Source organism: Ensifer sp. 22521 (genome assembly GCF_052044795.1).
Classification (GTDB): domain Bacteria; phylum Pseudomonadota; class Alphaproteobacteria; order Rhizobiales; family Rhizobiaceae; genus Ensifer.
The window spans coordinates 57,672-111,987 of sequence record NZ_JBQENM010000012.1 but is presented as its reverse complement, the minus strand read 5'-3'; the positions used below and the strand labels follow the sequence as shown (position 1 = coordinate 111,987).

56 protein-coding genes and 1 pseudogene (2 of these 57 only partly in view) are annotated in these 54,316 nt (G+C 62.2%); 25 read left to right on the top strand and 32 right to left on the bottom strand.

What is annotated here, in order from left to right; translation table 11 throughout:
- Positions 1-380, bottom strand: partial view of a MaoC family dehydratase gene (locus ACTJKE_RS20045; RefSeq protein ID WP_112994348.1) — the 5' portion only. The gene continues 73 nt to the left of window position 1, outside the view; only the first 380 of its 453 coding nucleotides appear in the window; it begins with the start codon at positions 378-380; its stop codon lies beyond the left edge, outside the window.
- A 182-nt stretch (positions 381-562) separates the two neighbouring features.
- Here ACTJKE_RS20045 and ACTJKE_RS20040 point away from each other — a divergent pair, with 182 nt between their 5' ends.
- Complete coding sequence (locus tag ACTJKE_RS20040; protein WP_440692217.1) at positions 563-1,669, top strand: hypothetical protein; 1,107 nt, start codon at positions 563-565, stop codon at positions 1,667-1,669.
- Between the two features lie 89 nt (positions 1,670-1,758).
- Here ACTJKE_RS20040 and ychF read toward each other — a convergent pair whose 3' ends face one another.
- Positions 1,759-2,862 carry a redox-regulated ATPase YchF gene (gene ychF, locus ACTJKE_RS20035; protein WP_057253112.1) on the bottom strand — a complete coding sequence of 368 codons (1,104 nt, stop codon included), beginning with the start codon at positions 2,860-2,862 and terminating at the stop codon, positions 1,759-1,761.
- Positions 2,863-3,049: 187 nt separating this feature from the next.
- On the opposite strand from ychF, the gene ACTJKE_RS20030 reads away from it, so the two are divergent.
- Entirely contained in the window at positions 3,050-3,616 is a 567-nt protein-coding gene (locus tag ACTJKE_RS20030; RefSeq protein ID WP_093233980.1) for a hypothetical protein, read from the top strand.
- A 173-nt stretch (positions 3,617-3,789) separates the two neighbouring features.
- On the top strand, positions 3,790-4,101 hold the full coding sequence (gene clpS, locus ACTJKE_RS20025) for an ATP-dependent Clp protease adapter ClpS (RefSeq protein WP_113133454.1): 312 nt from the start codon (positions 3,790-3,792) through the stop codon (positions 4,099-4,101).
- 42 nt (positions 4,102-4,143) lie between these two features.
- On the opposite strand, the gene ACTJKE_RS20020 is transcribed toward clpS, so the two are convergent.
- Together ACTJKE_RS20020 and ACTJKE_RS20015 are read right to left on the bottom strand one after the other, a co-directional pair.
- Complete coding sequence (locus tag ACTJKE_RS20020; protein ID WP_113511306.1) at positions 4,144-4,446, bottom strand: DUF6958 family protein; 303 nt, start codon at positions 4,444-4,446, stop codon at positions 4,144-4,146.
- On the bottom strand, positions 4,430-4,990 hold the full coding sequence (locus ACTJKE_RS20015; protein WP_425985035.1) for a GFA family protein: 561 nt from the start codon (positions 4,988-4,990) through the stop codon (positions 4,430-4,432). The genes ACTJKE_RS20020 and ACTJKE_RS20015 overlap by 17 nt, the downstream gene beginning before the upstream one ends.
- Before the next feature lie 120 nt (positions 4,991-5,110).
- Between ACTJKE_RS20015 and ACTJKE_RS20010 the strand changes: the two genes are divergently transcribed.
- Positions 5,111-5,740, top strand: a complete 630-nt coding sequence (locus tag ACTJKE_RS20010) for a TetR/AcrR family transcriptional regulator (RefSeq protein WP_440692213.1) — start codon at positions 5,111-5,113, stop codon at positions 5,738-5,740.
- 43 nt (positions 5,741-5,783) lie between these two features.
- Here ACTJKE_RS20010 and ACTJKE_RS20005 read toward each other — a convergent pair.
- The 6 genes and pseudogenes from ACTJKE_RS20005 to ACTJKE_RS19980 all read right to left on the bottom strand — a co-directional run.
- Positions 5,784-6,062, bottom strand: a pseudogene (locus ACTJKE_RS20005) (squalene cyclase); the annotation flags it as partial.
- A 70-nt stretch (positions 6,063-6,132) separates the two neighbouring features.
- Positions 6,133-6,852, bottom strand: a complete 720-nt coding sequence (gene pth, locus ACTJKE_RS20000; RefSeq protein ID WP_093234029.1) for an aminoacyl-tRNA hydrolase — start codon at positions 6,850-6,852, stop codon at positions 6,133-6,135.
- Between the two features lie 67 nt (positions 6,853-6,919).
- A complete protein-coding gene (locus tag ACTJKE_RS19995; protein WP_113133456.1) occupies positions 6,920-7,654 on the bottom strand; it encodes a transporter substrate-binding domain-containing protein in 735 nt (244 codons plus the stop codon).
- 95 nt (positions 7,655-7,749) lie between these two features.
- Entirely contained in the window at positions 7,750-10,134 is a 2,385-nt protein-coding gene (locus ACTJKE_RS19990; protein WP_440692210.1) for a putative bifunctional diguanylate cyclase/phosphodiesterase, read from the bottom strand.
- A 257-nt stretch (positions 10,135-10,391) separates the two neighbouring features.
- The gene (locus ACTJKE_RS19985) at positions 10,392-11,000 is read right to left on the bottom strand and encodes a 50S ribosomal protein L25/general stress protein Ctc (RefSeq protein WP_058321130.1); all 609 of its coding nucleotides are present in this window, start codon (positions 10,998-11,000) and stop codon (positions 10,392-10,394) included.
- A 156-nt stretch (positions 11,001-11,156) separates the two neighbouring features.
- Positions 11,157-12,338 carry a benzoate/H(+) symporter BenE family transporter gene (locus ACTJKE_RS19980; protein WP_440692208.1) on the bottom strand — a complete coding sequence of 394 codons (1,182 nt, stop codon included), beginning with the start codon at positions 12,336-12,338 and terminating at the stop codon, positions 11,157-11,159.
- Positions 12,339-12,587: 249 nt separating this feature from the next.
- Here ACTJKE_RS19980 and ACTJKE_RS19975 point away from each other — a divergent pair, with 249 nt between their 5' ends.
- From ACTJKE_RS19975 to ACTJKE_RS19965, 3 genes are all read left to right on the top strand, one after another.
- Entirely contained in the window at positions 12,588-13,544 is a 957-nt protein-coding gene (locus ACTJKE_RS19975) for a helix-turn-helix domain-containing protein (protein ID WP_058326546.1), read from the top strand.
- A gap of 371 nt (positions 13,545-13,915) precedes the next feature.
- Positions 13,916-15,424, top strand: a complete 1,509-nt coding sequence (gene adh / locus ACTJKE_RS19970; protein WP_440692206.1) for an aldehyde dehydrogenase — start codon at positions 13,916-13,918, stop codon at positions 15,422-15,424.
- A gap of 154 nt (positions 15,425-15,578) precedes the next feature.
- Entirely contained in the window at positions 15,579-15,971 is a 393-nt protein-coding gene (locus ACTJKE_RS19965) for a DUF779 domain-containing protein (RefSeq protein WP_440692204.1), read from the top strand.
- A 25-nt stretch (positions 15,972-15,996) separates the two neighbouring features.
- On the opposite strand, the gene ACTJKE_RS19960 is transcribed toward ACTJKE_RS19965, so the two are convergent.
- Together ACTJKE_RS19960 and ACTJKE_RS19955 are read right to left on the bottom strand one after the other, a co-directional pair.
- A complete protein-coding gene (locus ACTJKE_RS19960) occupies positions 15,997-16,704 on the bottom strand; it encodes an NYN domain-containing protein (RefSeq protein WP_440692202.1) in 708 nt (235 codons plus the stop codon).
- Between the two features lie 114 nt (positions 16,705-16,818).
- Positions 16,819-17,730: a LysR family transcriptional regulator gene (locus ACTJKE_RS19955; protein ID WP_255571338.1), complete on the bottom strand. Its 912-nt coding sequence runs from the start codon at positions 17,728-17,730 to the stop codon at positions 16,819-16,821.
- A gap of 105 nt (positions 17,731-17,835) precedes the next feature.
- On the opposite strand from ACTJKE_RS19955, the gene ACTJKE_RS19950 reads away from it, so the two are divergent.
- Positions 17,836-18,864 (top strand): aldo/keto reductase, encoded by a 1,029-nt coding sequence (locus ACTJKE_RS19950; RefSeq protein WP_113511303.1) that lies wholly within the window; start codon positions 17,836-17,838, stop codon positions 18,862-18,864.
- 605 nt (positions 18,865-19,469) lie between these two features.
- Here the strand turns inward: ACTJKE_RS19950 and ACTJKE_RS19945 are convergent.
- From ACTJKE_RS19945 to pgeF, 4 genes are all read right to left on the bottom strand, one after another.
- A complete protein-coding gene (locus tag ACTJKE_RS19945; RefSeq protein WP_057253136.1) occupies positions 19,470-20,402 on the bottom strand; it encodes a ribose-phosphate pyrophosphokinase in 933 nt (310 codons plus the stop codon).
- 207 nt (positions 20,403-20,609) lie between these two features.
- Entirely contained in the window at positions 20,610-21,434 is an 825-nt protein-coding gene (locus ACTJKE_RS19940; RefSeq protein WP_057253137.1) for a hypothetical protein, read from the bottom strand.
- An 84-nt stretch (positions 21,435-21,518) separates the two neighbouring features.
- Positions 21,519-22,670, bottom strand: coding sequence for a M24 family metallopeptidase (locus ACTJKE_RS19935; protein WP_057253138.1), 1,152 nt, complete (start codon positions 22,668-22,670; stop codon positions 21,519-21,521).
- Between the two features lies 1 nt (position 22,671).
- Complete coding sequence (gene pgeF / locus ACTJKE_RS19930) at positions 22,672-23,466, bottom strand: peptidoglycan editing factor PgeF (RefSeq protein WP_113511302.1); 795 nt, start codon at positions 23,464-23,466, stop codon at positions 22,672-22,674.
- A 371-nt stretch (positions 23,467-23,837) separates the two neighbouring features.
- On the opposite strand from pgeF, the gene ACTJKE_RS19925 reads away from it, so the two are divergent.
- The 3 genes from ACTJKE_RS19925 to ACTJKE_RS19915 all read left to right on the top strand — a co-directional run bounded on the left by ACTJKE_RS19925 (position 23,838) and on the right by ACTJKE_RS19915 (position 27,566).
- Positions 23,838-24,980, top strand: coding sequence for a TRAP transporter substrate-binding protein (locus tag ACTJKE_RS19925; protein WP_057253140.1), 1,143 nt, complete (start codon positions 23,838-23,840; stop codon positions 24,978-24,980).
- A gap of 178 nt (positions 24,981-25,158) precedes the next feature.
- Positions 25,159-25,827, top strand: coding sequence for a TRAP transporter small permease subunit (locus tag ACTJKE_RS19920; protein ID WP_057253142.1), 669 nt, complete (start codon positions 25,159-25,161; stop codon positions 25,825-25,827).
- The gene (locus ACTJKE_RS19915) at positions 25,824-27,566 is read left to right on the top strand and encodes a TRAP transporter large permease (RefSeq protein WP_057253144.1); all 1,743 of its coding nucleotides are present in this window, start codon (positions 25,824-25,826) and stop codon (positions 27,564-27,566) included. Before ACTJKE_RS19920 ends, ACTJKE_RS19915 begins: the two co-directional genes overlap by 4 nt.
- A 124-nt stretch (positions 27,567-27,690) precedes the next feature.
- Here ACTJKE_RS19915 and ACTJKE_RS19910 read toward each other — a convergent pair whose 3' ends face one another.
- Positions 27,691-28,794, bottom strand: coding sequence for a class I SAM-dependent methyltransferase (locus ACTJKE_RS19910; protein WP_440692198.1), 1,104 nt, complete (start codon positions 28,792-28,794; stop codon positions 27,691-27,693).
- Between the two features lie 58 nt (positions 28,795-28,852).
- Positions 28,853-29,689, bottom strand: coding sequence for a prolipoprotein diacylglyceryl transferase (gene lgt, locus ACTJKE_RS19905; protein WP_113511299.1), 837 nt, complete (start codon positions 29,687-29,689; stop codon positions 28,853-28,855).
- Positions 29,690-29,903: 214 nt separating this feature from the next.
- Between lgt and ACTJKE_RS19900 the strand changes: the two genes are divergently transcribed.
- From ACTJKE_RS19900 to ACTJKE_RS19875, 6 genes are all read left to right on the top strand, one after another.
- The gene (locus ACTJKE_RS19900) at positions 29,904-30,164 is read left to right on the top strand and encodes an accessory factor UbiK family protein (protein WP_057254338.1); all 261 of its coding nucleotides are present in this window, start codon (positions 29,904-29,906) and stop codon (positions 30,162-30,164) included.
- A gap of 448 nt (positions 30,165-30,612) precedes the next feature.
- Positions 30,613-31,113 carry a YbjN domain-containing protein gene (locus tag ACTJKE_RS19895; protein ID WP_113511298.1) on the top strand — a complete coding sequence of 167 codons (501 nt, stop codon included), beginning with the start codon at positions 30,613-30,615 and terminating at the stop codon, positions 31,111-31,113.
- Positions 31,114-31,115: 2 nt separating this feature from the next.
- Complete coding sequence (gene proC / locus ACTJKE_RS19890; protein ID WP_113511297.1) at positions 31,116-31,934, top strand: pyrroline-5-carboxylate reductase; 819 nt, start codon at positions 31,116-31,118, stop codon at positions 31,932-31,934.
- Between the two features lie 341 nt (positions 31,935-32,275).
- The gene (locus tag ACTJKE_RS19885) at positions 32,276-33,235 is read left to right on the top strand and encodes a LysR family transcriptional regulator (RefSeq protein ID WP_063891431.1); all 960 of its coding nucleotides are present in this window, start codon (positions 32,276-32,278) and stop codon (positions 33,233-33,235) included.
- Positions 33,236-33,272: 37 nt separating this feature from the next.
- Entirely contained in the window at positions 33,273-33,614 is a 342-nt protein-coding gene (locus ACTJKE_RS19880; protein ID WP_113511296.1) for a tRNA-binding protein, read from the top strand.
- A gap of 5 nt (positions 33,615-33,619) precedes the next feature.
- A complete protein-coding gene (locus ACTJKE_RS19875) occupies positions 33,620-34,183 on the top strand; it encodes a protein-tyrosine phosphatase family protein (protein ID WP_057253152.1) in 564 nt (187 codons plus the stop codon).
- A 3-nt stretch (positions 34,184-34,186) separates the two neighbouring features.
- Here the strand turns inward: ACTJKE_RS19875 and ACTJKE_RS19870 are convergent, their stop codons facing one another.
- From ACTJKE_RS19870 to ACTJKE_RS19855, 4 genes are read right to left on the bottom strand one after another with little or no spacing between them, the layout of a single operon-like run.
- Positions 34,187-34,690 carry a tetratricopeptide repeat protein gene (locus ACTJKE_RS19870; protein WP_057253153.1) on the bottom strand — a complete coding sequence of 168 codons (504 nt, stop codon included), beginning with the start codon at positions 34,688-34,690 and terminating at the stop codon, positions 34,187-34,189.
- Positions 34,691-34,747: 57 nt separating this feature from the next.
- A complete protein-coding gene (locus ACTJKE_RS19865) occupies positions 34,748-36,130 on the bottom strand; it encodes an ATP-binding protein (protein WP_057253155.1) in 1,383 nt (460 codons plus the stop codon).
- Positions 36,131-36,162: 32 nt separating this feature from the next.
- Positions 36,163-36,864, bottom strand: coding sequence for a response regulator (locus ACTJKE_RS19860; RefSeq protein ID WP_057253157.1), 702 nt, complete (start codon positions 36,862-36,864; stop codon positions 36,163-36,165).
- Positions 36,865-36,919: 55 nt separating this feature from the next.
- Positions 36,920-37,396 (bottom strand): MarR family winged helix-turn-helix transcriptional regulator, encoded by a 477-nt coding sequence (locus tag ACTJKE_RS19855; RefSeq protein ID WP_057253158.1) that lies wholly within the window; start codon positions 37,394-37,396, stop codon positions 36,920-36,922.
- A gap of 269 nt (positions 37,397-37,665) precedes the next feature.
- On the opposite strand from ACTJKE_RS19855, the gene ACTJKE_RS19850 reads away from it, so the two are divergent.
- Positions 37,666-38,556 carry a branched-chain amino acid aminotransferase gene (locus tag ACTJKE_RS19850; protein WP_057253160.1) on the top strand — a complete coding sequence of 297 codons (891 nt, stop codon included), beginning with the start codon at positions 37,666-37,668 and terminating at the stop codon, positions 38,554-38,556.
- 82 nt (positions 38,557-38,638) lie between these two features.
- Here the strand turns inward: ACTJKE_RS19850 and ACTJKE_RS19845 are convergent, their stop codons facing one another.
- Together ACTJKE_RS19845 and ACTJKE_RS19840 are read right to left on the bottom strand one after the other, a co-directional pair.
- A complete protein-coding gene (locus tag ACTJKE_RS19845) occupies positions 38,639-38,905 on the bottom strand; it encodes a hypothetical protein (protein ID WP_034788698.1) in 267 nt (88 codons plus the stop codon).
- A gap of 293 nt (positions 38,906-39,198) precedes the next feature.
- Positions 39,199-39,822: a DUF1236 domain-containing protein gene (locus tag ACTJKE_RS19840; RefSeq protein ID WP_057253162.1), complete on the bottom strand. Its 624-nt coding sequence runs from the start codon at positions 39,820-39,822 to the stop codon at positions 39,199-39,201.
- Positions 39,823-39,970: 148 nt separating this feature from the next.
- Between ACTJKE_RS19840 and ACTJKE_RS19835 the strand changes: the two genes are divergently transcribed.
- Positions 39,971-40,135 (top strand): hypothetical protein, encoded by a 165-nt coding sequence (locus ACTJKE_RS19835; protein WP_192494794.1) that lies wholly within the window; start codon positions 39,971-39,973, stop codon positions 40,133-40,135.
- Positions 40,136-40,301: 166 nt separating this feature from the next.
- On the top strand, positions 40,302-40,943 hold the full coding sequence (locus ACTJKE_RS19830; protein WP_057253164.1) for an MBL fold metallo-hydrolase: 642 nt from the start codon (positions 40,302-40,304) through the stop codon (positions 40,941-40,943).
- 87 nt (positions 40,944-41,030) lie between these two features.
- On the opposite strand, the gene ACTJKE_RS19825 is transcribed toward ACTJKE_RS19830, so the two are convergent.
- The 3 genes from ACTJKE_RS19825 to ACTJKE_RS19815 all read right to left on the bottom strand — a co-directional run bounded on the left by ACTJKE_RS19825 (position 41,031) and on the right by ACTJKE_RS19815 (position 43,451).
- Positions 41,031-41,492, bottom strand: coding sequence for a BA14K family protein (locus ACTJKE_RS19825; RefSeq protein WP_057253166.1), 462 nt, complete (start codon positions 41,490-41,492; stop codon positions 41,031-41,033).
- A 144-nt stretch (positions 41,493-41,636) separates the two neighbouring features.
- Positions 41,637-41,852, bottom strand: coding sequence for a cold-shock protein (locus ACTJKE_RS19820; protein ID WP_057253168.1), 216 nt, complete (start codon positions 41,850-41,852; stop codon positions 41,637-41,639).
- 702 nt (positions 41,853-42,554) lie between these two features.
- Positions 42,555-43,451, bottom strand: coding sequence for a DMT family transporter (locus tag ACTJKE_RS19815; protein ID WP_057253169.1), 897 nt, complete (start codon positions 43,449-43,451; stop codon positions 42,555-42,557).
- A gap of 88 nt (positions 43,452-43,539) precedes the next feature.
- On the opposite strand from ACTJKE_RS19815, the gene ACTJKE_RS19810 reads away from it, so the two are divergent.
- A complete protein-coding gene (locus ACTJKE_RS19810) occupies positions 43,540-43,971 on the top strand; it encodes a hypothetical protein (protein ID WP_057253170.1) in 432 nt (143 codons plus the stop codon).
- Between the two features lie 23 nt (positions 43,972-43,994).
- Here ACTJKE_RS19810 and ACTJKE_RS19805 read toward each other — a convergent pair whose 3' ends face one another.
- The 3 genes from ACTJKE_RS19805 to ACTJKE_RS19795 form a co-directional block, all read right to left on the bottom strand.
- Positions 43,995-45,182 carry a PQQ-dependent sugar dehydrogenase gene (locus ACTJKE_RS19805; RefSeq protein ID WP_057253171.1) on the bottom strand — a complete coding sequence of 396 codons (1,188 nt, stop codon included), beginning with the start codon at positions 45,180-45,182 and terminating at the stop codon, positions 43,995-43,997.
- A gap of 83 nt (positions 45,183-45,265) precedes the next feature.
- Positions 45,266-45,934 carry a class GN sortase gene (locus ACTJKE_RS19800; RefSeq protein ID WP_244495684.1) on the bottom strand — a complete coding sequence of 223 codons (669 nt, stop codon included), beginning with the start codon at positions 45,932-45,934 and terminating at the stop codon, positions 45,266-45,268.
- A complete protein-coding gene (locus tag ACTJKE_RS19795) occupies positions 45,924-48,278 on the bottom strand; it encodes a marine proteobacterial sortase target protein (RefSeq protein ID WP_113511294.1) in 2,355 nt (784 codons plus the stop codon). The genes ACTJKE_RS19800 and ACTJKE_RS19795 overlap by 11 nt, the downstream gene beginning before the upstream one ends.
- A gap of 461 nt (positions 48,279-48,739) precedes the next feature.
- On the opposite strand from ACTJKE_RS19795, the gene ACTJKE_RS19790 reads away from it, so the two are divergent.
- Positions 48,740-49,942, top strand: a complete 1,203-nt coding sequence (locus tag ACTJKE_RS19790; RefSeq protein WP_057253175.1) for a pyridoxal phosphate-dependent aminotransferase — start codon at positions 48,740-48,742, stop codon at positions 49,940-49,942.
- A gap of 126 nt (positions 49,943-50,068) precedes the next feature.
- Here ACTJKE_RS19790 and ACTJKE_RS19785 read toward each other — a convergent pair whose 3' ends face one another.
- Complete coding sequence (locus ACTJKE_RS19785; protein WP_057253179.1) at positions 50,069-50,374, bottom strand: helix-turn-helix domain-containing protein; 306 nt, start codon at positions 50,372-50,374, stop codon at positions 50,069-50,071.
- Between the two features lie 225 nt (positions 50,375-50,599).
- On the opposite strand from ACTJKE_RS19785, the gene ACTJKE_RS19780 reads away from it, so the two are divergent.
- Positions 50,600-51,490: a LysR substrate-binding domain-containing protein gene (locus ACTJKE_RS19780; RefSeq protein ID WP_058326561.1), complete on the top strand. Its 891-nt coding sequence runs from the start codon at positions 50,600-50,602 to the stop codon at positions 51,488-51,490.
- 117 nt (positions 51,491-51,607) lie between these two features.
- On the opposite strand, the gene carA is transcribed toward ACTJKE_RS19780, so the two are convergent.
- Positions 51,608-52,813 (bottom strand): glutamine-hydrolyzing carbamoyl-phosphate synthase small subunit, encoded by a 1,206-nt coding sequence (gene carA, locus ACTJKE_RS19775; RefSeq protein WP_113511293.1) that lies wholly within the window; start codon positions 52,811-52,813, stop codon positions 51,608-51,610.
- A 325-nt stretch (positions 52,814-53,138) separates the two neighbouring features.
- Here carA and ACTJKE_RS19770 point away from each other — a divergent pair, with 325 nt between their 5' ends.
- Positions 53,139-53,588, top strand: a complete 450-nt coding sequence (locus ACTJKE_RS19770; protein WP_057254340.1) for a GatB/YqeY domain-containing protein — start codon at positions 53,139-53,141, stop codon at positions 53,586-53,588.
- Between the two features lie 570 nt (positions 53,589-54,158).
- Positions 54,159-54,316, top strand: partial view of a DNA primase gene (gene dnaG / locus ACTJKE_RS19765; protein ID WP_057253182.1) — the start only. Its footprint extends 1,867 nt past the window's final position; 158 of the gene's 2,025 nt are visible here — the first part of the coding sequence; the start codon lies at positions 54,159-54,161; its stop codon lies off the right edge, out of view.

Here is a 54,316-nt window from a genome sequence, read left to right as displayed (position 1 = left end):
TTGGTGATTTCGTTGCGGAATTTGACGATGCCGAGTTCGGGCTTCGATTTCGACCGCCGCGCCTCGAGCACGAGGCTGAAGCCGTTGAGGATATCGCCGGCGATGACCGGTTTCCTCCAGTCCATGAAGTCGATGCCGGGCGACCCTTGAGACGTCGAATTGCCCATGAAGGCGTCGAGCATCATGCGCATGCCGACGGCGCTGGTGTGCCAGCCGGACGCGGCAAGGCCGCCAAGAATGCTGCGTTTTCCCGCTTCCTCGTCGAGATGCATCGGCTGCTGGTCGAACTCACTGGCGAAGGCGATCATCTCCGCCGGCTTCATCTCGACCGGCGTGTAGTCGAAACGCCGCCCTTCGGAAAAATCCTCGAAATACAGCATGCTTGAGTTGTCCCGTCTGATTTGCTGCCGTCTACCTACTGCATAATTTATCGAAGCGGAATCCATTTGAGCGGATCTGTTGCGAGGTAGCGTGGGCTGAATTTCCAGGTTGCGCATGCCGGACGTTCATGCAACCACCTGTCTAGCTGGCGCATCCGCCGGCGCTTGATCGAGGAGCATTCGTGACCGAACTGAACAGAGCGCTCGCAGGCGCTGCCGAAAAAGGGATCATCTCAGCGAACCAGGTGAGAGATCTGGAAGCCTATCTTGCGGACCGCGGCATGATCTTCGGGCCGACGGCGCCGGATGCCGCCGCGGAGCGACAGGACGCTGCGCTTGATGCGCGTGCAGCCGAAGACAGCGAGCAGCCGCGGTTCGTGCGGGGATTTCACGATATCCTGATCACCATCGGCGTCATTGTCGTGCTGATCGGCCTTTGGGGTCTGGGTGGTCCGTTCGCAACGCTGCCGGTCATTCTCATCCTTGCCGAAATCCTGGTGCGGCGCCAGCGGCTGGCACTGCCGTCGGTGGCGCTGACGGTTGCGCTCGTGCACTGGGTCGGGACGACGTCGCTGTGGTTCGTGAGCGAGCAGGAGGATGCCTGGAAGCCGCTGGTCTTTGCGCTTGCCTATCTTTCAGCGTTCCCGATCCCGCTCGCCTTGTTCTACTGGCGCTATCGCGTACCGCTGGCGCTCTCCGGTCTGATGGTATCGATCGCACTCGTCTGCGTGGTCGCGATCCTTCTTGCCCTCGAGAAGATCTTGGGGATCGACCTTGCCAACGAAACCCATTTCATCCTTCTCGCGCTCACCGTTCTTGTTGGAGCCCTGGGCCTTTTTGCGGCCGCCATGCGCTACGACGTTTCCGATCCACAGCGTGAGACCGCGCGCTCGGATACGGCATTCTGGCTGCACCTGGCCGCAGCACCGGCATTGCTCTACGCATTGATGGGCCTGGTTTTCCTGTCGAACGGTGGCAGTACCTGGTGGGACGGTCAGGCCGGCTTCGGCCAAGCTGTTGCCGCGATCCTGATCGTCGCCGCATTCATGCTGGTCGGGCTGGTCATCGACCGCCGCGCCTTCGTCACCTCAGGGCTGTTGTCGCTGGGTGGTGCGATCTGGACGATGCTGAGCCAGACCGGCGCTTCGCTCGACAGCTACGTCTTCATTGCCTTTGCGGTCGTCGGCGTGACCGTGCTCTTCATCGGCATCTTCTGGCAGCGGTTGCGCCGCATGGTCATGGACCTGCTACCGCAAACGATAACGGCGCGGTTGCATGCCGCGCCGTGATACCGAGTTCTCTGCGTGCGCTGCACCGTTGCAGCGCGCCTTGTCTCTGTTGATCTTGCTCCTGCCACGCAAGATCGCCGCGCCACGTCTTACGTGTTGAAGCGGAAGTGGATGACGTCGCCGTCCTGGACGACGTATTCCTTGCCTTCGTCGCGCGCCTTGCCGGCTTCCTTGGCGCCCACTTCGCCGCCGAGCGTGATGTAATCCTCGTAGGCGATCGTGTTGGCACGGATGAATCCGCGCTCGAAGTCGGTGTGGATGACGCCGGCCGCCTGCGGTGCCTTGGTGCCGCGCTGGATCGTCCAGGCGCGGGTTTCCTTGGGGCCGACGGTGAAGTAGGTGATGAGGTCGAGCAGCTTGTAGCCGGCGCGGATCAGACGGTCGAGACCGGCTTCTTCTAGGCCGAGCGCGCTCAGGAACTCCTTGGATTCTTCTTCCGGCAGCTGTGCCACTTCGGATTCGATCGCCGCCGAGATCACGACGCTTTCGGCCCCTTGCGCCTTTGCCATTTCGGCAACCGCGCGGGTGTGTTCGTTGCCGTCGACCGCATCGCTTTCGGCGACGTTGCAGACGTAGAGCACCGGATGGGCGGTCAGGAGGTTGAGGCTCTGCAGAATGCGCAGTTCTTCGGCATCGAGCTTGGCAAGCAGCGTGCGTACCGGCTTGCCGTCCTGCAGCAGCTTCAGCGAGGCTTCCATGATCGGAAGCTGCGCCATGGAGTCCTTGTCCTTGCCGCCGGCGCGCTTGCGGGTCTGCTCGGTGCGGCGCTCAAGGCTGTCGAGGTCGGCGAGCATCAGCTCGGTCTCGATCGTCTCGGCATCTGCGACCGGGTGGATGCGGCCTTCGACGTGGGTGATGTCATCATCCTCGAAGCAGCGCAGCACATGCACGACAGCATCCACTTCGCGGATGTTGGCGAGGAACTGATTGCCGAGGCCTTCGCCCTTCGACGCGCCACGCACGAGGCCGGCGATGTCGACGAAGGAGATGCGCGTCGGGATGATTTCCTTCGACTTGGCAATGTCGGCAAGCTTGCGCATGCGCGGGTCCGGCACCGCCACTTCGCCGGTGTTCGGCTCGATGGTGCAGAAGGGATAGTTGGCCGCCTGAGCGGCCGCCGTCTTGGTGAGTGCGTTGAAGAGCGTGGACTTGCCGACGTTCGGCAGCCCGACAATACCGCATTTGAAGCCCATGGGGTCTCGTCCGTATCTTTAAATTCCGTTGGCGTGGCTATGCGGGAAGGGCGCTTCCTGGTCAAGGGTGGACACCCCGTTCACGGTAAATAAGGGGCTTGCGCCGTTGAACGCGCGGTATTTGGGCCCGCATATGCCCTCAGAAATCCGCCGGCCCCGTCGCGGTGAAAAATCTGAGGAGCCCACATTGATCGATCAGAAATTCATGTTCCCGCGCGTGCCGGTGGCCGTCGTCGATATCGGCGACACGCTTGAAGCCCTGCTGATCCGTTCCATGCTGGAGAGCCTTAGCGCCGTCGTCACGCTGCATCTGCCGGGGACACCCGGGGACTTCCTGACCTTGATCGCCGGCGGCGAGTTCGTGCATCAGCATCTGGTCATTTGCGGTCACGGCGACGAAAATGGTTTCGTCTTCGGCGAGTATTGCGAAGGCATCGACACATCGATGCTAGTCGACGGTAGCCTGCCGCCTTCGGTCGTTGCCGAGCATGCCAGGCTCGGCGGCAAGATCGTTCTCAGCACCTGCTGCGAAACCGGCGGCAAGGCATACGGCGATGCCTTTGTCGGGGCGGGTGGCGCAGCCCTCTACGTCGCTCCCGATGGTTCGCCCGAAGGGGCCGATGCGCCGCTCTTCGTGCATTGCTTCTATCATGCGCTTCTTGCGCGCAAGCAGGCGCCCGAGGCGGCACTGGAGCGGGCCCGCTCCTATGACGAGGCGGCGACGATGTTCGTCGGGCACTGGCCCGCCAACTGACCGACGGTGACTGCCGCCCCTGCTTTTGCTTGATCGGTGCGCCCGCCCGTAGGATAGTGCGCATATAGCGCCGCGCGTCGCTGTAACATTTAGATCTGCTTCACGATTTTGTCCCTAAGTCGGTTCTGGTTTAAGGAATTTCCGTTCTTTCTGTCATCAACGGGGTGGTTCCGATGAGTGACAACGAGGTTGCCAGAAAAATCAAAGTGAAGGTCAAGCCGAAGCTCGAACGGCCGAAACTTTACAAAGTCATGCTGCTCAACGACGATTATACGCCGCGCGAGTTTGTCGTCGGCGTGCTCAAGGCCGTGTTCCATATGAGCGAGGAGGCCGGCTACCGCGTGATGATGACGGCGCACAAGATGGGCACTTCGGTGGTCGTCGTCTGTGTGCGCGACATTGCGGAAACCAAGGCCAAGGCGGCGACCGATCTTGCCAAGGAAGCGGGTTTTCCGCTGCTCTTCACCACCGAACCCGAGGAATAACGAGCGGCCGGTACGAAGGATGGCGGGGGTCGCCGGTTCGCTTTATGTTTTCTTATGTAGACGAAGCGGCTTGCTTGCTTCCCGCTTGATCGTGCCCTTGGCTTCGAGATCGAGCTGAACCGCCTTCAGCCACCAGCCGGCCTTTGCACCCTCGGGGAAAAGGTCCTGCGGCAACAACGGCAATAGCCGCTCCATCGCTTCCGCAACGGTCAGCCCTGGTGTGGCCGGTGGCAGAACCGCGAGCAGGGCTTCGCGCATTGCCTCGTATTTTACCCGGTCGACACGGTATTTATGGCCGGGAGAGACGATGTTTTCGATCTCGATCTTCTCAGCCTGAGATGCCATCGGCCTCGCCTTTCACATAGTCGATCCTGGGCGCCTTGAATCCCATGGCCGCCCAGGCGGTCAAAAGCCGCCACATGAAGCGGCCCGAATGCGTCTTGTAGCTCGGCAGTGTATCGGCGAATTCGACGCCTGCCTTACGATCTTTCGTCATGGTCCGCATTTCGAGCGGCGGCTGTTCGTCCGGGGCGAAACGCTGATTGTAGACGCTCAGCCAGTGGCCGCCTTTGAATTCGAGGAACATCGCGGCGTTGCAGCAACTCGCAATCACCCTTCGCGTCGGCGCCTCGGGCGTCAACCGATGCCCGCGCAAAAGCTCGCTGCCCCTGATGCAGCGGATCCTGTCTTTCCGGTAGAGCGCGAAGCGCGTCGAGCCGTCGGCTTCCAGCACAGGCGAGGCTTCGGGCAGGGCCTCGAAGCGCTCGCCGGCGGTGCGGCAGCTGCTGCAATAGCAGGCGGCGCCGACGATCGGTTCGCCGACGGCTTCAAAGGCAACCAGCCCGCAGCGGCAGGCGGCAATTCGATTTCTTGCTTGTGGTTTCACCATGGCCCTCTCCCGACATCGTCTCACTAACTAGACTGTACCGTCCAGTTTGATTTGTCAATCCGACTGGCCTATCGTGTGGGGCAGATGATTTGTGACGTGCAGCAAGGCGGAGGGGCAGGATTGAGCAACGGCGCAAAGACGCGCATGGAGCGCACCCGCAAGGGGATCGTGGCGGCAGCAAGCGATCTCTTCCTGAAACACGGCTTTCTGGGCACCAACATGGATGAGATCGCGGCGACGGCGGAGGTGTCGAAGCAGACCGTCTATTCCCATTTCCAGAGCAAGGAGGCGTTGTTTCTGGAGGTCGTGCGCAGCATGACGGGTGGGGCAGGCGATGAGTTCCAGGAGCAGGTCGCCGATCCTGACGGCGATGAGCCGATCGAGGAATTCCTGCTCGACTATGCCACCCAGCTGCTGACGATCGTGATGACGCCGCGGCTGATGCAGGTGCGGCGCCTGGTGATTGCCGAGGTCGAGCGCTTTCCGCAGCTTGGCGAAGCGCTGCACGAGCGCGGACCGATGCGCTCGATCAGGCGGCTTGCCGTCGCCTTCAAGCGCTATGGCGAGAAGGGCGACATCCGGGTGAAGGATGTGCAGGTCGCTGGCGGGTTCTTCAACTGGCTCGTCATGGGTGGGCCGGTGAACGACGCCATGCTGCTCGGCGACGGCGCCATTCCGGCGCCTGACGTCTTGCAGGCCCATGCGGCCGAGGCGGTGCGGATCTTTCTGGCAGCGCACAGAGCCGCCTAGGCGTTCGGGTCTCTTTCAGGTTCGCGGCTATCCGTTTGATGCGGAAGAAGTCAAGCTGCGACAGCGAAAAGCACGTGGCCGTCCAGGGTTGACCGCGCTCGGACCACTCGCGCGCGTCAAAACCAGCCGGAACGAAGGCGCCGCCCGCCCATTGGCCGTCGTCGTCCTGATGCGAAAGCAGTCTGGCGCCCCAGCCTTCGGTCTCCACCTTGGCTCGCTCGGCCCTCCACACAGGTTCCGGGGCATCCAGCAGGTCACGCATCACTTGCCAGCGGATCGAAGGATCCGAAGCGAGAAGCCAGTCAATCACCGGGAGGCTCATAGGGCGTGCTCCAGGCCGGTCTTCAAAGCCGACCTGAGCGAAAACTAGTGCTCGCTCCGGAAACGGGAAGCTAGTCGCCCTTCGAGCCGAACATCTTCTTCAGCATGTCGGCCATCGGGCCGGTCGCCGGCAGCTTCTTTGGCTGGGCTGAATTGCGCGCCTGGTGGATGTGCGATTGCGCGCTCTGCTTCTTCGGGGTTTCGGGCTTGTCCGCTTCCGGCTTGCCGCCGGTCGCGAGCGCGATCTTGTTCAGAAGCTGGGAATCCTCGCCGCGCACCAGCATGTCGGCATTGTCGGCGATGGCGTCGAGCAGCGGTATCAGCCAGGCTTGGTCGGCCTTGGCGAAATCGCCGAGAACGTGGGCGTGAACGAGGTCCTTGACGCCGGGATGGCCGATGCCCAGACGCAGGCGGCGATACTCCTTGCCGCAATGGGCATCGATCGACTTGATGCCGTTGTGGCCGCCATGGCCGCCGCCGACCTTGAGCCGCGCCTTGGCGGCCGGCAGGTCGAGTTCGTCATAGATGACGGTAATATCCTTCGGCTGCAGCTTGTAGAAGCGCATGGCCTCGCCGACCGCTTCGCCTGAGAGGTTCATGAAGGTCTGCGGCTTCATCAGGAGCACGCGTTCGCCGCCGATCTCGCCTTCGGCGATCTCGGCCTTGAACTTCTTCGACCAGGAGGAAAAGCTGTGCCGGCGGTGAATGACGTCGACCGCCATGAAGCCGATATTGTGCCGGTTGGTGGCGTATTTCGAACCTGGATTGCCAAGCCCTACGATGATCAGCATGTCGTCACGCGTCGATGATTTCGGGGTGGGGCCATCCAAGATCATCGTGCCCGCGGGAAGTCAACGCTTATTTCTCGGCGCGCAGGCTGGCATTCGGCGTGAGGCCGTAGTGCTTGAAGATTTCGTCCTGGGTGCCGTTGCCGACCAGCCGGTCCAGTTCGCGCTGCATCGCGGCGACGGTTGCCCGCGATACATCGCGGTGGCAGGCGATGCCGTAGAGCTTGCCTTCAAGCACCAGCGCCGCCTCGACCGGTTTGCCCTCGGCGCGCATGCTCTGGAAGGTTTTCTCTGACGTCATCAGCAGATCGACGCGTCCGGCGATCAGCTTCTTCACGCTCGAATTGAGGTTTGCGGCATAGTCGATCTTCGGGAAGTCGTGGTCCCTGAGATAGGTTGCGGAAAAATCCTCGCGCTGGGTGCCTACGGTGTACTGACGTGCTGCTTCCAGCGAAGCCGGTGCTATGTTTGAGCCGGCGTGGCGAACCATAACCATATGATCGACCAGCAGAGGTTCGACCCATAGAAACTTCTTGTCGCGTTCGGCGTCGTGGCCGGTGGTGAAAACGCAATAGGCAGGATCGGTTTCGGCCAGCATGAAGGCCCGCGCCCAGGGCAGAACCTCGATCGTGTAAGGCTGTTTCAGCCGCTCCATGATCCGCTTGACCTGATCTACCGCAGCACCGCTCGGACCGTTCTCGGTCGAAAAGTTGTAAGGGGGGTACTCCTCGGTGACGAACTTGATCGTCTGTGCCTCAGCGGTCGTGAAGAGACCGAGGAAAAATATTGGGATCAGCGCCTTCACGTGCTTTCCTCCTTTTGCTGCATGCCTTGCGGTATCCGCGCAGTGCTGCCGCGTCCCGAACCTCCATCGGAGAGCGTGACCGCTGGCAGCGAACATCATGCCCGCCTGTCTGCCACCGCCGCCGTCTTTGCCTCCGAGTCGCTTTCCAGCATCTTCAGCATGCTGTCGATCTGCATCGGCCGGCTGAAGAGATAGCCCTGGCCGCAATCGACACCCAGCTTGCGCAGCAGCTGCCACTGCTCCTTCGTCTCGATGCCTTCGGCAACGACGGTGCAGCCCATCTGGTGCGAGATCGTGCGGATGCCCTTGATCAGCATGCGGCTCTTGCGGCGGATGTCGGCGGTGCCGGAACTCAGCGAACGGGTGAAGGACTGGTCGACCTTGACGATATCGACCGGGAAACGGTTGAGGTAGCTCAGCGATGAATAGCCGGTGCCGAAATCGTCGAGCGCGATGCGGCAGCCGAATTCGTTGAGTTGCTTCAGCACCGCGTGCACTTCCGGATTGTCGAGCATGAGGACGGCTTCGGTGATCTCGACGACGATCCGGCATGGCGAAATATGGTGCTTCAGGAGCAGTGCGGCGAGCTTGTGCGGCAGCGTCAGCTCGAATTGCAGCGGCGAGAAATTGACGGCTAGGTAGGTGTTCTGCGTGCCGTCCAGCTCGGAGATCGCAGCCAGATGGCGGATCGCCTTTTCGAGGATGTGGTCGCCTATGCGGGCGATCGTGCCGGTTTCCTCGGCAATGCCGATGATCTTGCCGGGCGGCATCAGGCCCTTTTCCGGGTGGTTGAGGCGCATCAGCGCCTCGAAGCCGGCGATCTGTCCGTCGGCAAGGCTGACGATCGGCTGCAGCCAGGCCTCGAAGTGGTCGTCCTTCAGCCCAGCCTCGATGCACTGTTCGATCTCATGGCGCTCGCGGGAAGCGTCGAGCATGCTGGCGTCAAACAGCTGCAGGCCGTTCTTGCCATCGTGCTTGCGCGCATACATGGCCATATCCGCCTTGAGCAGGAGGTCGGAGGCGTTTTCCGCATGGGCCGGGTAGACCGAGATGCCGACGCTGGCGCTGACGAGCAGTTCGTTGCCGGCAATCGGCATCGGCTCGCGCAGTGCCGAAACGATGCGTTCGCCGATCTCGCTTGCGAGCGCAGCCGCGTCCCGGTCGGAAATCAGGATGGCGAATTCGTCTCCGCCGAGGCGGGCCATGATGTCGCCGGGGCTCAGCGCGTCACGGATGAGCTCGACCGTGTGGCGCAACACTTCGTCGCCGGCCGCGTGGCCGAAATTGTCGTTGATCCACTTGAAGCGGTCGAGATCGATGAACAGGCAGCCAAGCTGCATGCCGCATTCGTCGGCCTGCCGGATCGCGTCATCGAGTGCCCCTTCGAACCCCTGGCGGTTGAGCAGGCCGGTGAGGTGGTCGGTGATCGCCTGGGTGTGGTTGCGGCTTTCCGCCTGCTTCAGCGCCGTGACATCGGTCATGACGGAGAGCGACAGGCTGCCTTCACCGGTCGCCTTCGTCTCCTGGATCAGCACCGTCATCAGCTCGCTATCCGTCTTGCGGAAAGGAACGGTGACCTCCCGGATCTCATGGTCGCCGACCGCGATCGTTTTGGCATGGCTGCGATAGGTTTCGTGCCAGTGCTGATCGATGAAATCGACGAAGTCGCGGCCGATGACGTCGTCCCGATCGTAACCGGTCGCCAGCAGCCAGTAGTCGCTGACGGCGAGCAGGCGTCCGTCGACGTCGAGCGAGAACAGCATCGCGGGCGTCAGGTTGTAGATATCGGTGACGCGTTCGTGCGCATTCTTCAGTTCGGTCTCTTCGCGCTCGAGCCGGTCCTGCATCTCGTTGAAATTGGCGGCAAGCGCGCCCATTTCGTCGTCGGAGGTCCAGTCGACCCGGTGGCGTGAGCCGAGCCGGCGCGTCGCCTCGATCGCCGCTGTCAGGCGCATCAGCGGGCGCATCACCGTGAAGCGATTGCCGACGAGGGCTGCGGCGAAGACGATTGCGACGGCGAAGAGCAGGATGGCGAGGATCGCCAGCTCGTCCTTGCTGAATTGCGACAGAAGGCCGGGCGTCGGCACTCTCACCTCGATGCGACCGATCTCCTTCATCCCATCCATGGACTGATAGGAAATGGGCAGGCTGAGGATCCGGTCCTTGGTGCCGGGCACAGCGCCGCCGAGCGGCATCTGGGCGAGGATCGAGCCGGTCTGGTCGCGGACGGTGACAGAGAGGATATCGGTGCCGTTTATCAGCGATCGGGCGATGTGCTTTATGCCGTCGCTGTCGAAGTCCCAGATGGGTTTGCCCAGCGCCTCGGCGCTTGCGGCCATCAGCAGTTCGATGTTGTGAATCCGCTCGCGTGCGATGCGGTCGCTGGATATACTCAGGAAGAGAACGAGCAGAGGGGCAATGAAAACGAGCATTGCGCCACAGACAATCGCAATAAATCGGTTCTCCACGGAATGCATCATCGGATGCACGCCTTGGAAGGTGCTGCCACGCATTTCATTTCGGATTCTCTTCAGTCTGAGCCCCAGTTTCCCCGACAGAAGAACATCATCAAAACCTTAAATGTTGCTGAAATCGCTTCGTGATAAATGATGAGACGCGATGCCGGCGCTGGGCGAGAGGCCTGTGGACCAATGCAAAAAGCCCGCCCCAAACGAATGGGACGGGCTCTCGATGAAGTGCAGCGGGACTGGCTTTTCGCCAGTCACCCAAAAGCCAATCAGGCTTCTGCTTCGCCTTCGGCTTCTTCCTTCACGCCACCGGCCGGAGCAACGATCGTTGCAATGGTGAAGTCGCGGTCGGTGATAACCGGGGTCGCGCCCTTCGGCAGCTTGATGTTGGAAATGTGAACGGCGTCGCCGACCTTGAGGCCGGAGAGATCGACGCTCAGGAATTCCGGAATGTCGTTGGCCGAAACGTTGAGTTCGACTTCGTGGCGAACGATGTTCAGAACGCCGCCAGCCTTCAGGCCCGGGGACTTCTCTTCGTTTTCGAAGTGAACCGGAACTTCAACGGTAACCTGGCTGTCCTTGGAGACGCGCAGGAAGTCGACATGCATGGTGAAGTCACGGACCGGATCCAGCTGGTAGTCCTTCGGCAGGACGCGGATCTTTTCGCCGTTGACGTCGATGACCGCGACGGTGGTCATGAAACCGCCGGCGTGGATCTTCATCGTCACTTCCTTGGTGGAGAGTGCGATGGAAACGGGGGCTTGCTTGTCACCGTAGATGACAGCCGGGATAAGACCGTTGCGACGAAGTTCACGGGAGGACCCCTTACCAACCCGTTCGCGCGTCTCGGCCTTGAGCTCGTAAGTTGCGTGGCTCATGGGTAGACCTTTCTATGTCTAAATCTGGAGAGCTCATCCGACATGGCGGATGAACCGAAGCCACATGGGCTTCATCCGCGTTGCCTCCAAGGGTGTCTACGCGGACGGGGCGGTGCATAGACGAGATCGGCTTGAAATGCAAGCTTTGCCGCGGGTTCAGGCCTTTTTCTGGGTAAGACGCGCAAGCGCCAGCATCAGCCCACCGGCAATCAGACCCCAGAAGGCCCCGGAAACACCGGCGAAACTGACGCCCGATGCCGTCACCAGAAAGGTGATGGCGGCCGCCTCGCGTGTCTTCGCCTCGGTGAAGGCGGCCATGGCGGAACTGGCGAAGGCGCCGACGAGCGCGAGGCCGGCCACCGCCTCGATCAGGATGGAAGGCGCAAGGCTGACGAAGGTGGTGACGGCGCCGGCAAGCAGCCCGAAGAGAATGTAGAAGGCGCCGGCATTGATCGCCGACCAGTAGCGTCGGTTGCGATCGGGATGAGAATCGCTGCCGGCGCACATGGCGGCGGTGATCGCCGCCAGATTGACCGCGTGGCCGCCGAACGGCGCGCTCAGCATGGAAAAGAGGCCGGTGGTCGCAAACAGCGGCCCGGGGGCGGGGTGATAGTCGTTGACCTTCAACACCGCGATGCCGGGGATGTTCTGCGAGGCCATGGTGACGATGAACAGCGGCAGCGCAATGCTGACCATGGCTGCGACATTGAACTGTGGGGTCACGAACTCGACGGTCGGCACCAGCGCCGAGGACAGGGTAGAGAAGGCGCCCGCCGGGACTTCGACGCCGAAGGCGATGACGAGTACGAAAGCGACGAGCGCGGCCGGCACCGCATAGAGCTTGTTGACGCTGCCGACGACCGCCCAGGCGATGAGGATCGGCAAGCCGAGAAGCGGATTGAAGGCGATCGCCTTGACCGGCGCGAAGCAGAGGCTGAGCAACACCCCCGCGAGCATGGCATTGGCGAGCGGGGCAGGAATGCCCGAAACCAGGCGGCCGAGCGGTTTCCAGAGGCCGGCGACGACGACGACCAGCCCACAGACGAGGAAGGCGCCGACGGCAGCGTTGAAGCCGCCTTCGACGACGCCGGCGCTCGCGAGCAGTGCGGCACCCGGCGTCGACCAGGCGATGCTGACCGGCAGCCGCGTGATGGCGCTGATGACAATCGCGCAGACGCCCATGGAGATCGACAACGCCATCAGCCCGGAGGCAGCCTGTGCTTCGCTGGCGCCGACTCCGGTCAGGCCGTGCAACACGACGGCGAAGGAACTGGCGAAGCCGACGAAGGCGATCAGCAGGCCCATGAAGAGGCTCTGGGGCGAGAAGTCACGAAACATGGCGGCAACCGGCTGTTGTGGGGGTGAGTCGCGGCGATCTGATCCTTTCGCGTATCACATTCGGGCGCGCTGTCGATATCGGCCGCGTGATGCACCGATCAAACTCGCTGAGGGGGGCTGACCCTCGAACCTTCGTCTGGCTGGACCTTTGCGGAGATCGTTGGCTATAGTGCCGCCCAAGCAGGTGCGCCGTTTGGGAGATCGGTCGCATCCGCCTTCCGCCGGTCGACGCTTTCAGGGAGGAAGCCGATGCCTGCCGTCAGGGATCATTCGGAACTTGTCTATCGGGTCGCGCACCAGTCTTCGGCGGCGGCGAGCTCATCGGTGGCCGCGTCGTGGCGGCGCTGCATGACCCTGCATAAGCTTGCTCCGGAGGAAGCCCGTACGCCGCTTCGGCTGTCGGACAGCGAGTTTCGCTCCGTCCGCGAGCGCTCCGGTGAGCTGCTGGCGGAGGCCGGCATCGAACTCGACCGGTTGTTTGCGACCGTCGGCAGGGCTGGCTGCTGCCTGCTCCTCACCGACAATGACGGCGTGGCGCTCGAGCGGCGCGGAGCGGTCGGCGACGACGCTGAATTTCGCGGCGTCGGGCTCTGGTCGGGAACGGTCTGGAGCGAGGCGAATGTGGGCACCAACGGCATCGGCACGGCGATCGCCGATGAGCGCGCCGTCGTCATCCAGCGCGATCAGCATTTCCTGAGCAGCAATATCGGCTTGAGCTGCGCGACCGCGCCGATCCGCGATCATCGCGGGCGATTGGCGGCGGCCATCGACATTTCAACCTGCCGTGACGATGCCTCCGAGATCACCATGTCGATCCTGTCGCAGGCGGTTCGTGACGCCGCCGCGCGCATCGAGGCCGGCCTCTTCCGTCGTGCCTTCGCCGGTGCGCGCATCGTGCTGGTGCCAGTGGATCGAGCCGGGCCGGCGCTCCTTGCTGTCGACCGCGACGACCTCGTGCTCGGCGCGACGCGTGCCGCACGGCAATGGCTCGACCTCGACGACCGGCGCATCGCCGCCGGGGTTCCGGCCTCCGACCTTCTTGGAGAGGACACGTCAGGCGATGCCGCCGAGCTTCCCGATGCGGAGCGCGCGGCGCTCCGGCGTGTTCTTTCCCGTGCCAGCGGCAACGTCTCCATGGCGGCCGAGCTGCTCGGCATCAGCCGCGCCACGCTTTACCGCAAGATGAAGCGGCTCCAGGTCAACTGATCTTCCTACCCATCTGAAGGCTGCCCCTCACCCTAACCCTCTCCCCGCAGACGGGGAGAGGGGACGTGGCCCCGAGCGGTCTTTGCGATTGTGGTGGCCCTGATCCTTGGGGGAATGGGGAGCATGCCGCTTGCCCCTTCTCCCCGTGACGACGGGGAGGGTCCCGGCAGGGGGATGAGGGGCAAACGCGGGCTGAAGCAACCGCAGACTTGCCGCCCAGTTTGCTGCACTGCAGCACGGGATCCAAGCCTACCTGTCTCAATTCTGAAACACATCGCGTCACTGGTGCTTGCGCCTCACTATCGAAGACGCACGTTCAGTCGCACCTTCCTTCTCACAGCCCCGTTGCTGGTTCTCAGGGAGGAAAGACCATGTTGCATCAGAAGATCGTCGAAAGCCCGTTCAGGCAGAAATACGGCAACTTCATCGGCGGCGAATGGCGCGAGCCGGTGGCCGGGCGCTATTTCGACAATACGACGCCGGTGACCGGCGGCGTGCTGTGTCAGGTGGCGCGCTCGGATGCCGCTGACATCGAGCTTGCGCTCGACGCCGCCCACGCGGCCCGCGAAAAATGGGGCCGGGCGTCGGCCGCCGAGCGCTCCAACATCCTGATGAAGATCGCCGACCGCATGGAGGACAATCTCGAACTCCTGGCGCGGGCCGAAACCTTCGACAACGGCAAGCCGATCCGCGAGACCATGGCGGCCGACATTCCGCTTGCCATCGACCATTTCCGCTACTTCGCCGCCTGCATCCGCGCGCAGGAAGGCTCGATCGGCGAGATCGACCACGACACGGTCGCCTATCACTTCCACGAACCGCTCGGCGTCGTCGGCCAGATCATCCCGTGGAATTTCCCGATCCTGATGGCGGCCTGGAAACTGGCTCCGGCGCTTGCCGCCGGCAATTGCGTCGTCCTGAAGCCGGCCGAGCAGACGCCGGCCTCGATCCTCGTCTGGGCGGAGCTGATCGGCGATCTCTTGCCGGCAGGCGTGCTCAACATCGTCAACGGCTTCGGCCTTGAAGCCGGCAAGCCGCTCGCTACCAGCCCGCGCATCGCCAAGATCGCCTTTACTGGCGAAACGACGACCGGTCGGCTGATCATGCAATATGCCAGCCAGAACCTCATTCCGGTGACGCTGGAACTCGGCGGCAAATCGCCGAACATCTTCTTTGCCGACGTTTTGGCCGAGGATGACGATTACTTCGACAAGGCGCTCGAAGGCTTTGCCATGTTCGCGCTGAACCAGGGCGAAGTCTGCACCTGCCCGAGCCGTGCGCTGGTGCAGGAGAGCATCTATGACCGCTTCATGGAGCGGGCGGTGAAACGCGTCGAGGCGATCCGCCAGGGCAATCCGCTCGACAGCGCCACGATGATCGGCGCACAGGCCTCCAGCGAACAGCTCGAAAAGATTCTCTCCTACATCGACATCGGCAAACAGGAAGGCGCCGAAGTGCTCACCGGCGGTGGCCGCAACGTGCTCGAAGGCGAACTGTCGGAAGGCTTCTACGTCAAGCCGACAGTTTTCCGCGGGCACAACAAGATGCGGATCTTCCAGGAGGAAATCTTCGGACCCGTCGTTTCGGTCACCACCTTCAAGACCGAGGCGGAAGCGCTGGAGATCGCCAACGACACGCTCTACGGCCTCGGTGCCGGCGTCTGGAGCCGCGATGCCAACCGTTGCTACCGCTTCGGTCGTGAAATCCAGGCCGGCCGCGTCTGGACCAATTGCTATCACGCCTATCCAGCGCATGCGGCCTTCGGCGGTTACAAGCAGTCCGGCATCGGCCGCGAGACCCACAAGATGATGCTCGATCACTACCAGCAGACGAAGAACATGCTGGTGAGCTACAGCCCGAAGGCGCTCGGCTTCTTCTGATCGGACCCTGCCTTCCCCTCCGTCGGGGAGGGCAACAGAAGCCAGAGGGAAGGTAATCTCCACCTTTCCTCTGGCCCGACCGGCGGCTGAGGTGTGCTCCACCCGCGCCTCAGCCGACCAATATGGGATGCGCGATCGAGCAGGGAGGCTCGTGATGTCCATTGAAATGACCGGGACCACCGAAACCAACGAACCGCGGGTGCTTGCGACGGACGCGGCGCTCGATTTCATTGCCGAAATCCGGCACGACCATCCCGATATCCTGTTTCACCAATCCGGCGGCTGCTGCGACGGCTCGTCGCCGATGTGTTATCCGGCTGATGATTACATCGTCGGAGACAACGACGTGAAGCTCGGCGCCGTCGGCGGCGTACCCGTCTATATCAGCGCCAGCCAGTTCGAGGTCTGGAAGCACACGCAACTGATCATCGACGTGGTGCCGGGGCGGGGCGGGATGTTCTCGCTCGACAACGGACGGGAGAAGCGATTCCTCACCCGTTCGGGTCTGTTTGGCGGCGGCGAGGCTTGCGTCGTCGTGCGTGGATAGCGCTCCCATACGCGCCAACACCAACTCATTTCCGCCTTACGTGGAACGAAGTGCGGCTGGTCTCCCGGTGCTCCAGGCACGAAATGCTCTTAATCAGCGCCTTGAGGTTCTTGAAATCGTGTTTTCGGGGATCGAAATTCGGTATTCGTTTGTTGAGTACGCTACCGACTGTGCCGAGGTGAGCCCACCCGTCGTCGCCCAATGTGTCGTCAATTGCCGCCAAGATTTCTTTCAGAGGCAGCTTTGCCGGCTTATTCGATTTACAATCGCCTTTTGTACCTTCCACAAGAAGGAGATCGCAATAAATGAATCGGTTGCATGAATTCGCGTAGGGTTTGGGCGCCTTCTTTTCGCCAAAGCCGTAGACGGACAGGCCATCCTCCCGGATCCGGCTTGCGAGCGAGGTGAAATCGCTGTCGCTGTAGGCAATGCAGAAGCCATCGACTTGTCCGCGATGCAGGATATCGATCGCGTCGATCGCCAGCTTCAAATCGGTGGCGTTCTTGCTTTTCGCTGCTGGTGCGACGTGAACCGGCAAGAATGCATATTTATGGAGCAGCGGCTGCCAGATGGCCATCGCAGGGCGGCCAAAGTCTCCATAAACACGTTTGATGGAAGCGGTGCCGAGCGCCGATGCTTCGCGAATGATAAGCGGCAGAAAACTGGAGCGGATGTTATCGGCATCTATCAGTATAGCCAGGCGGTCACGGCGCCCCTGAGAACCAATTTCCATGCTCACACCTTAATGTGCCCGTTTTCTAAATTAGGTATTTATGCTGCTCACACCTCAAGATTGTCAATGCGCATGTGATTCAGGTGTGGTTGCGAAAGCGGTGGACGGAGCGACCTACTTCCGCTCCCGCACGATCTTTGCCGCCAGATCGAGAAGCGCCCGCAATTTCGGCTGGGTCTGGGCCTTGGCGGGGAAATAGATGAAGAGGCCCGGCGACCTCGGCAGGTAGGCTTCGAGTACCCGTTCAAGGCGCCCGGTTGCGACAGCGTCGCGTACCGAAAGGTCCGGCAGGTAGGCGAGCCCGGTGCCGGCTTCCGCCATCTCCACGAGCATCTGGAAGTCGTTGACGGTCAGCCCGCCGGGTACGTCGACGGAGAAGTCGCGTCCCTCCCGCTCGAACTCCCAGCGGTAGATCGTGCCGGATGCCGGGTAGCGATAGCGGATCGCCTCGTGGCGTGTCAGCTCTTCGGGCGTTTGCGGCCGCCCTCGTTTCACGAAGTAGGACGGCGAGCCGACCACCGTCCAGGTGATGTCTGGCGTCAGCCGGACCGCAATCATATCCCGTTCGACCGCTTCGCCGATGCGAATGCCGGCATCGAAGCCGCGCTCGGTGATATCGACGGCGGCATCGTCGATCGAGATTTCCACCGAAACGTCCGGATAGGCCTGGCGGAAGCGCGGCAAAAGCGGCGTCAGCACCAGCGGGATCGCCATGCGCGGCACGGTCAGCCGCAGGTTGCCCATGGGCCGGTCGCGAAAGTCTCCGAGCAGCTCGTAGGCATCGGCGATCTCGGAGGCGGCAGGGCGCACGCGCTTCAGGAAGGCGCTACCGGCCTCGGTCAGAGCGACGCGCCGCGTGGTGCGGACGAAGAGCTGGAGGCCGAGACGGGCTTCGAGCGCCCTGATCGTCTGGCTGACGGCATTGGGCGTAACGCCGAGCGTCGCTGACGCCGCGGTGAAGCTGCTGCTCTCGGCAACCGCCAGGAATTCTCTTAGCCCGTTGAATGGATCGCGTGTCATCGCCATTATGAAGTTCTGCTTCCGAAGCCTTAAAGATAACAGCTATTTTTCATCGCAATCAACTTTGGCATGGTCTCCTCACACCACTTCCTTCGAGCAATGGAGAACGACATGCAATACACGACGCTTGGAAACACCGGTCTCGTGGTCTCGCGCCTTGCCTTCGGCGCGATGACCTTCACCGCCGGCGATCGCAGCCTCGGCGCCGTCTACAAGACCGATGCCGAAGCGGCCGATGCCCTTGTGGGACAGGCGCTGGATGCCGGCATCAACTTCTTCGATACGGCCGACGCCTATGCCTCCGGGCAGTCGGAACGCATCCTCGGCGAGGCGCTCAAGTCCCGTCGCGACGAGGTGGTGATCGCCACCAAGGTCGGCTTTCGCACCGGAACGCCACTCAGCCAGGCCGGCCTTTCGCGCCGCCACATCCTCTGGTCGGTTGATCAGAGCCTGAAGCGTCTCGGCACCGACTGGATCGACGCCTACATCGTTCACAAGGAAGATCCGCACACGCCGCTCGAGGAAACGCTTCTCGCGCTCGATGCGGTCGTTCGCTCCGGCAAGGTGCGCTACATTGGCTTTTCCAACTGGTCGGCCTGGAAGGTGGCGGCCGCGCTTGAGATCCAGAAGGCCAACGGACTAGCGCCTTTCACCCATGGCCAGATGCATTATTCCTTGCTCGGCCGCGACGTGGAGCGTGACGTCATCCCGATGATGCAGCGCTACGGGCTGGGGCTGACTGTCTGGAGCCCCCTCGCGTCGGGCTTTCTTTCGGGCAAGTACACGCGCGAAAATCTTGGCGACCCCGACAACCGCTATTCCGGTTTCGACATCCTGCCCTTCGACAAGGAACAGGGCTTCAAGCTGGTCGAGCGCATGCGCGGGATCGCCGATCATCACGGGGCGAGCGTGGCGCAGGTGGCGATCGCCTGGCTGCTTTCGAAGAAGGCGGTGACGAGCGTGTTGCTCGGAGCCTCCAAGCCGCACCAGCTCAAGGACAATCTTGGTTCGGCCGATCTTGTTCTGACCCAGGCGGAAATCTCGGTGCTCGATGCCGAGACGGTGCCGGCGCCGGTTTATCCCAACTGGTTCATCGACAACCTCGTTGACCAGCCGATGACGCAGGCTCTCGGGAAATAGCTGTGTCTCCGCAACGAACAACGCCGGCACTTTGACGCCGGCGTAAATTTGGGGGGGAATTCGCGAGCTTGTTTCGTCATTCCGATGTTGCGAGCGCCTCAATCGCTGCCGAACCTAGATCTTCATCTGAACCAATGACGCTTACAGTTTTGCCCGTTAGCGGAACGAATCCGCTCTTGACGCCTTCATTTCGTGTCGGGATCAACCTTACCGTTGCCTCACAGCTCGTTTCGACCTCTACGCATTTAGCTGCTTTCAAGAATCTGCCGAACGATTTTACCCCCGCGCGAACGAGCACTGGATCGAATAGGTTTGTGAACGACCTCGGGTGCGGGACATTCTCGCAAGATGCTGCCAAGCACTCCCTAATCGCGCGGCCTACTTCTCCGACATCGGTCTTGTCGATACTCAAAACTGGAGCATTGAGAATTCAAAGCCCTACAGTCGTCTTTGATGAACTGTGAACGTAAAGCATACCCTCACGCTCACAGATTGTTGCGGCTTTCATTCAGACTCGCCTTGCTCGCGGTACTTCTCGCTCAACGAAAAACGCCGGCGCTTGGGCGCCGGCGTTGTTTTCAGAAATTCGCGTGCTCGCAACGATCTCAGTCGAAGAGGCTCGAAACCGACTCTTCCTGGCTGGTGCGGCTGATGGCTTCGCCAAGCAGGCCAGCGGTGGTGATCACGCGGATGTTGTGGGCGGACTGGACGGCCGTGGTCGGCTGGATCGAGTCGGTGATGACCAGTTCCTTCAGCATCGACGAAGTGACGCGGGCAACCGCGCCGCCGGACAGAACGCCGTGGGTGATGTAGGCCGTGACGCTGGTTGCGCCGTTCTTTAGGAGCGCTTCGGCCGCGTTGCAGAGTGTGCCACCCGAGTCGACGATGTCGTCGATCAGCAGGCAGTCCTTGCCCTTCACGTCGCCGATGACGTTCATGACTTCCGATTCACCGGGACGGTCGCGACGCTTGTCGACGATGGCCAGCAGACAGTCGAGGCGCTTGGCAAGCGCGCGGGCGCGCACCACGCCGCCGACGTCGGGCGAAACGACCATGACGTTCTTGAGGTCGTAGTTTTCCTTGACGTCGCGCGCCAGGATCGGGATCGCATAGAGATTGTCGGTCGGGATGTCGAAGAAGCCCTGGATCTGCCCGGCGTGAAGATCAAGGGTCAGAACGCGGTCGGCGCCGGCTTCGGTGATCAGGTTGGCGACGAGCTTGGCGGAGATCGGCGTGCGCGGACCGGCTTTGCGATCCTGGCGGGCATAGCCGAAATAGGGAAGCACTGCGGTGATGCGGCGAGCGGAAGAGCGGCGCACCGCGTCGATCATGATGAGCAGTTCCATCAGGTGATCGTTGGTGGGGAAAGAGGTCGACTGGATGATGAACACATCCTCGCCGCGCACGTTTTCGCCGATCTCGACGAAGATTTCCTGATCGGCGAACCGGCGTACCGCCGCTTTGCCGAGAGGCAGGTTGAGATAGTTGCAGATCGCTTCGGCCAGCAGCCGGTTCGAATTGCCTGCGAAAACCTTCATTGACGGACCGCCTTGAGCTGGCGCGGTCACCGTCCGGTACTTTTCCGGGAGCGGTGTGTTCCGCGCAGATTCCGAGAGCCATTCCAATCGCGGACATTCTTTGCGGATGGCCGCCGTTCAGAGCTGATCGGCCGCTTTTTAGCGAGACTGAACTTGAATGCAAGGGGAATGCTGCGCCGCGAAGGCCAATATCCTAAAAACTTTGCATCAACCGGCCTGAGATTGCCGCCATTCGAGGTAGGCGTTGATGGTTTTCGTCGCGATTCCCTGCATGGTTGCCGCCGGGACTCCGCTCCACAAGTCGGCGCCGCCGCCGGGAACCGAGTCCTGTCCCTGGATACGGTGCAGGCGGTTTCCGCTGCCGTCGAGCACATCCCAGACATAGACGACGGTGGTCTTGTCGCCGTCTTTGAGCGTCGAGAAGTAGCCCTTGAGGATATGTTCGCTGCTGGCATCGCCAGAGCCCTTGATCGTCAGGCCGTGTGCGCGCGCTTCGGCCCCAAGCTGCTTGGAGAGCGGCGTGACCGCCTGGACCGGTGCGCCGATGATCGGCAGGAACCGGATCGTGCCGCTGGCGGCGGCACTTGCCTTCGGCAGCGAAGCGACGCTCGGCTCGTTCTGGATCTCTTCGGCAGCGGCTGCGGTCTGTTGCACTGGCGTCTGTTGTACCGGGGGCGGTTGGTTCTGGATCGTGTTCTGGACGGGTGCTGAACCGGCGGCAAGCCGGCTTGCCTGGGCCTCGAACGTGCCGGCCGGATCGGTATAGGTCGCATCGCCGCTGGCATAGGCCGTCGGCGTGTTCGAAGGGGCCGGCTGAGGAGAGTAGGCGGTGGTCTGGCTGACGGGTTCGCGCTGCACTGGGGCGACGGCGGTCTCAGCCGACATGGCGTCGAGGTCGGATTGCGTCACCGGCGGCGAGCGAAAGGTTCCGGCGCCGACGTCGACCTGCGGCGTCAGCATGTCGGTGCTGTTGCAGCCAGCCAGGGCGACGAGGAGTCCGAGGCCAACGATAGGCGTGGTGAGCTTTCGCATGTTCAAACCGTCCGTTTTCTTCGCGGCAGTTTTTGAAACGTCTCCTGTCGTCTGCCAGTTCAAAGCAATTCTAGGCGGATTTCCCTAAGCAGAAATGAAGTCCAGGCCATAGCGCGACAGCGGGCGCGGAGTATCCGTGGTGGTGAGGTAGGTCTGGCCGAGGGTCATGGCGGTGCCGCTGTCGGAATCCATGATGATCATGTGCACGAACAGCGACATGTTCGGCTCGATCTCCTGCGGGTTGCCGAGATGGAACATCTGGTGCTCCATCCAGGAGGGCGAGAAGCGGGCGCCGAGCGAATAGCCGCAGGCGTTGAGGCGGTGACGGGCGAGGCCGCGCTCGTCCATGATCTTGGCATGCATGTCGAAGACGGTGCCGAAGGTGTTGCCGGGACGAAGCACCATCTCGATCGCCTGGATGGTTTCGCGGCAGGCGCTGTAGAGTTCGCGGTGACGGTTGGTCGGTTCGCCGATGACGACGGTGCGCATCATCGCCGCATGATAGTGGGCGCTGACGCCGGCCCATTCGAGGGTGAGCTGGTCCTGGCTGTCAAGCACGCGGCGCCCGGACTTGTAGCGGCAGAGCAGCGCGTCGGCGCCGGAGCCGATGATGAATTCGTTGGCCGGATAGTCGCCGCCGCCGGCCAGAATCTTGCCCTGCATCGCGGCGAGGATGTCGGCTTCGTTGCCGCCGGGACGGATCAGCGGCAGCGCGGCGTCGAGCGCATCGTCGGCCAGGCTTGCTGCCTTCTCGACATAGGCGATCTCGGCGTCGCTCTTGATGAGGCGCAGACGGCTGACGAGGTACGAGGCGTCGATTATCTCGCCGAAGGTCTGGATCTGGCGGTCGAGCAGTCGGGCGACGCGGCCGGTCATGCCGTGCGTATCGTATTCGACGCCGATGCGGCAGCCGAGCAGGTCGAGTTCGCTCAAGAGGTTCTTGAGATCCAGGGTCGGATCGGCATTGGCCCGGTCCACCCAGATCTCGATGCGTTCGATATTGGAGGTGTGGCGTGCCTGGCGCAGGTCGGCCGAGCGCGTCAGCAAGACCATCGAGCCGTCTTTCTTCACAACCAGCGTCTGGAAGAAGCAGTAGCCGAAGGTGTCGTAGCCCGTCAGCCAGTACATGCTCTCCTGGGCGAAGAGCAGCACGGCATCGAGCTTCTCCTCGCGCATCTTCTCCGTCAGCCGATCGAGGCGGCTTGCATATTCTTCCTGGGCAAATTGAAGCGCCATGTCAGGTCCCCCGTATGCAAATGGCGGAAATCTGCCGGCCGTAGTCCGGTTCCTGCCTGTGTGTCGTCCGACGGTAGGAGAAGAAGCGCTCCTCGTCGGCATAGGTGCAGATATCGAGATTTTCGGCTGCTACGCCTGCTTCGGTCAACCGCTTGATCGTGAGACCCGGCAGGTCGAACATTGCGTGGCCGTCGCGGTCTGACGGCCTGAAATAGGTTGCGTAGCTGTCGTTCGCCGAGACGAAGCGCTCGACGAATTCGGCACCGACTTCGTAGTTGCGATGGCTGATCGACGGGCCGAGGCAGGCGACGATGCGATCGCGCCGGGCGCCGAGCGAGACCATCGCGTCGACGGTGCTCTCGAGCACGCCGCCAAGCGCGCCCTTCCAGCCGGCATGGGCGGCGCCGATGATATTGGTTTCTGCGTCGGCAAAGAGGATCGGGCCGCAATCGGCCGATAGCACGCCGAGCACGATACCGGGCGTCGCCGTCACCAGCGCATCAGCCTCAGGGCGGCTACCGTCATAGCTTTCGTCGACCACGATGGCGTTGGGGGAATGGACCTGATGAACCGTCGCCAGCCGTTCCAGCGGCGCGCCGAACCAGCCCGCGACGCGGGTGCGGTTCTCGTTGACATGGGCTCTTTCGTCCTTCGAACCGAGGCCGACATTGAGGCCGCGATAGAGCCCTTCGGAAACGCCGCCCTGGCGGGTGAAATAACCGTGGGCGATTGCCGGCCCGGCCTTCTCGCCGAAAAGCGAGCTCTGCACGGGAGAAAGCGCGGCGTCATGCTGCATCGGTATATTTGCCTTTGCTTTATGAATAAATTCAATGGGTTTGGGGGCGCGCTCCGGCCCGGCGACTGGCGGCTGATTTGCCGGCGCGATGTTGACCCGCGATGGCTGGGCTGTCAATTCCCGAACGATAGGGGGAGCCAGCGGCCTGTGATTTCGAGGGGCAGTCATCGCTCGGCCACCGCCGCTACGCGCTGACGAAAACGCCTTCCTTCGACGCCCGCATCTGCACGAGGCCCGCGGAAAAACAAGAGGTCGGGATGGCGCCTTACCTGCAGGCTTTTGAGCGACGCTGCGTGCAATCTTTGCGTGGGGCTCTGCATAAGAGTATTATCTAATATAGCAAGAAATGCTTGTGCCTTCGGGAGGAGCATATGAAGCGAAGAACCCATATCGAGGGACGGATTTCGCGTCGCAAATTCCTGGGCGGTGCGGCAATAGCGGGGGTCGCAACGGTCGCCGCGCCTAGCGTTGTCAAGGCGCAGGGGCCGATCAGCATGCGCTGGCAAAGCACCTGGCCATCCAAGGACATCTTTCACGAATTCGCGCTCGACTTCGCCAGGAAGGTCAATGATATGACCGGTGGCGATTTGAAGATAGAAGTGCTGCCCGCTGGTGCCGTGGTGCCGGCCTTCGGCCTGCTCGACGCCGTATCGCAAGGAACGTTGGACGGCGGTCACGGCGTCCTCGTCTACCATTACGGCAAGCAGGCGGCGCTCGCGCTATGGGGCTCTGGCCCGGGTTTCGCCATGGATGCCAACATGCTGCTCGCCTGGCACAAATACGGCGGCGGCAAGGAACTACTCGCAAAACTGTATGAATCCATTGGCGCCAACGTGGTCTCGTTCCCCTATGGGCCGATGCCGACCCAGCCGCTTGGCTGGTTCAAGAAGCCAGTCGCAAAGCCCGAGGATCTTCAGGGCCTGAAGTTCCGTACCGTGGGCATCTCGATCGATGTCTTCACCGGCCTCGGCGCGGCGGTCAACGCGCTGCCGGCCGGCGAAATCGTTGCGGCGCTCGATCGAGGCCTGATCGACGCGGCCGAGTTCAACAACGCCTCGTCCGACCGGGTGCTCGGTTTCCCGGATGTATCGAAGATTTGCATGCTGCAGAGCTACCACCAGAATGGCGAGCAGTTCGAAGTGATGTTCAACAAGCCGAAGTACGACGGTCTACCTGATCAGATGAAGGCGATCATCACCAACGCCGTCGAGGCGGCATCTCAGGATATGGCCTGGAAGGCGATCGATCGCTATTCCACGGACTACCGGGAGATGCAGACCGTCGACAAGGTCAAGTTCTACAAGACCCCGGAGGCAATTCTCAAGAAGCAACTGGAGGTCTACGACGAGGTGGTGAAGAAGAAGGCAGCGGAAAACCCGCTGTTCAAGGAAGTGCTCCAGTCCCAGCTCGTTTTTGCCGAGCGGGCCACGCGCTGGGAACAGGACACCGTCGTCAGTCGGCGGCTGGCATTCGACCACTACTTCGGACAGGACGGCGTGGCGAAGGATCTCTGAGGCACGGCCGCTTCGCGTCAATCAGACGGGATTCAGGCGGAAGACCGGCTCATCTCATTTCGCACATCGGAGACAGTCGAAGGATCACACTATTCGATAAATCAAAGCGTTACAGCGAACTCTGTGCGTTCTTGAAAGGCGCGCCGCTGTAGCGCCCCTCTTGCAGCGGGGGGCATGCGTGAACGTTCAGCATTTTCTGCTCAGGGTCGATGCGACCAGCGTGTGGATCGGTAAAGCCGCAGCCTGGCTGATTATCGGGCTGATGACGATGGTCTGCGTAGAGGTCGTCAAACGCTACATCCTGAACATGCCGACGGCCTGGATATTCGATGCCAGCAACATGTTCTATGGCTCGCTGTTCATGCTCGCGGGGGCATACGCCTTGGCGCAGAATGCTCATGTACGCGGCGACTTCCTCTACAGCTCCATGAGGCCGCGCACGCAAGCCGCCCTCGATCTGGTCCTCTACGTCCTCTTCTTCCTGCCCGGCGTCGCCGCGCTCGTTTACGCCGGCTACGATTATGCAGCACTTTCCTGGCGGATCGGCGAGCATTCGACCGTGACGGCGGAGGGGCCGCCTATCTACTATTTCAAAACCGTCATTCCGGTCGCTGGCGGTTTCGTCCTGCTTCAGGGGCTGGCCGAGATCACGCGCTGCATCGTTTGCCTGCGGACCGGCGAATGGCCAAGTCGGCTCAAGGATGTGGAGGAGCTCGACGTCGTCGCCGAGCAGCTTGAGCACAGCGAGCATGTCGACGCGGAAACGCGCGAGGCTGCGATCGAGCGTGCGCAGGCGATCGACAGGGCGGCGCGGCAACGGGGAATGGGGGGAGACGGCGAGACGTGAGCGATCCACTCCTCGGACTGACGATGCTGATGCTCATCGTGGTGGTCATCATGATGGGGTTTCCGACGGCGTTTACGCTGATGGGGCTTGGCATGCTCTTCGGCTTCTACGCCTTCTACAATCCGGCCGAGCACTGGATCGACAATCGCGTCTTCGACCTGATGGTGCAGCGTACCTATGGGGCGATGACCAATGACGTTCTGATCTCGATCCCGTTGTTCGTGCTCATGGGCTACGTGATGGAGCGGGGTGCGCTGGTCGACAAGATGTTCTACAGCATTCAGCTCGCATTCAAGCGGGTGCCTGCGTCGCTCGCCGTCGCTACCCTCATCGTCTGTACCTTCTGGGGCATCGCCAGCGGCCTCGTCGGTGCGGTGGTCGTGCTGATGGGCGTGATTGCGTTCAATCCGATGTTACGCGCCGGCTATGACGTGAAGCTTGCCTCCGGTGTGATCACGGCGGGCGGTACCCTCGGCATTCTGATCCCGCCCTCGGTGATGATCATCGTCTATGCCGCAGTCGCGGGACAATCCGTTGTCAAGCTCTACGCCGCTGCCATGTTCCCCGGGTTTTTCCTCGCGCTGCTCTACCTCGCCTATATTCTCGGCTGGGCGCTCATCAGCCCCAAGATCGCTCCGCCGCTGCCTGCGGAGCAGACCAAAGTGCCCGTCAGCGCGTGGATGCGGGGCCTGCAAGCGTCGTACTCGCACAACATGCTGGCCGGGCTCTCTCGCGCACTAGTCTCACCGGCAAGGGCGCTGGCTCTCGAAACCGAGGAGGGGTCTCTCACCTATTGGGCTCTCGTCAAGAATTTCTGCGCTGCCTTGGTCCCGCTAGCACTGACGGCTTTTACGATGGCGCTCGTATGGTGGTATGTCGTCATCCATCCGCAGGCATCGGCGGAGGCGGAGGCGCCAGAAGGGCTGGAACAGCTCGGGGCACCGGCGGCGGATGCCGCGCCGACCGCGATCAACGGGCCGGCGACAAGCTTCTACGTGTCCTTCTGGTTGATTGCCACGATCGCTGCGGTGGTGCTCGTCCGCTACTACCGCAATATGAGTGCGGAGCGGCTGCAGGTGGTGAAGCTTTTGATCTCCTCCGTCATGCCGCTCGCCATCCTCACCATAGTCGTGCTCGGCGTAATCCTCTTCGGGATCACCACGGCGACCGAGTCTGCGGCCGTCGGCGCGGCGGGGGCTTTCCTGCTCGCATTCCAGGCCCGGACGCTCAACTGGAAGCGCACAAAGGAAGCGGTGTTCCTGACGGCGAAGACAACGGCCATGGTGTGCTGGCTCTTCGTGGGCTCGGCCTTGTTTTCTGCCGTCTTCGCCATACTTGGCGGCCAGGCGCTGATCGAGCAATGGGTGCTATCGCTCGATCTGACGCCGGTACAATTCATGATTCTTTCGCAGGCGATCATCTTCCTGCTCGGCTGGCCGCTCGAGTGGACCGAGATCATCATCATCTTTGTGCCGATTTTTCTGCCGCTGCTAAAGCACTTCGACATCGATCCGGTGATTTGGGGCGTTCTCGTCTTCGTCAACCTGCAGGCGGCATTTCTGTCGCCCCCAGTCGCGATGTCAGCTTTTTATCTGAAGGGTGTCGCGCCGCCGCATGTGACGATCAACCAGATCTTTGCGGGCATGATGCCCTATATGCTGATCGTCGTGCTCTGCATGGTCATCATGTATCTCTGGCCCGGGATAACCCTCTGGCTCCCGAACTATCTTTACGGCTGAACCGTGCGCTACTGCATATTTCCTTAAATCCTAGCCGATTTAAGGATAAAAACATGCAACAACTCAAAGTGCCACAGCGACCTTTGCGCGTCCGATAAGACGCGCGGCGCTGTAGGCTGTGCGCTCAGGGCTTCGGCTTGCGGAAGGGCGACAGCGGCACCGGAGGGCTGCTCACGGCGAGAACCTTGAACAATTCCCCCATTTTTCCGACACCGGCGCCGGCGAGCCTTTCCACGTCCTGGCGAATGCCCTCTTGGGTGAGCGCATCCTTGTCGCGACCGAGTGCCGCGGCGCGGTCCAGCAGACCGAGACCGACCAGGAAATCGCCCTGGTGCGCAAGGCCGTTGATCTGCACGTCGTCGGTCTCGGCGCGGCGGGCGAGCTGCTCGAAATCGACATGGCTGGTGAGATCGGCCCGGCCCGGATTGGCGAGTGGCGGATCATATTCGTGATCGCGAACGGCCTGCAGCGTATCGCCATAGCCGGTGGCAAGATGGCCGTAATCGATGATCACGGCGGTGCCGCCGCTGATCTTCAGCCGCTCGCAAAGGGCGGACATGACAGCATCGCGGGCAGGGGCGATCTCGAAGATCGTGCCTTTGGCCAAACCCTGCGCCGGCGTCGGCAAGAGGCCCGGATCGATGCCGGCGACGCCGGCAGCAAAGGTCAGTTGGTCATCGGCATCAAGCCCGACCATGCGCTCGCGGAACCCTTGCGCGGTGCGCACGAATTGCCGGATCGGAATGGCATCGAACAGCTCGTTGGCGGCAAGCAGCAGGAAGCCATCGGGCAAAGTCTCGAAGCTTGCATGCCACTCGACCTTGTTGCCATGGGCGACCAGGGTTTCGGACTGGATCTTGCGCAGGCGCTCGCTGGTCTCGACGAGATGCACGCTGGCAGAGGCATAGAGCTCGGGTGCGAGGCGACGCACCACACGCAGCATGTCGGCCATCATCGTGCCGCGGCCGGGGCCGACTTCGGCGATCAGCGCGCCTTCGGGCTTGCCGTGTTGCTGCCAGGCGTGGACGAGAAAGACGCCGATCATCTCTCCGAAGAGCTGGCTGATCTCCGGCGCCGTGGTGAAATCGCCCTCTTTGCCGAAGGGTTCATGAACCCGGTAGTAGCCGTGTTCAGGATCCGCGAGGCAAAGCGAGAAGTAATCGGTGACGCTGATCGGCCCGTGAGCCTTGATCAGCGCCTTGATCTTGTCCGCAAGTGGTGTCGTCATGCCTTCGTCCAGTTAGCGGGAGGCGGCCGGAAGCCGCACGCCCTTGCCTTATCCGCTCTCAGGCAGCTGCACGCCGCGCCCGGGTTATCGCCCAGATGCCGGCGAGCGCCATCGGCAGCGAAAGCAGCATGCCCATCGTCAGCCAGCCACCGACAAGATAGCCGATCTGCGCGTCCGGTTCGCGGAAGAATTCGACGAAAATGCGGCTCAAGGCATAGCCAAGCACGAAGGTGCCGGTGACGAGGCCCGGGGATTTCAACGCCTGGCGACGGTAAATGAACCAGGCAAGCACGCAGAGAAGCACGAGGCCCTCGAGGGCTGCTTCATAAAGCTGGCTCGGGTGACGGGCAAAGGGCCCGCCGGTCGGGAAGACGATTGCCCAGGGCATCGACGAGAGGCGGCCCCAGAGCTCGCCATTGATGAAATTGGCAATGCGGCCGAAGAACAGGCCGATCGGGACGACGGCCGCGACGATATCGAACAGGCTCCAGAGAACGATGCCGTTGCGCCGCGCGAAGATGATCATCGCGAGCGTCGTGCCGAGGAAGCCGCCGTGGAACGACATGCCGCCGTTCCAGATCTCAATGGCGCGGATCGGATTGGCGAGAACGGAGCCGAGGTCGTAGAAGAGGATGTAGCCGATGCGGCCTCCGAGCACGATACCGCCGGCCGCCCAGAGCAGGAAGTCGTCGAGTTGCTGCAGCGTGACCGCCGGGGTCTCGTTGCGCCAGAGCGCGTTGTTCATCGCCAGGCGGCGCGCATAGAACCAGCCGATCAGGATGCCCGCGACATAGGCGAGCCCGTACCAGTGGACGGCGAGAGGCCCGATCTGGAAGATGACGGGGTCGATTTCGGGGAAGGGAAGGATGGCGAGACGGGTCGCTAGAGTTTCCAAGATATGTTCTCGTGCCTATTTCTCGTGCAGGGCCGATAGTTTCGGCGGAACATGGCGAGCGATTTCCGCCGGGTCAAGGCGCCGATGGGGGCGCTTCGGACACAGCGACGTGATTTGGCATGTGATTTTCCTTGCATCCGCTCGCCGCTGACCCTACCTGAAATTCATGACCGCATCGCAATGCGAGGCGATGGCTGAAATGGAGATCGCGACGATGAGCACAGGCGCTAACCGCATTCTGGATGACTTTGCCAAGATCATGACCGATGCCGCAGGTGCCGCCCAGGGCGTGCGCCGCGAGGTCGAGACCGCCTTCCGCGCACAGGCCGAACGCGCACTGAACTCGCTCGACGTGGTCAAGCGCGAGGAGTTCGAGATGGTCAAGGAGATGGCGATCAAGGCGCGCGAGGAAAACGATGCGCTGCTCGCCCGCATTGAGGCTTTGGAAGCGCGTCTCGCCGAGGCCGGCAAGTAACGCGATTCCGCCGAAATAACGGTATTTTGGCGTTTTTACTTCGCCCGCGAACTGGTTTCGCGGGCGTTTTGCTGTCGTTAATCCTGGATCGATTGAAACGGCGTTAAGGCTGGTTAATAAAACCTGAAAAGTTTTCCACCTGTGGACACTGCCAAAAAACCCTTATGGCAGAGTCAGTTAAGCTCTCGCGCTTCATCCAAATGACAACGTGGACGCGATTCATCCCGGCTATTTTTCGGCCCGGGGGCTGGCAGCCTGACTCCGCCATTATACACTGATTTTAAATGATGATTCGAAACGAACCACGCAAGCTCCGGGCAGGGTAAGTCAGCCAGGATGGATGTGAGTTCAGCAATCATAGTGTGTTTGTAATCGGTGTTGGGTTTGCAGCGTTGCGTCTTGTGAGCGTGATGATGCACGTCTGCGCCACACCTATACAGGGTGATGCATGAGCCTTTTGGAAATGGAAGTCGAGCGCCAATCCAACCCGGTCGATATGATCGAGTTCGTGGCCGCAAATAACGACTGGTCGTTCGAGCGATCCGGCGAAGACGAAATCGCCATGACGGTCGAAGGCAGGTGGGCAGACTACCACGTTTCCTTCTCCTGGATGGAGGAGTTCGAGGCTCTGCACCTTGCCTGCGCCTTCGACATCAAGGTGCCGGAAAGCCGGGTCAACGAAGTCATCCGCCTGCTCTCCCATATCAACGGGCAGGTGCTGATGGGCCACTTCGACCTGTGGCGCCAGGAGGAAGTGGTGATCTTCCGCCAGTCGCTGCTGCTCGCCGGCGGCGCCGAGCCGACCAATCAACAGGTCGAAGTTCTGCTTTCGAGCGCACTCGACGCTTGCGAATCCTATTATCAGGCGTTTCAATTCGTCGTCTGGTCCGGCATGGACGCGCAGCGCGCCGTCGATGCGGTCCTGTTCGAAACGGTTGGAGAGGCTTGATCATGGCGAATGCCGCTTCCGGTCCCATCGTCCTCGTCGGCGCCGGCAATATGGGCGGCGCCATGCTTTCCGGCTGGTTGAAGAGCGGCGTTAGGGGTGCTGACGTGCTCGTCGTCGATCCCGGCCCGCCACCGGCCATGGCCAAGCTCATTGCCGACAACGGCGTGACATATGCGACCTCGGCGCCATCAGGCGTTCAGGCCGGCGTGGTCTTCCTCGCGGTCAAGCCGCAGGTGATGGACGCCGTGCTGCCGCCGTTGAAGCCGCTCGTCGGTCCGGATACCGTCATCGTTTCGGTAGCCGCCGGCAAGACGCTCGCCTTCATCGAGACGCACTTGGGTGCTGCGGCCACGGTTCGCGCCATGCCGAACACGCCGGCGATGATCGGCCGCGGCGTTACCGGTGCCTTTGCCAATGCGCGCGTCAGCGAAGCGCAGCGTGCCCAAGTTCACGATCTGCTGAAGGTCAGCGGGCCCGTCGAATGGGTCCGGACCGAAGCCGAAATCGATGCGGTAACCGCGGTTTCGGGCAGCGGTCCGGCCTATGTCTTCTACCTCGTCGAGTGCATGGCGGAGGCGGGCCGCAAGGCCGGCCTCGAGGCGGACCTCGCCATGCGGCTCGCGCGGGAAACCGTCGCGGGCGCTGGCGAATTGTTGCATCAGTCCCCCGACGAGGCGGCACGGCTGCGCCAAAACGTGACCTCGCCCGGCGGTACGACAGCGGCAGCGCTCTCCGTGCTGATGGCCGACGACGGCATGCAGCCGCTTTTCGACAAGGCGATCGCCGCAGCACGCAAACGGGCGGAAGAGCTGGCGGGCTGAGCTCACGAAACGCTGGTGCCGTAATGGCGCCGGCGTGAGGGTTGCTCTACGGCGCGCGGGGGGCAGCGCCTGCGCCTTGTCCAGGGCCTGTACGCCGGTCGAACAGGCACCTCCAGATCGCGCCTATTGCCCGGCGACACATGTCGCGGATCGCGGCGTTGCGCTGACGTCGCGCCCAGGAATGTAGCTGGTAGCTCGCCGGCATATCCTTTCGCTGCTCATCCATTTCCGTCACCTCGCGGGCTCCGCTGTCTGAGTTCCAGGTCCAAGCTACAGCCTATCGTCGGCCGCGATAATCCATGTTAAGTTCCGTTCATCTGTGACGAAATGGAATAGATGCAATGGACCGGCAGGGAGCCATGGCGGTGTTTCTCGCCGTCGTCGAGGAGGGGGATTTCTCGGCGGCGGCGCGGCGGCTGCGCATGACACCATCGGCCGTCAGCAAGATCATCGGCCGACTGGAGGCGCGCCTCGGCGTGCGGCTGCTGCAGCGATCGACGCGCAGCATCAGCCTCACCAGCGAAGGCAGCGCCTATGCGGAGTCGGCCCGTCGCATCCTCGGCGATATCGAGGATGCTGAGTTTGCGATCCAGCCGGGCGCCGAGCCGCGCGGCCGCCTGCGGGTCAGCCTGCCGAGCGCCTTCGGTCATCGCCTGATCGTGCCCATGCTGCCGGCCTTCATCGAGCGGTTCCCGGCGATCGATCTGGAGCTCGATTTCAGCGACGCGATCGTCGATCTCATGAACGGTGACGCGGATGTCGCCATACGGGTTGCGGCGCAAAGCGACAGTACGCTGGTGACGCGGCGCCTGGCATCGAACCGTCGTGTCATCTGTGCGGCGCCGGGATACCTCGAAAGGCACGGTGTTCCCAAGACGCCTGATGACCTGCAACGGCACGTCTGCCTTGCCATTACCGCCCATGGCCGCCTCAACGTCTGGGAGTTCCAGGATGGCAACGGCCGGCATGCGATCCGTGTTCGTGGTTCCGTCGAAGCCAACAGCACGGAAGCGCTGAGGCACCTCGCGCTCGCCGGCATCGGGATCGTGCGGCTCTCCGAAATTCTTGTCGGTGGAGATATCCGGGCGGGCTTGCTGGTGCCGCTTCTGACCGATTGTAATTATGCCGAGGCGGAACCGATCACCGTGGTTTATCCGCACCGGCGTTTCCTGCCGCCGCGTGTGCGCGTCTTCGTCGATTTCCTTGCCGAGCAGTTCGCGCGCCGCCCCTGGGAAGAGGCAAGATTTCACGGGGAGCCTGCCGATACCGGTGCGCTTCCGGAATCTCGCCCGATGCTTTAAGCCCGGCGACTGAGTACTTTTCACAAAGGGAATTGCCGTGACTGAAACGATTGAATTTGCTGATTTCGAGCGTGTCGACATTCGCGTGGGCACGATCGTCGAAGCCGAACCCTTTCCGGAAGCGCGCAAGCCGGCCTTCAAGCTGAAAATCGATTTCGGGCCAGAGATCGGCATTAAAAAGTCATCGGCGCAAATCACGGTGCATTATCGTCCGGAAGATCTCGTCGGGCGGCAGGTGCTGGGCGTGGTCAATTTTCCACCGCGCCAGATCGGGCCCGTTCGCTCCGAAGTGCTGACGCTGGGTTTTGCAGACGAGGCCGGCGCGATCGTGCTGGCTGCCACCGAGCGGCCAGTTCCCAACGGCAAAAAATTGATGTGATCCCAATGACCATCGCCTTCGAAGTGATCCCCGAACGCGTCAAGGTCTCCTGCCTGTGGCGCGCCGCCGATGCCGCGCGCGATTGGCGCGCAAGCCATGTGCTGTCTCTGCTCGATCCGGAACTGCCTGACGCCAACGTGCCCGTTATTGCCGATGCCAGCCACCGGGTGGTGCGCATGCGCGACCAGGAAAACCCGACCGCCACGCAGCATTTCCCGGATCTGGTCCTCGAGGTGTTCGAGGCGATGCGGCCGGCGGCGGAGGATGCTTCGAGCCGCATTCTCGTGCATTGCCACGCCGGCGTCAGCCGCTCCACGGCTTTTGCCTATGGGCTGATTGCCCATCAACTTGGCGCGGGCCGCGAGGATGAAGCCTTCCGGGCGCTACTGACGATCACGCGCAAGCCCTGGCCGAACCGGCGGATCATCGAGATCCTCGACAAAGCCCTCGGTCGTAAGGGCCGACTGCTCGCGCCGCTCGATGTCATGCGCGCCCGCCATCCGCGCCGCATCGACGCCTGGCATCGCTTCAACGAACGCCGTGGCCTGACGTCGATCTATCAGCGCTAGCGCTTACGCGTCTGCCAGCAACGCGTCAGCGTAGCGTTTGAGCGACCGGTTGTAGCGGGGGAGGTGGCGCGAGAGGCTGCCAAGCGCAAGCGCTGCTGCTTCTTTCGCATGCCCCGCGTCGACCAGACACAGGGCCAGGAATGCGGCGACCGCATCGTCGAGCTCGTCTGACGGCTTGGTCTGCTCCGCGGTGAGCAGGGCGACGCCTTCGCCAGCGCGGCCGAGATTGCGGAGCGTGCTGGCGAGCTGGATGGTGGCGCGCCGCCGGCGAATTCCCGTGAGACCGTTTTCCAATGCCTGCCGATAGAGAGGTTCGGCTTCCGTCTCGTGGCCGGTCGAATCCTGCGCGGAGGCCCGTTCGAACAGGCCTATGGCGTGTCCCGACGGCAATTCGGCCGCAAGCGCCTCGATACGCGCGATGAAGGTTTTGGCGTCGATGGTGTCGAAGGCAGCCCAGAGTTCAGCCAGCCGTCGTTCCCAGTCGTTCCAATCGACAACGTTCGACACAGCTCTCTCCCTCGGTCCCAATTCCCGGGCGAGCAGTGGCCCGTTAATACGTGAAGGTCAAGCCGGTACGCGCACCGTTGCCCTCAGGCCGCCGAGCGGGCTGTCGCCAAGGGTGACGTTGCCGCCGTGGCTGCGGGCGATGTCGCGGGCGATCGCAAGGCCAAGGCCGGTGCCGGAGCTGTCGAGATTGCGCGCCTCGTCGAGACGGAAGAACGGCTTGAACACGTCCTCGCGCGATCGCTCAGGGATGCCCGGACCGTCATCGTCGACGGTGATGGTGACCCATTTGGCGCTGTGGCGCGCGTCGATGTTGACGGTGTTGGCGTAGCGATAGGCGTTCGAAGCGAGATTGGCGACGAGGCGGGTGAAGGCGTTCGGCCTGACCCGAACCTCGTCCTCGCCCTCGACCGAGGTGGTCAGCGTCTTCCCGAGCAGTTCGGCCTCCGCCGCAAGCCGGGTCATCAGGTCGCTGAGTTTCAGTTGGCCGACATCTTCCTCCGCTTCGCTGCGGGCGAAGGCGAGGTAGCCCTCCAGCATGTTCTGCATGTCCTCGACATCCTGGTTCAGGCTTTCGAGATCCGGATTGTTGCCGGCGAGCGCCAGCTGCAGCTTGAAGCGGGTGAGGATGGTTCTGAGGTCGTGGCTGACACCGGTCAGCATCGCGGTGCGCTGTTCGATCTGGCGCTCGATGCGTTCGCGCATCAGGATGAAGGCAAGGCCGGCGCGGCGGATCTCGTCGGCCCCGCGCGGCGCGAAGTCGTCGATCTTCTGGCCCTTGCCGAAGCTTTCGGCCGCCTTGGTCAGCGCCAGGATCGGCCGGATCTGGCCGCGCAGGAACAGGATGGCGATCGCCAGCAGCACCAGCGATGCGGCCACCATCCAGACGAGGAAGATGTGGGTGTTGGAGGCATAGGCCTGGTTTCGCCGAGCATAGACCCGCAGGATGCGGCCGTCATCGAGCTTGATGCGGATCTCGACGAGCTTGGAGTTGCCGACCGTATCGATCCAGAAGGGGCGGCGGACCTGGTTGGAAATCTCCTCGCCGAGGATCTGGTCGAGGATTTCGAAGAAGGGACTAGGCCTGGGTGGTGGCAGCTCGCCGGGCGGGTCGACGGAGATGCTGAGATCAAGCTGATCCCGCGCGATGCGGATGATCTCGCTGATGTCGCGGTCAGCGGGGAAGGTGTCGATGAGGTCGACGATTGCGGCGATATCGCTGGTGACGGCGGCTGACAGGCGCTGCGTCACCAGCTGCCAGTGGCGCTCCATGAAGATGAAGGCGACGACCGACTGCAAGAGCACCATCGGAATGATGACGATCAGCAGCGAACGGGCGTATAGCCCCATCGGCAGGCGGCGGCGCAACCAACGGGTAAAGCGCCTCCAGGCGTTGTCGCTCGATCCGGTTGCCCCGTGCTCTATGCCGTCAAAGCTTGCCATGGTTTGCCGCGCTCATCGGAAGGCCCGCCATTTCAGTCCACGCTCAACCGGTAGCCGATGCCGCGCACCGTCTGCAGCCAGACCGGATTGGACGGATCATCCTCGATCTTGCGCCGGAGGCGATTGATCTGCACGTCGATCGTGCGCTCGCCGACCTCTGCATCGTCGCCGATCAGTTCGTGGCGCGGGATGGTCTCGCCGGCGCGCTGCGAAAACAGCGTCATGATCTCCTGCTCGCGATCGGTGAGCCGGATGTGATCGGCGCCGCGCCTCAGTTCCTTGCGCACCACCGAGAAGGTGTAGGGGCCGAAGATCACCTGGTCGACCTTGGGCGCTTGGGCCGGCTGGTTGCGGCGCAGGATATTGTTGATGCGCAGCACCAGTTCGCGCGGTTCGAAGGGCTTCGACAGATAGTCGTCGGCGCCGGCTTCCAGGCCCTCGATGCGGGAGTTCGATTCCGCCAGCGCCGTCAGCATCAGGATCGGCACGGTCTTGATCTGGCGCAGGCTGTTGGTCAGCGAGATGCCGCTTTCGCCCGGCATCATCACATCGACGATCAGAAGGTCGAAGTCGAGGCCGACCAGCTTGCGCCGTGCTTCGTCCGCGTCGGACGCGGTCGTCACGCGAAATCCCTGCTCGACCAGATAGCGGTTCAGGAGATCGCGGATGCGCCGGTCGTCGTCGACGACCAGAAGGTGAGCCGCATCGTCCGAGACAGTCGCTTTTGTCGTCATTCCACGCTTCCCTGGTTCCAGGCTCCCGAGCCGTCTGCCGGCGGCGAGCCTCGTGTCAGTCTGCGGCGTTCTTCATTCCGGCGAGAAAGCGTTTGACCGTCTCCCGCGCGCCCGGACCCGTTCTTGCCAATGCATCGGCTATGCGGCGGGACTGTGGCTCGGCCAGCGCACGCGCCAGCGCCTTGCCTTCCTCAGTCGTATAGAGCATGCGCTGGCGTCGGTCTTCAGGGCCGGTCTCCTGGCGGATGTAGCCGGAATCGATCAGTTGCTTGAGCACGCGGGCGAGGCTCTGCTTGGTGATCTTCAGCGTGTCCAAGAGGTCGGCGACGGTCATGCCGGGCTCGCGGTCGACGAAATGGACGACCCGGTGATGCGCCCGCCCAAAGCCGCTCTTTTCGAGGATCGCATCCGGGTCGGAGGTGAAGTCGCGATAGGCAAAGAAGAGCAACTCGATGATCTCGAAATCGATCGTGTCATCATCGGCGGCGGCATCGGTGAGATACCGGGTGTTCTCTTTGGATTGGCCGGCCACGCGGTCATTTCCTTTCAGCCAGATTGCAACTTGCGAAACATTCGGAAAAATACGTCAGCTTTATTGACATATTTTTACCGCATCGTTAGCGTCCTTGCTCGGTAAGCGAGACATTTGGCATTGGCAACACCTTGAAAGGATATGCCGCGCCGTTCCGATCGCAAATCCAAAATCACGAAATTGAATTTTCCCTCAATCAGTTTGCCGATAAACTGAAAGCAGGACGATAATCAACTAAGAATGGCGCATATGCGCCGGAGGATGACACCATGGCAGCGGTTCCTTTTGATCAGTTGGACGGAGAGATCTGGTTCAACGGCGAATTCGTCGCATGGAAGGACGCCAAGGTACATGTGCTGACACACGGCCTGCACTATGCCAGCGCGGTCTTCGAGGGCGAGCGCGCCTATGGCGGACGTATCTTCAAGCTGAGCGAGCACAACCAGCGCCTTCATAACTCGGCTGACATTCTTGGCTTCAAGATTCCCTATTCGGTGGAAGAGCTGGACGCCGCAAGCGTGGAGCTTCTGAAGCGCCAAGGCTTCTCCGAGGCCTATGTGCGGCCGATCGCCTGGCGCGGGAGCGAAAGCATGGGCGTTTCGGCGCAGAACAACCGCATCAACGTCGCCATCGCCATCTGGCAGTGGGGCAGCTACTTCAACCCGGCGGAGAAACTGAAGGGCATTCGCCTCGACATCGCCGAGTATCGCCGCCCGGATCCGCAGACGGCACCTTCCAAGTCCAAGGCGGCCGGTCTCTATATGATCTGCACCATCTCCAAGCATGCGGCGGAAGCCAAGGGCTATGCGGATGCGATGATGCTCGACTATCGCGGCCGCGTGGCCGAAGCGACGGGCGCCAACATCTTCTTCGTCAAGGACGGTGTCATCCACACGCCGGTGCCGGATTGCTTCCTCGACGGCATCACCCGCCGCACGGTCATCGAGCTTGCCAAGCGCCGCGGCTACGAGGTCGTCGAGCGGGCGATCATGCCGGAGGAACTGTCCAGCTTCAGCGAGTGCTTCCTCACGGGGTCCGCTGCCGAAGTGACGCCGGTTTCCGAAATCGGTCCCCATCGCTTCACGCCGGCGACGATCTGCGAAACGCTGATGAACGACTACATGAAGGAAGTCTACCCGGTTGCCGCGGCCGCCGAGTAACGGCATCCGCAATTGTCTCGAATGCAGAAAAGGCGGCCAGGGGCCGCCTTTTGTCTTACTACGGATATGATCGTGGTAGGGGTCAGGCCGTCTTGCCGAGGAATTGCCCGACGATACCGCTCAGCACGCCGCCGCCGACGAGGCCGCCGATGGCCTGCATGGCAAGGCCTGTCGCGGCTGCTTCGCCGCCGAGCATCTGAATGAGGAAACCTCCGCCCAGGCCGCCGATCGCGCCGACGATGGTCCGTGCGACGACACCGAATGCCTGCTGCTTCAACACTGCGCTGGCCGCGTTGCCGCCGGCCGCCCCCGCGATCAATTGGGTAATGATAGGCATTAATGCTTCCATTGATCCCTCCGTGTCGTGGCTCGTCGTGGACGGGCCACTAAAGCCGATGATCCGGATAGGTTGAAGCCGAATCTGGATTATTGTCAATTTGAATGAAATGACCGCCCCGGTGCCCGGATCCTAGCCCATTGAAATGGTTTGATTTCAGCTGGAAGCGGCGTTTCGTGGCGTCAGACAGAGAAGCTTGCGCCGGCGTCGAGAAGGATCGGTTTCAGTCTTCGCACAATGAAGCGGATGATTCGTGCATGCGCCGTAGGCTCCGGCGACCGCTCGGTCGCCGGAGAAACAAATGCCTATCGATAGACGTAGACGATGCGTCGCGTCGCCGGCTCGACCAGCACGGGCTGGCCGTTGATGCTGACATAGTCGTAGTTATAGTCAGGCACGCGGCGGACCGCGACGGTCTGCGGCAGCGCGGCGCCGACCACGACTTCGCCGTCGAGATAGACGGTCTCGCCAGGGTTCGCCGTGACGTAGGTGCGCACGGTGTCCGGTGGCACGATCGGATCGATCTCTTCGACCGGGCCGATCAACTCATCGCCGCTGCTGACGATCACCGGATCGTTCGGCTGCGCCTCATAGGTGACGGCGGGAATAGCGAGGTCGGCGCGACGTTCCTGAACCACGACGGCCGAACCGCCGAAGTCCGTCGTCAGATATTGCGCATAGACCCAGCCGCGCACGCCATTGATGTCGATGCGGCACCATTTGCTGCCTTCGATGCAGCCGTCGATGACCGCGGTGCTACCGCGGGCCGCAAGCCCGACTGTCGGATACTGAGGGCCCGGACCCGTGCGGATGTTGAGGTCCGTGACTGTGGTCGCGGTCATGGCGGCAAAGGCGGCCGGCATGCCGAGCGTCAGCACAAAACCCGCGGCCGCAGTGGCTCGCAGCAGGGGGCGGGTAAGTTTCAACATTATCTTTCTCCTTTAGTGGTGAGGGCGAAACGCCTCCGCGCGCGCGGATGTTCCCCCGGGAACGTCACGAAATGTGACGCCGTGACATTCTTCCTCTGCTGCCGCGGCCCGAGGCCCGAAGAAACAAGCAGCGGGAGAGGCGACGAAGATGCAGGACATTCAGCTGGATCAGAGCAATTTCACCGCCCGCAGCCTCAAGCCGGTGGTCAGGATCGTCGTCGCCGCGGAACTGGCAATTTCGGCGCTGCTGATGACCACAGTGCAATGGCCCGCACCGCAACCGGCCACCAGCCAAGTCGCCGTTCTGCGCTGATTGGCGCTGTCACCGGCGCCAATTGCCGCTATAGGAGAGTTACAGCGTCGCGCGTCCCGCCGGGCGCGCTAAGATCGCTGTAGAACTTTGAAGTGCTGCATGGGTTGTCCCTCAATCGGCGACGATGCAAGGAAACATGCAGCAGATCCCATAGAGGCAGGCGCACATGTTACAGGCGGGCATCATTCCGGTTACCCATTTCGAGCAGAATTGTACGGTGCTGTTCGACAGCGAGACCAAGGAAGGCGTGATCGTCGATCCCGGTGGCGATGTCGACCTCATCCTGCAGACGGTCCGCGAGAACGGCATCACGCTGAAGGCGATCTGGATCACCCATGGCCATATCGACCACGCCGGCGGCGCCAAGGAATTGAAGGATGCGCTCGGGCTTGAAATCATCGGCCCGCACAAGGACGATCTGCCGCTGCTCGAAAGGCTCGAGAGCCAGGCCGAGCGTTTTGGGCTGGCGATGAAGGTCCAGAACGTCATTCCGGATCGTTGGCTCGAAGAGGGCGATACCGTTTCGTTCGGCGACCATGTCTTCGAGGTCCTGCATTGCCCCGGCCATGCGCCCGGCCATGTCGTCTATTTCAACCGGGCACAGAATTTCGCCCATGTCGGCGACGTCCTCTTCCACGGTTCGATCGGGCGCACCGACCTGCCGGGCGGCAATCACCAGCAATTGCTCGATTCCATCCGCGACAAGATCCTGCCGCTCGGTGACACTGTCGGCTTCATCTGCGGCCACGGTCCAGGCGGGCAGATCGGCGAGGAGCGCCGCACCAATCCCTATCTGCGCGGGCTCTGAAGAAGGACGGCTTGCCGTTGTAATCACGAAAAAAGCCCATGCCTTGATCGAGGCATGGGCTTTGTGATTCCGTATGCTCTGCGCCGATCAGCCGGCGGTGCAGAAGTAGCTGCGGCCGTCGTAACCGCGGAAGGTGCCGTTGTCCGGGTTGAACGAGCGGTAGCGCTGCGAGCAGTAACGGTACCAGGACGGCGTCCAGGGCTCGAGCGAGCGGTAACCGCCGCCATAGCTGCCGCCGCCGTAGTTATCGACGACAACCGGACGGGCCTGATAGACCGGGCGAGGGCGATAGACCGGGCGCGGCTCGTAATAATCGTATTCCGGTTCCGGATCGATATAGACGCGCTCGCCGTAGCCGCTGTTGTAACGCGGCTGCGAGGCGATCGCGCCGCCGATCAGCGCGCCAGCGGCGAGGCCCGCTGCGCCTGCCACCCATGCATCGTCATTGTTGTGGTGATGGCGATGGTCTGCCAGCGCGGCGCCGGAGGTCGGGACGATCATGGCGATTGCGGCGACCGAAAGAACGGCGGCTTTGATGAACGTGTTCATGGGCTTCAAATCCTATCGCATGGACCGGATCAATCCGGATTTCATGAGAGGACGTTAATGCCGCCACTGTGAACCGAGCCTGAACAAAAAAAACCCGGCAAGCCTGCCGGGCTTCAACTTTGAATCTGTCAGCGGATGTCGGCGTTAGCCGGCGATCTGCAGGTTGACCGCCTTCGGGCCTTTGCCGCGGCGATCCGGTTCGGTGTCGAAGCTCACCTTCTGGTTTTCCGTCAGACCGTTCAGGCCGGAGGCCTGGACTGCGGAAATGTGTACGAAGATATCTGCACCACCGTTGTCAGGCTTGATGAAACCAAAGCCCTTGTCGGTGTTGAAGAATTTTACAGTGCCAGTTTCGGCCATGCGTCAGGTCCTTTTCTCTCCACCCGTTTGACGGACGGGCAGCATTGCAGTTTTGCCCGAATGGGCGTTGGCAGGCAGTTCTCGACGTTTGAGGAAAGGGTCCTGTTACCGCAGCCAGCCATTGGAGAAGTTGCATTTTCATGCGTCTTCCCGGTCTGGCCGCCCGGAGTTTTGCGTCTCCGGCCCGCTTTTATTTCAAGATCTTCCCGTGTTCGCAGATTGCCCGAACAGAGTAAGATTGATGGGTTTATTTTGAATTGGCAAGCAAAACTTTTCGAGCGTGGTATTGCGTCTTGTCATTGCTCAAAAATCGGTCATTTCCGCAGCTGTTGCCCCTTCTTCAAGATATATCGCAAGCTGTTGAAATCACAGCTTTTTGAAAATGAACGCCGCAAAATTGAGTGGGTTTTTGCTGTTTTTCGATGCAGCCGCAAGGAGGTCAGTCGAATGCCGGCGCCGTCCGGTATTCGCAACTCTCTGATATGTTTGATGCTTCTCGCGTCGTACGTTTCTTACGTACGATTTTTGCAGAAAACCTACAGGTATTGAATTGGACCGGTCGATTGCGACCCGCTTCGCGTCTGGCGGCGAAGCAACGATTTGATGGCCTGGTACAATAGCAAGTAAAGCGCCAGTCCGGCGTTTGGACCGGTCGCTGATATAGTTCATGGCGCAGTGTCGGTTGCGCTCGCAGAGGCCAGTTCAGACTGCAGCTTCCGCGCGCCGATTTTTGGTCAGTTCGGGAATGATCTCGACGGCAAGCATTGCCGCGAAGATGATCGCGCAGCCGGCATAGCCGATCGGGGTGATGATCTCGCCGAGCAACAGGACACCGAAGAGAGCGGCAAAGAGCGCCTCGCTCGACAGGAAGATGGCGGCCTGCGGCGCCGTGGTATAGCGCTGGCCCACCACCTGCAGGATGAAGGCGAGGCCGCTCGAGAAGATGCCGGCATAGAGGATTTCGAAGAGAGCGCCTTCGACAGCCGCAAAGCTCAGCGGCTCCATCTTCACTGCGAAAAGCAAGCCGAGCACTGCGCAGACGGCGAACTGCGTCATCGACAGCAACATCGGCCGGCCGCTGCTGGGCGCGAAAAGGCCAACGAGCAGCATTTGCACCGCCCAGAACAGGGCGCACAGGATCGTCAGGTAGTCACCGCCGGTCAGCGCCGACAAGGTGCCGCCGCTCAAAAGGAAGATGCCGAAGAGAGCCATCAGCGCACCGGGCCAGATGACCCAATGCGGCTTGCGGCGCAGGAAGATGACCGTCAGCACGGGCACGAAGACGACATAGAGCCCGGTGAGGAAGCCGGAATTGGTGACGCTGGTGTCGAGCAGGCCGAACTGCTGGGTCGCTGCGCCGGCAAAGAGTGCAAGGCCGATGAAGATGAAATTGCGCACGGTCGTCAGCTTGAGCGGTTCGGCCGCCCGCTTCGTTTCCAAAATGGCCAAGGGCATGGCAACCAGCGTCGCGATCGCAAATCTGAGCGTGATGAACCACAGCGGGCTGATCGCATCCATGGCCGTCGACTGTGCAACGAAGCCGGCGCCCCAGATCGCGCCTGATATCAACAGCAGCAGATTGGCCTGAATGCGGGGCATGTCGGTTCTCCTCGGACAGGCGCCGTCTAGCAGTTGCGTTCTGGGCGGGCAAGGCTCATCGTCAGCGTCATGGGCGTCGGAGATGGCGATGAATGACAGCGGATATTCCGGCACGCCGCTTGCCCGCAAGCTGGGTTTGAAGGACGGGCAGGCGGCGCTGCTTCTCGGCGTTCCGCCCGGCCTCAGCGAAATCACGGACTTTTCCGGCTTCTCGAGTTGCGAAACCGTGCTCGGTCCGGCTGGCGGGCGCAACTACGACTATGTCCATATGTTCGAGACGCAGAGGTCCGAATTGGACGGGCTCGCGCCGGAGGTTGCGGCCCGGCTCAGGCCTGACGGCATGCTCTGGATTTCCTGGCCGAAGAAAGCGTCGAAGGTGGCGACGACGCTGAGCGAGGACGTGCTGCGCGATATCTTCCTGCCGCTTGGCCTCGTCGACGTGAAGGTTTGCGCCGTCGATGCCGTCTGGTCGGGACTGAAGTTCATGTTCCGCAAGGAGTTCCGCGGCCAGCTGTCGTGAGGCGGCAGCGACGGGCTCAATTGCTATTGCTTTGCGCCCTTGGAGACGCGGAGAACGGCGCCGTTTTCCTCGTCGGTCACCATCAGCAATGCGCCATCTGGCGCGACGACGACGTCGCGGATGCGGCCGAACTCGCCATCGAACAGCCGTTCTTCGGCGCCGATGGCACCGTTGTCGTCACGCTCCAACCGCGCGAGAAGCTGGTACTTCAGCGCGGCAACCAGCAGGTCGCCGTCCCACTCGGGAAACATCCTGCCGCGATAGATGGCGAGCGCGCCGGGGGCGATCGAGGGATCCCAATAGAAGAGGGGCTGATCGAGGCCGTCCTTCGCCGTGCCTTCGCCGATCTCGGCGCCGGAATAGTCCTTGCCGTAGGTGATGACCGGCCAGCCGTAGTTGTGGCCGGCCTGCGGATTGTTGACCTCGTCGCCGCCGCGCGCGCCGTGCTCGACCGTCAAAAGCGTGCCGTCTTTCGGGTCGAAGGCGATCCCTTGCGGATTGCGGTGACCCTTCGACCAGATCTCCGCCAGGCCGCCGGTGCCGCCGCGATAGGGGTTCGATCCGGGAGCGCTGCCATCGGCGTTGATGTGCAGGATGGCGCCGGCATGATCGCGCGGGTCCTGCGCCCGATCGCGTTCACCGCGGTCGCCGATGCCGAAGAACAGGCTGCCGTCGGGCGCGATCGCAATGCGCGAACCGAAATGCTGTCCCTTACCGGTGAACTTGCTCATCCGGAAGAGTTCCTTGACCTCGGTGAGACCGCTCTCGTTTTCGGCAAGTTTCGCGCGCACGACGGCGGTGCCGTAGCCGCCTTTGCCATTGGCGGCCAATGTCAGATAGAGCGTCCTGTTCTTTGCGAAACCAGGGTCAAGTGCGATGTCGAGCAGGCCGCCCTGGCCACGTTCAGCGACCTTGGGCACCCCCTTCAGCGGCTTCGACACCTTGCCGTCGCGCACGATCCTCAGCCGGCCGGGACGTTCACTGACGATCAGCCCTCCATCGGGTAGCGCTTCGACGGACCAGGGGTGTTCGAGGCCGGCCGCCAGGGTCTCGACGCGCAGGGTGCCGTGCTGGCTCGGGAATTCGCGCGTCTCTTGGGCGTGAGCGCCCAAGGGGGCGGCGATCGCGGCCAAAGCGACGAGCACCGCGAGCGACCGGGTGTGCCGCCGCCTACCTAGCTGTTTCGACGCTGCTGCATCCGCTCGCCGCATTGCGCTTCTCCGGGCCGATTCGTTCAACTGGCACGCTGGAGCGGGAGACGGAGCGGTTCAAGTCACATCCGATCAAAAGCGGTTTATTTCGAGATCGAGCCTGTCGTCAGCGACACCGGCCGTTGTTCGCCGATGAGCTCGGCATTGACGATATAGCGCATCGGCCCCTGTTCGATCGCATCGAAGGGCCAGCAGGTGGCAAGCGCCAGATGGTGGCCGGTGGCCGATGCGTTGATGCCGCTTTCGTCCCAGCGGGCGACGCGGCTTTCGCCGGCCCGGAACAGGAAGCGGCGGCCGTCCTTGCGCGTCAGCACCAGGAGGTCGCCGGGATTGACGTCCTTCAGCCAACGGAAATGCGTGTCGCGGTGCGCGGCGATGACGGAGGTGCCTTCGTCGCCGGGCAAGGGCGTCGTCGTCAGCCAGGCGGGGCCGAAGGCGAGCGCTTCGCCGCTCGCGCCTTCGAGCACGACCGCAGAGCGGTTCAATCGCGGCGCGGTGATCTCGGCGGCGGTCTGAAAGTCGGCCCAGGGCCAGGGCTTGCCATCCGGGTTGCCGTGCAACTGCGCCTCGAAAGTGCGCTTGAGAAGCACCTGCGAGACCTCGGCCTTGGCCTTCATGTAGAAACCTTTGCCGATCAGCAGGAGACCGGCAAGGGCAATGAGCGCGATGATCGCGAGCACGATCGTCTCGACCGCCGAGAGGCGGGCGAGAAAGCCCGGGCCTGGCTCGGGCCTTTCGTTGTCAGCGGCCACGGCGGCGCACTCCCGCAAGCACGACGGCGGCGATCGGCGCGCGCCAGAAGACAAAGGTCGTGCCGGCGAAGAGGGCAAAGGCCAACAGCATCAGGCCGATCAGGATCTGCTTGTCCGCTTCCGTTGCCGTCTGCGGCAGGGTGACCTGGTTGTTGGCCTCGGCGATCATGCCTGCCGCCCGTGCGGTTGGTGCCGCCAGCATGCGGTCCGCCGTCACCATGGCAAGCTTGGTCCGGCTCTCGACCGCAGCGTCGCGTTCGTAGACCTTTCCGGGGGCGCTCTCGACGGGCGCTTCACCAAAGACCTTGCCGAAGTCCCAGCCGGCCGGAAGGTTGAGCGGCAGCTTCGTTTCGGCCTGTGGCTCGCCGGCCGGACGCGACGGCGTCGCGTCGACCGCGACGAGGCTGGTGACGCGGGAGACGAGGTGATGGGCAAGCGCGACGGTCTCGATCCGCTTGTCGAGCGTGGCGGGATCGGCAATTGCAGCGGCACTTGCCTCGAGATCATCGATCTTGCGGCGCGCCCAGAGCTTGGCGATACCCTGGCCGATGGAGGCCTTGGCGATATCCATCTCGACGCGCCAGGGCTGGTCGCCGGCCTTGCCGAGAATCTGCAGCTTGCCTTCGGGTGCGGTGCCATCGAGTTGGGCCGTCAGCACCACCGGCTCGCCGCGATAGAGATCGGGCATGGGGTTTGGGGTGATGTCGCTTGCCGATGCGGCCTCGAAGCTCGCGGAGATATCGGTCATCGCGGGGCTTGCGAGCTTGGTGAAGAGCTCGCCCATGCGTGTCGCCACCTGGCTCTCGGAGCCGATCAGCGTGAAGGTGCCGCGGCCGTATTCGGCGGCCTTGGTCATGAAGTGACTGTTCGGGGCCGAACCGATGCCGACGGTGAAGACGCGGGCGTCGCCGCGGTTTTTCTGGATCTCGTCGAAGAGCTGCGCCTCATTGCCGATCGCGCCATCGGTCAGGAAGACCACCTGGCGAAGCGCGCCGGCCTGAACTGGACCCTGCGTGCGCAATGCAGCTTCCAGCGCGGGCAGCATTTCCGTGCCGCCGTCGGCGGTGAGACCGCGGACATAGGCGATCGCATCCTCGCGCTTGTCCGGTGTCGCCTCGGTGAGCTCAGGAAAATGCACCGACATCGTGTCGTCGAAGCGGATGACGTTGAAGCGGTCTTCGGGCTTCAACCTGGAGATCGCCAGCGCCAGGCTCTCCTTCGCCTGTTCCATCGAGGGGCCGGCCATGGAACCGGAATTGTCGATGACAAAGACGATCTCGCGTTTGACCGGCTTGGCATCGGTCTCGCTTGCGGCAGCCGGTGGCGTGACGAAGGAGAGCAGGTAGGTCTTGTTCCCGACTGTCTCCCGGAAGAGGCCGGCATAGGGGCTCTTGCCCTCGATCGCGTTCCAGGTGAGCTCGAAGTCGCGGTCGGCCGGCACGCTGTCGCCCTTCAGCGTCACGCGGCGGCTGAGATCATCGAGGTTGGCGATATCGACGTCATGATAGCCGGATTTCACCTCGCCGAGGGGGAAGCCTGCCTTCAGGTTCACCGTCAGCGTGACGGGATTGACCTTAGCGTTTTCCTTGGGGTCGAGAACCGGCGCTTCGACCTTTTCACGGTCGGGAACCGGATCGTTGACGGCATAGCCGGTGCGGCTGTCGAGGTCGACGGTCTGAACGATCGGCTGCGGATTATAGCGGGGCGCGACCACCATCGGGAAACGGAGAGAATAGAGGCCGTTCGATTGACGGACCGCGCTCTGGTACTCGATCTGTATGACGACCGTTTCGCCGGGGCCGATATTGGCGACCTGGTTGGTGAAGATGTTCGGGCGCTGTTGCTCGAGCAGTGCCGCCTTCTTGCCCTCGGCCTTCGCCTGTTCGTAGATCTCCTTGGCTTCCTGGCGCGGCTTTATCTGGCCCTCGATGAAGCGGTCGCCGATCTGCATCTTCAGCGTATCGACCGCCGAATCCTCGGGCAGGGGGAAGACATAGGTGCCTTCGACCCAGCCCTTGCTGGGGTTCTCGAAGCGCTGGGTCACGCGGGTGCGCATGATCGGGCCGTTGACGTCGATCGTCACGTCCGTCGCCAGCCGCGGCGCCTCGACGAAGTAGCCGGGTTCCTTCGACGGGAAGAGCAGGGCGCCCGCGCCGATATCGTTGGGGCGAACATAACCTGCCATCTGCTGAGGCTTGGCGTCGGCAGTTTCGGCCGCGGCCTGGGTCATCAGGCCGATGATCATCAGGATGCAGGCGGCGAGCGCTGCGATCGCCAGATACATGCCCCAGCGCGCTTCGTTCTGCCCGGTTTTCAATGAGGCGATTTCGTCGTCGAGAAACATTGCATAACCCCCGTAATGCGAATGTGTTCGGATGATCGAAGAAAAGGCCCGGAAACCGGCTGTTGCAGGACGGAATTGCGGCGGACCGCGACAGTTGTGATGGCCAAATTATGGCATCTCAAAAAATGCCGAACGCCGCTGATTTTTTTGAATAAATCGCGATCAAGAACCGTTTCCGACTGATACGTTTCGTGGCCGTTCAAACGACCGCCATAATTCCTTTTTTCGGCGCTGGACTTGTGGGCGAGGATCGCCTCGGGATCGCGACTGGCGATCGACAACGCTGATCGCACTCATGAAACTTTGTCATGGTGACGCTTTTTGCCCGCGTTTCCGGCGTTTTTGCCGTTCCGGCGCTTGCAAGACCGGGCGTCTTTCGACATAGACCTAACCGCTATGGAGCCTGGCTTTTTACGTTCCGTAGCGATCACCTCGTCTCGAAACGATCAGGACCTTCACCCATGGCCTTCCTTGCCGATGCCCTCTCCCGTGTAAAGCCTTCCGCCACTATCGCCGTTTCGCAGAAAGCCCGTGAGCTGAAAGCGAAAGGTCGTGATGTGATCGGCCTCGGCGCCGGGGAGCCGGACTTCGATACGCCCGACAATATCAAGAAGGCGGCGATCGACGCCATCAACCGCGGCGAGACGAAGTACACGCCGGTCTCCGGCATTCCGGAACTGCGCGAAGCGATCGCCAAGAAGTTCAAGCGCGAGAACAACCTTGATTACACCGCCGCCCAGACGATTGTCGGCACCGGCGGAAAGCAGATTCTTTTCAACGCGTTCATGGCGACCCTGAACGCGGGCGATGAAGTCGTCATCCCGGCGCCCTACTGGGTCTCCTATCCGGAAATGGTGGCGCTGTGCGGCGGCACGCCGGTGTTCGTCTCGGCCACCCAGGAAAACAACTTCAAACTCACGGCGGAGGACCTGGACAAGGCGATTACGCCGAAGACCAAGTGGTTCGTCTTCAACTCGCCGTCCAACCCGTCGGGCGCTGCCTACAGCCATGCCGAACTGAAGGCGCTGACGGACGTGCTGATGAAGCATCCGCATGTCTGGGTGCTGACCGACGACATGTACGAGCACCTGACCTATGGCGACTTCAAGTTCGCGACCCCGGTCGAAGTCGAGCCCGGCCTTTATGACCGCACGCTGACGATGAACGGCGTCTCCAAGGCCTATGCCATGACCGGCTGGCGCATCGGCTACGCTGCCGGTCCGCTTCAGCTCATCAAGGCCATGGACATGATCCAGGGTCAGCAGACCTCGGGCGCCACCTCGATCGCGCAGTGGGCGGCCGTCGAGGCGCTGAACGGCACGCAGGACTTCATCCCCGAGAACAAGAAGATCTTCGAAGGCCGCCGCGATCTGGTCGTCTCGATGCTGAACCAGGCCAAGGGCATTGCGTGCCCGACGCCGGAAGGCGCCTTCTACGTCTACCCGTCCTGCGCCGGCCTGATCGGCAAGACCGCGCCGTCGGGCAAGGTCATCGAGACGGACGAGGATTTCGTCTCCGAGCTGCTCGAATCCGAAGGCGTTGCCGTCGTGCACGGTTCGGCCTTCGGTCTCGGCCCGAACTTCCGCATTTCTTACGCAACCTCGGAAGCTCAGCTCGAAGAGGCTTGCCGCCGCATCCAGCGTTTCTGCGCCGCCTGCAAGTAAGCGCTGGCAATCGCATCACAAAAAAGCCCGCCGGCAACGGCGGGCTTTTTTGTTCGCAGATCGATTCAAGCGGTGGCCAATCTTATTCACGCGGATCGGCCAAGGCGTTGAAATCTTGTCAGAAATTCACGCGCCGGGAACCTCGTCGTCGCCGACGACGCCACCCTCGCTTTCCAGGATCGAGAGGCGGCGAGCCTCGGAGCGCGTGAACTTCAGCTGCACGCCGATGCCGCGTTCACCTTCCGGCAGAAACACTGCGCCGGCATGTTCGAGTGCATGCCTCAGCGATAGGATTGTCTCGTCGCTGGGCGTCTCGAGCTTGCGTTCGAACCTGAGGATCGTGTCTTCGTCGACACCTGAAAAGCTTGCCAGCATCTCGCGCGAGATTTCGATCAGCGCCCGGGCGGCGCGGCACTGTGGACCTGTAATCATCGTCACCTCCAGTTGCAGGGGAGGATGCGCGAAGCCCGGCGAAGGGTCAACCGCAAGTCACGTCCGTGACCTCATCCGTGCCGGCAGCGGGTCAGGATTGCGAAGGGGGCTCGGCCTCTCCCTGGATGTTCGGTTTCAATGCGGGGAGATGAATTTGTGGACGGTCTTTTGAAAATTGGCCAAATACGGACATGTCATCCATAGGCGTGGACATCGGGAGCCGCGATGCGCAATCTCAACGACTTCATCATCTTCGCCCATGTGGTCGACCATAGGGGGTTTGCGCCGGCCGCGCGCGTGCTCAACGTGCCGAAATCGACGCTCAGCAAGCGCGTGGCGGAGCTTGAGAAGACGCTTGGCGTCCGGCTCATCAATCGGACGTCCCGCCGCTTCATGGTGACCGAGATCGGCGAGGACTTCTATCGCCATGCGGCCGCGATGCTGATCGAGGCGGAAGCCGCGGAGGCGGTGGTCATGGGCAGGCTCGCAGAGCCGAGCGGAACCGTGCGCATCACCGCTTCGGTGCCGACGGCGCAGATGACGCTTTCGGGGCTGCTGCCTCAACTGGCGCTAGCCTATCCGAAGATGCGGGTGGTGCTGCATGCGACCGACCGCTTCGTCGATCTGATCCAGGAAGGCTTCGATATCGCCGTGCGCGATCATTTCGCGCCCTTGCCCGATTCCGGTCTCGTCCAGCGGCGGGTCGCCTCCGAAGTGATCTGGCTGGTGGCAGCACCCGGCTACCTCGCGCGGCGCGGCACGCCTGCCGAGCCGGATGAACTCAAGGACCACGATGGCCTGCTCACGTCGCTCGCAAGCGATGGCTGGACGCTTCGCCGGGAGGACGACGTTCCGGTCTCTGTGCGCCCCGAGCCGCGCTTTGTCGCGGACGAGTCCCGCGTTCTCCTCGAGGCGGCGCTTTCCGGGCTCGGCATCACCGCGCTGCCGCGCAAGCTCTGCCATGCCGAGATCGACAATGGCAGCCTCGTGCGGGTGCTGCCCGACTGGCAGGCGGGGTTGGTCACGACGACGCTTTTGATGCCGCATCGCCGCGGCCAGCTCCCGTCGGTCCGGGCGGTTGTCGACTTCATCGCCGAGCGTCTCGCCATCGGCTGACAGACAAAAACGACGAGCTGTACTCCCAGGCGGGCAAGTCGGCGCTAGCGGCCGATGCCCTGTCGCCAAAGAAAAGGCCCGCGCGAGGCGGGCCTTTTGTCCGAATGTTTGTTGCGCTTAGCGCTCGGCCAATGCCGGCTCGCCCTTCTTCTCGCGCACCAGGTTCATGAAGCGGCGGAAGAGGTAGTGGCTGTCCTGCGGGCCGGGCGAGGCTTCCGGGTGGTGCTGGACCGAGAAGACCGGCTTGCCGGCGACGCGCAGGCCGCAGTTCGTGCCGTCGAAGAGCGAAATGTGAGTCTCTTCAACGCCTTCCGGCAGCGACTTCGAATCGACCGCGAAGCCGTGGTTCATCGAGACGATCTCGACCTTGCCTGTCGTGTGATCCTTGACCGGGTGGTTGGCGCCGTGGTGGCCCTGGTGCATCTTCTCGGTCTTGCCGCCGAGGGCAAGCGCCAGCATCTGGTGGCCGAGGCAGATGCCGAAGACCGGGATATCGCTCTTCAGCAGGTTCTGGATGACCGGCACGGCATATTCGCCGGTTGCCGCCGGGTCGCCCGGGCCGTTGGACAGGAAGATGCCATCCGGCTTCTGCGCCAGAACTTCGTCGGCGCTGGTCGAAGCCGGCATGATGGTGACGCGGGCGTTGAGGCCGGCGAAGAGGCGCAGAATGTTGCGCTTCACGCCATAGTCGAGCGCGACGATATGGTAGGCGGCATCGGTTTCGCCGAGCGTCGAATAGCCCTCGTCCCAGACCCAGGGCTTCTCGTCCCAGCGCGAGGACTGGCCCGAGGTCGCGACCTTGGCGAGGTCGAGGCCTTCAAGCCCGCTCCAGGCCTTGGCTTCGGCCTTCAGCGTGTCGATGTCGAAGACGCCCTGGGGGTCATGGGCGATGACGGCGTTCGGCATGCCGTTCTCACGGATCCAGGCGGTGAGCGCGCGGGTGTCGATGCCGCAGAGGCCGATGATGCCGCGGGCCTTCAGCCAGGCGTCGAGGTGCTTGACGGCGCGGTAGTTCGACGGCTCGGTGATGTCGGCCTTGAAGATGACGCCGACCGCGCCGTGGCGTGCTGCCGGCGTCAGGTCTTCGATGTCTTCGTCATTGGCGCCGATATTGCCGATGTGCGGGAAGGTGAAGGTGACGATCTGGCCGAGATAGGAGGGGTCCGTCAGGATTTCCTGATAGCCCGTCAGCGCCGTGTTGAAGCAGACTTCCGCCTGCACCTTGCCGGTCGCGCCGATGCCCTTGCCTTCGATCACGGTGCCGTCGGCCAGAACGAGCAGTGCGGTTGGTTTTTCAGTGGTCCATGCGGGTGTCGCGGTCATCGTTCCTATCCCGTTGCGGCGTGAAGCGGGGCTTGAAAGCCCGGCGGTCGATCGCCATTTCATGTGCTCAGGCATGGACGCGCGGAATCCCCGCGGAAAGTGCTCTCATGCCGATGTCGTGCAGGTGCGGGAAAATAGCCAAAGCGCTGATCCGGGTCAACCGGCCGCTGCGAATTGTCAGGAAATAAAATTCCTTTTAATTCAAGCGGTTGCGTATTCCGTTTGATTGCGCCTGTCACACTGGTTTAAGACGACGACAACAATGATGGTTTCGAGCCGGTTCCGGGCAGAGCACCGCGGGCCGGTTTCGACATGGAGTATGGACATGCGCGACCAGTTCGCTGACGCACTGAAGGAAGCCCTGAAAGCCAAGGACACACGGCGTACCTCGACCGTGCGGCTGATCCAGGCGGCGATCAAGGACCGGGACATCGCCAATCGCGGCCTGGGCAAGGACCCGGTCAGCGACGACGACATCCTGCAGATCCTCGCCAAGATGATCAAGCAGCGCGAAGAGTCGGCCCGCATCTATGACGAGGGCGGCCGGCCGGAGCTTGCCGAGCAGGAGCGCCAGGAAATCGTGATCATCAACCAGTTCCTTCCGGCCCAGCTTCCGGAAGAGACGGTGCGTGAACTCTGCGCCTCGGTGATCCAGGAAACCGGCGCGCAAGGCTTGCGCGACATGGGCAAGTGCATGAACGTGCTCAAGGAGCGCTATCCGGGCCAGATGGACTTCGCCAAGGCGTCCGGTCTCGTGAAGGAACTGCTCAAGTAAGAGCTCGTTCAAGTAACTGCGCACGCCCGGCCATAGGTGACGGGCGTCGCCTCCTCGGCGTTCGCAAGGATTTCGTTTTCGAACGCGCGATCGATCCGCGGTGTTGCGGCTGGCGATATCGTTGGCGACGACATAGTTGATGAAACGACCGCTATAGAGGCCGCTCGACAGATCTTGGGGATCGCGGTCGTGATGGAGGGCAGGGCCGGATTGGGCCATCAGCCAGCGTTGCTGCGAGGCAAAGATCGAAGCGAGGCGCGGGTTGTCCCCATACATGGAGACCATGCCGCGGGCGTAATCCAGCACGGTGCTGAAGAAGACGGGACTGGACGCGAGCGCTTCGACGGCGATGGCCATGATGGGTGTTCCAGTTCGGGACGCCGAATTGATGCCATTCACCTTCGGCGAGTCAAGCTCTACTTTTGGTCCTTGGAAGATCTCAATTGCGTCTTTTGGTTGTGGAAGCGGGCGTGAATCCCGTTTCCGTCCTGTGAATAGCGGGCAAGCCGGATCACTGTTGTGGCGTCCAGCGGCCTTGCCGCCTATATGGAAGATCGACCAGAGGTTTTCATGCGCTTTTCACCATCCTTTCTCGACGAGATACGCGATCGCGTGCCGATTTCGGACGTGATCGCCAAACGCGTCACCTGGGATCGGCGCAAGACCAATGTCTCGCGCGGCGACTATTGGGCCTGCTGCCCCTTCCATGGGGAGAAGTCGCCGAGCTT

Bases quoted from the DNA above. Each gene is read 5' to 3' on its own strand.
- ychF (WP_057253112.1), bottom strand. From the start codon at position 2,862: ATGGGCTTCAAATGCGGTATTGTCGGGCTGCCGAACGTCGGCAAGTCC.
- clpS (WP_113133454.1), top strand. From the start codon at position 3,790: ATGAGTGACAACGAGGTTGCCAGAAAAATCAAAGTGAAGGTCAAGCCG.
- ACTJKE_RS20020 (WP_113511306.1), bottom strand. From the start codon at position 4,446: ATGGCATCTCAGGCTGAGAAGATCGAGATCGAAAACATCGTCTCTCCC.
- ACTJKE_RS20015 (WP_425985035.1), bottom strand. From the start codon at position 4,990: ATGGTGAAACCACAAGCAAGAAATCGAATTGCCGCCTGCCGCTGCGGG.
- pth (WP_093234029.1), bottom strand. From the start codon at position 6,852: ATGCTGATCATCGTAGGGCTTGGCAATCCAGGTTCGAAATACGCCACC.
- ACTJKE_RS19990 (WP_440692210.1), bottom strand. From the start codon at position 10,134: ATGATGCATTCCGTGGAGAACCGATTTATTGCGATTGTCTGTGGCGCA.
- ACTJKE_RS19985 (WP_058321130.1), bottom strand. From the start codon at position 11,000: ATGAGCCACGCAACTTACGAGCTCAAGGCCGAGACGCGCGAACGGGTT.
- ACTJKE_RS19980 (WP_440692208.1), bottom strand. From the start codon at position 12,338: ATGTTTCGTGACTTCTCGCCCCAGAGCCTCTTCATGGGCCTGCTGATC.
- ACTJKE_RS19975 (WP_058326546.1), top strand. From the start codon at position 12,588: ATGCCTGCCGTCAGGGATCATTCGGAACTTGTCTATCGGGTCGCGCAC.
- adh (WP_440692206.1), top strand. From the start codon at position 13,916: ATGTTGCATCAGAAGATCGTCGAAAGCCCGTTCAGGCAGAAATACGGC.
- ACTJKE_RS19965 (WP_440692204.1), top strand. From the start codon at position 15,579: ATGTCCATTGAAATGACCGGGACCACCGAAACCAACGAACCGCGGGTG.
- ACTJKE_RS19960 (WP_440692202.1), bottom strand. From the start codon at position 16,704: ATGGAAATTGGTTCTCAGGGGCGCCGTGACCGCCTGGCTATACTGATA.
- ACTJKE_RS19955 (WP_255571338.1), bottom strand. From the start codon at position 17,730: ATGGCGATGACACGCGATCCATTCAACGGGCTAAGAGAATTCCTGGCG.
- ACTJKE_RS19950 (WP_113511303.1), top strand. From the start codon at position 17,836: ATGCAATACACGACGCTTGGAAACACCGGTCTCGTGGTCTCGCGCCTT.
- ACTJKE_RS19945 (WP_057253136.1), bottom strand. From the start codon at position 20,402: ATGAAGGTTTTCGCAGGCAATTCGAACCGGCTGCTGGCCGAAGCGATC.
- ACTJKE_RS19940 (WP_057253137.1), bottom strand. From the start codon at position 21,434: ATGCGAAAGCTCACCACGCCTATCGTTGGCCTCGGACTCCTCGTCGCC.
- ACTJKE_RS19935 (WP_057253138.1), bottom strand. From the start codon at position 22,670: ATGGCGCTTCAATTTGCCCAGGAAGAATATGCAAGCCGCCTCGATCGG.
- pgeF (WP_113511302.1), bottom strand. From the start codon at position 23,466: ATGCAGCATGACGCCGCGCTTTCTCCCGTGCAGAGCTCGCTTTTCGGC.
- ACTJKE_RS19925 (WP_057253140.1), top strand. From the start codon at position 23,838: ATGAAGCGAAGAACCCATATCGAGGGACGGATTTCGCGTCGCAAATTC.
- ACTJKE_RS19910 (WP_440692198.1), bottom strand. From the start codon at position 28,794: ATGACGACACCACTTGCGGACAAGATCAAGGCGCTGATCAAGGCTCAC.
- ACTJKE_RS19900 (WP_057254338.1), top strand. From the start codon at position 29,904: ATGAGCACAGGCGCTAACCGCATTCTGGATGACTTTGCCAAGATCATG.
- ACTJKE_RS19895 (WP_113511298.1), top strand. From the start codon at position 30,613: ATGAGCCTTTTGGAAATGGAAGTCGAGCGCCAATCCAACCCGGTCGAT.
- proC (WP_113511297.1), top strand. From the start codon at position 31,116: ATGGCGAATGCCGCTTCCGGTCCCATCGTCCTCGTCGGCGCCGGCAAT.
- ACTJKE_RS19885 (WP_063891431.1), top strand. From the start codon at position 32,276: ATGGACCGGCAGGGAGCCATGGCGGTGTTTCTCGCCGTCGTCGAGGAG.
- ACTJKE_RS19875 (WP_057253152.1), top strand. From the start codon at position 33,620: ATGACCATCGCCTTCGAAGTGATCCCCGAACGCGTCAAGGTCTCCTGC.
- ACTJKE_RS19865 (WP_057253155.1), bottom strand. From the start codon at position 36,130: ATGGCAAGCTTTGACGGCATAGAGCACGGGGCAACCGGATCGAGCGAC.
- ACTJKE_RS19860 (WP_057253157.1), bottom strand. From the start codon at position 36,864: ATGACGACAAAAGCGACTGTCTCGGACGATGCGGCTCACCTTCTGGTC.
- ACTJKE_RS19850 (WP_057253160.1), top strand. From the start codon at position 37,666: ATGGCAGCGGTTCCTTTTGATCAGTTGGACGGAGAGATCTGGTTCAAC.
- ACTJKE_RS19845 (WP_034788698.1), bottom strand. From the start codon at position 38,905: ATGGAAGCATTAATGCCTATCATTACCCAATTGATCGCGGGGGCGGCC.
- ACTJKE_RS19840 (WP_057253162.1), bottom strand. From the start codon at position 39,822: ATGTTGAAACTTACCCGCCCCCTGCTGCGAGCCACTGCGGCCGCGGGT.
- ACTJKE_RS19835 (WP_192494794.1), top strand. From the start codon at position 39,971: ATGCAGGACATTCAGCTGGATCAGAGCAATTTCACCGCCCGCAGCCTC.
- ACTJKE_RS19830 (WP_057253164.1), top strand. From the start codon at position 40,302: ATGTTACAGGCGGGCATCATTCCGGTTACCCATTTCGAGCAGAATTGT.
- ACTJKE_RS19825 (WP_057253166.1), bottom strand. From the start codon at position 41,492: ATGAACACGTTCATCAAAGCCGCCGTTCTTTCGGTCGCCGCAATCGCC.
- ACTJKE_RS19820 (WP_057253168.1), bottom strand. From the start codon at position 41,852: ATGGCCGAAACTGGCACTGTAAAATTCTTCAACACCGACAAGGGCTTT.
- ACTJKE_RS19815 (WP_057253169.1), bottom strand. From the start codon at position 43,451: ATGCCCCGCATTCAGGCCAATCTGCTGCTGTTGATATCAGGCGCGATC.
- ACTJKE_RS19810 (WP_057253170.1), top strand. From the start codon at position 43,540: ATGAATGACAGCGGATATTCCGGCACGCCGCTTGCCCGCAAGCTGGGT.
- ACTJKE_RS19805 (WP_057253171.1), bottom strand. From the start codon at position 45,182: ATGCGGCGAGCGGATGCAGCAGCGTCGAAACAGCTAGGTAGGCGGCGG.
- ACTJKE_RS19795 (WP_113511294.1), bottom strand. From the start codon at position 48,278: ATGTTTCTCGACGACGAAATCGCCTCATTGAAAACCGGGCAGAACGAA.
- ACTJKE_RS19790 (WP_057253175.1), top strand. From the start codon at position 48,740: ATGGCCTTCCTTGCCGATGCCCTCTCCCGTGTAAAGCCTTCCGCCACT.
- ACTJKE_RS19785 (WP_057253179.1), bottom strand. From the start codon at position 50,374: ATGATTACAGGTCCACAGTGCCGCGCCGCCCGGGCGCTGATCGAAATC.
- ACTJKE_RS19780 (WP_058326561.1), top strand. From the start codon at position 50,600: ATGCGCAATCTCAACGACTTCATCATCTTCGCCCATGTGGTCGACCAT.
- carA (WP_113511293.1), bottom strand. From the start codon at position 52,813: ATGACCGCGACACCCGCATGGACCACTGAAAAACCAACCGCACTGCTC.
- ACTJKE_RS19770 (WP_057254340.1), top strand. From the start codon at position 53,139: ATGCGCGACCAGTTCGCTGACGCACTGAAGGAAGCCCTGAAAGCCAAG.